Source organism: Nocardia sp. NPDC004260 (genome assembly GCF_053603155.1).
The window spans coordinates 1-50,412 of record NZ_JBSGEZ010000055.1; the positions used below are offsets into that span (position 1 = coordinate 1).

General features: G+C 69.1%; 49 protein-coding genes and 1 tRNA gene. 28 read left to right on the plus strand and 22 right to left on the minus strand.

The window, feature by feature from the left end; all coding sequences use genetic code 11:
• Positions 1-116: 116 nt before the first annotated feature.
• Complete coding sequence (locus ACWEO7_RS27145) at positions 117-833, minus strand: TetR/AcrR family transcriptional regulator (RefSeq protein ID WP_452427280.1); 717 nt, start codon at positions 831-833, stop codon at positions 117-119.
• Between the two features lie 112 nt (positions 834-945).
• Between ACWEO7_RS27145 and ACWEO7_RS27150 the strand changes: the two genes are divergently transcribed.
• The 5 genes from ACWEO7_RS27150 to ACWEO7_RS27170 all read left to right on the plus strand — a co-directional run bounded on the left by ACWEO7_RS27150 (position 946) and on the right by ACWEO7_RS27170 (position 5,258).
• A complete protein-coding gene (locus ACWEO7_RS27150; RefSeq protein WP_452427282.1) occupies positions 946-2,142 on the plus strand; it encodes an FAD-dependent monooxygenase in 1,197 nt (398 codons plus the stop codon).
• Between the two features lie 199 nt (positions 2,143-2,341).
• Positions 2,342-2,728: a hypothetical protein gene (locus ACWEO7_RS27155; RefSeq protein WP_452427284.1), complete on the plus strand. Its 387-nt coding sequence runs from the start codon at positions 2,342-2,344 to the stop codon at positions 2,726-2,728.
• Entirely contained in the window at positions 2,725-3,303 is a 579-nt protein-coding gene (locus ACWEO7_RS27160; protein WP_452427285.1) for a DUF3558 domain-containing protein, read from the plus strand. The genes ACWEO7_RS27155 and ACWEO7_RS27160 overlap by 4 nt, the downstream gene beginning before the upstream one ends.
• A gap of 18 nt (positions 3,304-3,321) precedes the next feature.
• On the plus strand, positions 3,322-4,521 hold the full coding sequence (locus ACWEO7_RS27165; protein ID WP_452427287.1) for a hypothetical protein: 1,200 nt from the start codon (positions 3,322-3,324) through the stop codon (positions 4,519-4,521).
• Positions 4,518-5,258 (plus strand): ESX secretion-associated protein EspG, encoded by a 741-nt coding sequence (locus tag ACWEO7_RS27170; protein ID WP_452427289.1) that lies wholly within the window; start codon positions 4,518-4,520, stop codon positions 5,256-5,258. The genes ACWEO7_RS27165 and ACWEO7_RS27170 overlap by 4 nt, the downstream gene beginning before the upstream one ends.
• A gap of 7 nt (positions 5,259-5,265) precedes the next feature.
• Here ACWEO7_RS27170 and ACWEO7_RS27175 read toward each other — a convergent pair whose 3' ends face one another.
• Positions 5,266-5,604 (minus strand): TetR-like C-terminal domain-containing protein, encoded by a 339-nt coding sequence (locus tag ACWEO7_RS27175; protein WP_452427291.1) that lies wholly within the window; start codon positions 5,602-5,604, stop codon positions 5,266-5,268.
• A 9-nt stretch (positions 5,605-5,613) separates the two neighbouring features.
• Between ACWEO7_RS27175 and ACWEO7_RS27180 the strand changes: the two genes are divergently transcribed.
• Positions 5,614-5,916, plus strand: coding sequence for an MBL fold metallo-hydrolase (locus ACWEO7_RS27180; RefSeq protein WP_452427293.1), 303 nt, complete (start codon positions 5,614-5,616; stop codon positions 5,914-5,916).
• Between the two features lie 12 nt (positions 5,917-5,928).
• Here ACWEO7_RS27180 and glyA read toward each other — a convergent pair whose 3' ends face one another.
• Both glyA and ACWEO7_RS27190 read right to left on the minus strand, forming a co-directional pair.
• Positions 5,929-7,224: a serine hydroxymethyltransferase gene (gene glyA / locus ACWEO7_RS27185; RefSeq protein WP_452427295.1), complete on the minus strand. Its 1,296-nt coding sequence runs from the start codon at positions 7,222-7,224 to the stop codon at positions 5,929-5,931.
• 115 nt (positions 7,225-7,339) lie between these two features.
• Complete coding sequence (locus tag ACWEO7_RS27190) at positions 7,340-7,918, minus strand: TetR/AcrR family transcriptional regulator (RefSeq protein WP_452427297.1); 579 nt, start codon at positions 7,916-7,918, stop codon at positions 7,340-7,342.
• A gap of 93 nt (positions 7,919-8,011) precedes the next feature.
• On the opposite strand from ACWEO7_RS27190, the gene ACWEO7_RS27195 reads away from it, so the two are divergent.
• Together ACWEO7_RS27195 and ACWEO7_RS27200 are read left to right on the plus strand one after the other, a co-directional pair.
• A complete protein-coding gene (locus tag ACWEO7_RS27195; RefSeq protein ID WP_452427299.1) occupies positions 8,012-8,473 on the plus strand; it encodes a PaaI family thioesterase in 462 nt (153 codons plus the stop codon).
• Positions 8,474-8,484: 11 nt separating this feature from the next.
• The gene (locus ACWEO7_RS27200) at positions 8,485-8,934 is read left to right on the plus strand and encodes a nitroreductase family deazaflavin-dependent oxidoreductase (RefSeq protein WP_452427301.1); all 450 of its coding nucleotides are present in this window, start codon (positions 8,485-8,487) and stop codon (positions 8,932-8,934) included.
• A 28-nt stretch (positions 8,935-8,962) separates the two neighbouring features.
• On the opposite strand, the gene ACWEO7_RS27205 is transcribed toward ACWEO7_RS27200, so the two are convergent.
• Positions 8,963-10,162, minus strand: a complete 1,200-nt coding sequence (locus ACWEO7_RS27205) for a DUF885 domain-containing protein (RefSeq protein ID WP_452427303.1) — start codon at positions 10,160-10,162, stop codon at positions 8,963-8,965.
• A gap of 181 nt (positions 10,163-10,343) precedes the next feature.
• On the opposite strand from ACWEO7_RS27205, the gene coaA reads away from it, so the two are divergent.
• Entirely contained in the window at positions 10,344-11,276 is a 933-nt protein-coding gene (gene coaA / locus ACWEO7_RS27210; protein WP_450025242.1) for a type I pantothenate kinase, read from the plus strand.
• A 6-nt stretch (positions 11,277-11,282) separates the two neighbouring features.
• Here the strand turns inward: coaA and ACWEO7_RS27215 are convergent, their stop codons facing one another.
• Positions 11,283-11,873 carry a hypothetical protein gene (locus tag ACWEO7_RS27215; RefSeq protein ID WP_452427305.1) on the minus strand — a complete coding sequence of 197 codons (591 nt, stop codon included), beginning with the start codon at positions 11,871-11,873 and terminating at the stop codon, positions 11,283-11,285.
• A gap of 61 nt (positions 11,874-11,934) precedes the next feature.
• On the minus strand, positions 11,935-12,714 hold the full coding sequence (locus tag ACWEO7_RS27220; protein WP_357890375.1) for an isoprenyl transferase: 780 nt from the start codon (positions 12,712-12,714) through the stop codon (positions 11,935-11,937).
• Positions 12,715-12,895: 181 nt separating this feature from the next.
• Between ACWEO7_RS27220 and trhA the strand changes: the two genes are divergently transcribed.
• A complete protein-coding gene (gene trhA / locus ACWEO7_RS27225) occupies positions 12,896-13,615 on the plus strand; it encodes a PAQR family membrane homeostasis protein TrhA (RefSeq protein ID WP_452427307.1) in 720 nt (239 codons plus the stop codon).
• A 75-nt stretch (positions 13,616-13,690) separates the two neighbouring features.
• Positions 13,691-15,328, plus strand: coding sequence for an adenylate/guanylate cyclase domain-containing protein (locus ACWEO7_RS27230; protein ID WP_452427309.1), 1,638 nt, complete (start codon positions 13,691-13,693; stop codon positions 15,326-15,328).
• Positions 15,329-15,626: 298 nt separating this feature from the next.
• On the opposite strand, the gene ACWEO7_RS27235 is transcribed toward ACWEO7_RS27230, so the two are convergent.
• A complete protein-coding gene (locus ACWEO7_RS27235) occupies positions 15,627-17,675 on the minus strand; it encodes a thioredoxin domain-containing protein (protein ID WP_452427311.1) in 2,049 nt (682 codons plus the stop codon).
• A gap of 83 nt (positions 17,676-17,758) precedes the next feature.
• Here ACWEO7_RS27235 and ACWEO7_RS27240 point away from each other — a divergent pair, with 83 nt between their 5' ends.
• Positions 17,759-18,325, plus strand: coding sequence for a GyrI-like domain-containing protein (locus tag ACWEO7_RS27240; RefSeq protein ID WP_452427313.1), 567 nt, complete (start codon positions 17,759-17,761; stop codon positions 18,323-18,325).
• Here ACWEO7_RS27240 and ACWEO7_RS27245 read toward each other — a convergent pair.
• Positions 18,319-18,522 (minus strand): hypothetical protein, encoded by a 204-nt coding sequence (locus ACWEO7_RS27245; protein ID WP_452427315.1) that lies wholly within the window; start codon positions 18,520-18,522, stop codon positions 18,319-18,321. The genes ACWEO7_RS27240 and ACWEO7_RS27245 overlap by 7 nt on opposite strands.
• Before the next feature lie 73 nt (positions 18,523-18,595).
• Entirely contained in the window at positions 18,596-19,171 is a 576-nt protein-coding gene (locus tag ACWEO7_RS27250) for a TIGR03086 family metal-binding protein (RefSeq protein WP_452427317.1), read from the minus strand.
• A gap of 373 nt (positions 19,172-19,544) precedes the next feature.
• Between ACWEO7_RS27250 and ACWEO7_RS27255 the strand changes: the two genes are divergently transcribed.
• Positions 19,545-19,760, plus strand: a complete 216-nt coding sequence (locus ACWEO7_RS27255) for a hypothetical protein (protein WP_452427319.1) — start codon at positions 19,545-19,547, stop codon at positions 19,758-19,760.
• Here the strand turns inward: ACWEO7_RS27255 and ACWEO7_RS27260 are convergent.
• The 3 genes from ACWEO7_RS27260 to mca all read right to left on the minus strand — a co-directional run bounded on the left by ACWEO7_RS27260 (position 19,742) and on the right by mca (position 22,365).
• A complete protein-coding gene (locus ACWEO7_RS27260; protein ID WP_452427320.1) occupies positions 19,742-21,052 on the minus strand; it encodes an FAD-binding oxidoreductase in 1,311 nt (436 codons plus the stop codon). The genes ACWEO7_RS27255 and ACWEO7_RS27260 overlap by 19 nt on opposite strands.
• 153 nt (positions 21,053-21,205) lie before the next feature.
• Positions 21,206-21,484, minus strand: a complete 279-nt coding sequence (locus ACWEO7_RS27265) for a hypothetical protein (protein WP_452427322.1) — start codon at positions 21,482-21,484, stop codon at positions 21,206-21,208.
• Positions 21,481-22,365, minus strand: coding sequence for a mycothiol conjugate amidase Mca (mca, locus tag ACWEO7_RS27270; protein ID WP_452427324.1), 885 nt, complete (start codon positions 22,363-22,365; stop codon positions 21,481-21,483). Before mca ends, ACWEO7_RS27265 begins: the two co-directional genes overlap by 4 nt.
• A 102-nt stretch (positions 22,366-22,467) precedes the next feature.
• On the opposite strand from mca, the gene ACWEO7_RS27275 reads away from it, so the two are divergent.
• Positions 22,468-22,932, plus strand: a complete 465-nt coding sequence (locus tag ACWEO7_RS27275) for a DUF4307 domain-containing protein (RefSeq protein ID WP_355078578.1) — start codon at positions 22,468-22,470, stop codon at positions 22,930-22,932.
• A 297-nt stretch (positions 22,933-23,229) separates the two neighbouring features.
• On the plus strand, positions 23,230-23,724 hold the full coding sequence (gene greA / locus ACWEO7_RS27280) for a transcription elongation factor GreA (RefSeq protein ID WP_028477722.1): 495 nt from the start codon (positions 23,230-23,232) through the stop codon (positions 23,722-23,724).
• A gap of 97 nt (positions 23,725-23,821) precedes the next feature.
• Here the strand turns inward: greA and ACWEO7_RS27285 are convergent, their stop codons facing one another.
• On the minus strand, positions 23,822-24,964 hold the full coding sequence (locus tag ACWEO7_RS27285; protein WP_355078577.1) for a cystathionine gamma-synthase: 1,143 nt from the start codon (positions 24,962-24,964) through the stop codon (positions 23,822-23,824).
• Positions 24,965-25,193: 229 nt separating this feature from the next.
• Between ACWEO7_RS27285 and ACWEO7_RS27290 the strand changes: the two genes are divergently transcribed.
• The 3 genes from ACWEO7_RS27290 to ACWEO7_RS27300 all read left to right on the plus strand — a co-directional run bounded on the left by ACWEO7_RS27290 (position 25,194) and on the right by ACWEO7_RS27300 (position 29,021).
• A complete protein-coding gene (locus ACWEO7_RS27290) occupies positions 25,194-26,369 on the plus strand; it encodes an acyl-CoA dehydrogenase family protein (RefSeq protein WP_452427326.1) in 1,176 nt (391 codons plus the stop codon).
• A 268-nt stretch (positions 26,370-26,637) separates the two neighbouring features.
• Positions 26,638-28,248 carry an HD domain-containing phosphohydrolase gene (locus ACWEO7_RS27295; RefSeq protein WP_452427328.1) on the plus strand — a complete coding sequence of 537 codons (1,611 nt, stop codon included), beginning with the start codon at positions 26,638-26,640 and terminating at the stop codon, positions 28,246-28,248.
• 293 nt (positions 28,249-28,541) lie between these two features.
• Positions 28,542-29,021: a DUF4254 domain-containing protein gene (locus ACWEO7_RS27300; protein WP_450020729.1), complete on the plus strand. Its 480-nt coding sequence runs from the start codon at positions 28,542-28,544 to the stop codon at positions 29,019-29,021.
• A gap of 60 nt (positions 29,022-29,081) precedes the next feature.
• Here the strand turns inward: ACWEO7_RS27300 and ACWEO7_RS27305 are convergent, their stop codons facing one another.
• A complete protein-coding gene (locus ACWEO7_RS27305) occupies positions 29,082-30,470 on the minus strand; it encodes a cystathionine beta-synthase (protein WP_195082524.1) in 1,389 nt (462 codons plus the stop codon).
• Between the two features lie 103 nt (positions 30,471-30,573).
• Between ACWEO7_RS27305 and ACWEO7_RS27310 the strand changes: the two genes are divergently transcribed.
• Genes ACWEO7_RS27310 through ACWEO7_RS27320 form a run of 3 tightly spaced genes read left to right on the plus strand, consistent with a single transcriptional unit; the run spans position 30,574 to position 33,210 of the window.
• Positions 30,574-31,035: a hypothetical protein gene (locus ACWEO7_RS27310; RefSeq protein ID WP_452427330.1), complete on the plus strand. Its 462-nt coding sequence runs from the start codon at positions 30,574-30,576 to the stop codon at positions 31,033-31,035.
• 25 nt (positions 31,036-31,060) lie between these two features.
• Positions 31,061-31,948 (plus strand): SGNH/GDSL hydrolase family protein, encoded by an 888-nt coding sequence (locus tag ACWEO7_RS27315; RefSeq protein ID WP_452427331.1) that lies wholly within the window; start codon positions 31,061-31,063, stop codon positions 31,946-31,948.
• Positions 31,949-31,989: 41 nt separating this feature from the next.
• Positions 31,990-33,210, plus strand: coding sequence for an acetyl-CoA C-acetyltransferase (locus tag ACWEO7_RS27320; protein ID WP_450020723.1), 1,221 nt, complete (start codon positions 31,990-31,992; stop codon positions 33,208-33,210).
• A 57-nt stretch (positions 33,211-33,267) separates the two neighbouring features.
• On the opposite strand, the gene ACWEO7_RS27325 is transcribed toward ACWEO7_RS27320, so the two are convergent.
• Both ACWEO7_RS27325 and ACWEO7_RS27330 read right to left on the minus strand, forming a co-directional pair.
• Positions 33,268-34,119, minus strand: a complete 852-nt coding sequence (locus tag ACWEO7_RS27325; RefSeq protein WP_452427333.1) for a Bax inhibitor-1/YccA family protein — start codon at positions 34,117-34,119, stop codon at positions 33,268-33,270.
• Positions 34,120-34,253: 134 nt separating this feature from the next.
• A complete protein-coding gene (locus ACWEO7_RS27330; RefSeq protein ID WP_452427335.1) occupies positions 34,254-35,405 on the minus strand; it encodes a class I SAM-dependent methyltransferase in 1,152 nt (383 codons plus the stop codon).
• 27 nt (positions 35,406-35,432) lie between these two features.
• Between ACWEO7_RS27330 and ACWEO7_RS27335 the strand changes: the two genes are divergently transcribed.
• From ACWEO7_RS27335 to ACWEO7_RS27355, 5 genes are all read left to right on the plus strand, one after another.
• Complete coding sequence (locus ACWEO7_RS27335) at positions 35,433-35,660, plus strand: hypothetical protein (RefSeq protein WP_452427337.1); 228 nt, start codon at positions 35,433-35,435, stop codon at positions 35,658-35,660.
• A gap of 143 nt (positions 35,661-35,803) precedes the next feature.
• Positions 35,804-36,379, plus strand: a complete 576-nt coding sequence (locus ACWEO7_RS27340) for an AMIN-like domain-containing (lipo)protein (protein WP_452427339.1) — start codon at positions 35,804-35,806, stop codon at positions 36,377-36,379.
• 52 nt (positions 36,380-36,431) lie between these two features.
• Positions 36,432-37,016, plus strand: coding sequence for a hypothetical protein (locus ACWEO7_RS27345; protein ID WP_452427341.1), 585 nt, complete (start codon positions 36,432-36,434; stop codon positions 37,014-37,016).
• Positions 37,017-37,103: 87 nt separating this feature from the next.
• Positions 37,104-37,715 (plus strand): DUF305 domain-containing protein, encoded by a 612-nt coding sequence (locus ACWEO7_RS27350; RefSeq protein ID WP_452427343.1) that lies wholly within the window; start codon positions 37,104-37,106, stop codon positions 37,713-37,715.
• 379 nt (positions 37,716-38,094) lie between these two features.
• On the plus strand, positions 38,095-44,262 hold the full coding sequence (locus ACWEO7_RS27355) for an amino acid adenylation domain-containing protein (RefSeq protein ID WP_452427345.1): 6,168 nt from the start codon (positions 38,095-38,097) through the stop codon (positions 44,260-44,262).
• Positions 44,263-44,268: 6 nt separating this feature from the next.
• Here ACWEO7_RS27355 and ACWEO7_RS27360 read toward each other — a convergent pair whose 3' ends face one another.
• Positions 44,269-44,592, minus strand: a complete 324-nt coding sequence (locus ACWEO7_RS27360) for a hypothetical protein (RefSeq protein WP_452427347.1) — start codon at positions 44,590-44,592, stop codon at positions 44,269-44,271.
• A 104-nt stretch (positions 44,593-44,696) separates the two neighbouring features.
• Positions 44,697-46,094, minus strand: a complete 1,398-nt coding sequence (locus ACWEO7_RS27365; protein WP_452427349.1) for a three-helix bundle dimerization domain-containing protein — start codon at positions 46,092-46,094, stop codon at positions 44,697-44,699.
• Positions 46,095-46,534: 440 nt separating this feature from the next.
• Between ACWEO7_RS27365 and ACWEO7_RS27370 the strand changes: the two genes are divergently transcribed.
• Together ACWEO7_RS27370 and ACWEO7_RS27375 are read left to right on the plus strand one after the other, a co-directional pair.
• Positions 46,535-47,338, plus strand: coding sequence for an SDR family oxidoreductase (locus ACWEO7_RS27370; RefSeq protein WP_450020705.1), 804 nt, complete (start codon positions 46,535-46,537; stop codon positions 47,336-47,338).
• 260 nt (positions 47,339-47,598) lie between these two features.
• Positions 47,599-48,378 carry a hypothetical protein gene (locus ACWEO7_RS27375; protein ID WP_452427351.1) on the plus strand — a complete coding sequence of 260 codons (780 nt, stop codon included), beginning with the start codon at positions 47,599-47,601 and terminating at the stop codon, positions 48,376-48,378.
• Between the two features lie 124 nt (positions 48,379-48,502).
• Here ACWEO7_RS27375 and ACWEO7_RS27380 read toward each other — a convergent pair.
• From ACWEO7_RS27380 to ACWEO7_RS27390, 3 genes are all read right to left on the minus strand, one after another.
• Positions 48,503-48,576, minus strand: a tRNA-Leu gene (locus tag ACWEO7_RS27380).
• Positions 48,577-48,807: 231 nt separating this feature from the next.
• Positions 48,808-49,725, minus strand: coding sequence for a ribonuclease Z (locus ACWEO7_RS27385; protein WP_452427353.1), 918 nt, complete (start codon positions 49,723-49,725; stop codon positions 48,808-48,810).
• A gap of 48 nt (positions 49,726-49,773) precedes the next feature.
• A partial coding sequence (locus ACWEO7_RS27390; protein ID WP_452427355.1) for an amino acid permease occupies positions 49,774-50,412 on the minus strand: 639 nt, incomplete at its 5' end.

Genomic DNA, 50,412 nt, shown 5'->3' on the forward strand with positions numbered 1-50,412 from the left:
GCCTACGACCCCGCCCGACACGGCGGCGCCCAAACCCTGCAACCACAACCGGTCGCTACTTCTGCGGTATGAGGTTGACATAGGGAGTGTCATGGTCCGAGCGTAGGCCGCGGCGGTCACCCGCGGCGCTCGATGAGCACGGCCAGTCCGTCGAGAATGCGCTCGATGCCGAACTTCAGCGCGCCGTCCCCGCCCGCGACCGCCCCGCCCTCCGCGAACGCGGCGGCCGCGGCCGGATACCGCTCGGCCGCGGCGGCCACCATTTCGGCGAACTGAGCCGCTATCTGCTTCTCGAATTCGTCGGCGTCCGCCACTCGCACCTGCTGCGCCAGGCTGCGGGCATGCCCGGTCAGCAGGACGATCGTGTCCAGCCGTTCGGCGGCGGTGAGCCCGGTCCCGGCGAGCGCGCCGAGCGCGGACTCCATCCACGCGACCTCATTAGGGCCGACCGGCCGCAAACCCACCGACACCTCCATCGACCAGGGGTGGGCGCTGAAGCGCGCGTAGATCGTCTCGCACCACACGCGCAGCAGGTCGCGCCAGTCGTTCTCCGACGCCTCCTCGCCCGCGCTCAGTTCCGGCGGCGCGCCCAGCGCCGTGTCCAGCATCAGCGCGACGAGTTCGGCCTTGCCCGGCACGTAGCGGTACAGCGACATCTTCGTGAAGCCGAGGCGCTCGGCCAGCCGCTGCATGGACAGGTTCGCCAGCCCGTCGGCGTCGGCCAGCGCGATGGCCTCCGCGACGATCCGCTCCAGCGACAGCGCGGGCTTCGGTCCGCGCTTGGGCCGCTGACCGGTACCCCAGAGCAGTTCCAGTGTGGTCGGTGTCGGCATGCCCGAAATCCTTCCGGAGAACGTCTTGACGTGAAACTGTGTCTACCATACGCTAATCAGCGTCCATCGGATACAGTTTCCGTCGGACGCAAATTTGAGACGAGGAGAAATCATGCGCAACACCACCGTGCTCATCTCCGGCGCGAGCGTCGCCGGTCCCGCGCTGGCCTACTGGCTGCACCGCTACGGCTTCGCGGTCACCGTCGTCGAGCGCGCTCCGGCGCTGCGCCCTGGCGGTCAGGCGATCGACTTCAAGGGCAGCACCCAACGCACCGTGCTGGAACGGATGGGCGTACTGGACGACATCGAGCAGCGCAAGACGGGCACGACCGACACCGTTTTCGTGGACGAGCGGGGCGCCGAGCTGGCGCTGATGTCGGGTGATTTCACCGGCGGCGATGTGGAGATCCTGCGCGGCGACCTGGCCGAGATCTTCTACCGGCGCACCGCCGACCATTGCGAATACCTGTTCGGCGATTCGATCACCGCGCTCACCGAGACCTCCGCCGGCGTGCACGTCGAGTTCGAGCACGCGCCCGCCCGCACCTTCGATCTGGTCTTCGGCGCCGACGGCATCCACTCCCGGGTTCGCAGGCTGGCGTTCGGTCCCGAGCGGGACTTCGTGAAGCACCTGGGCTACTACTACGCCGTCGCCGGCGCCAGCCCGTGGAGCGGCAAGACCACCGGACCGCGCGAGCGGGTGGTCGCCCGCGGCCACAACGCTCCCGGCCGACTCGCGGTCAGCGGCGGACCGAAGGCGCAGCAGATGTACATGTTCGCCGCGCCCGAGCTCGACTACGCCCGCGACGACAGCGCCGCTCAGCAGCGCATCCTCGCCGAGACCTTCGCCGGAGTCGGGTGGGAAGTGCCGCGAATGCTCGCCGAGCTCACCGAATTCGACGACTTCTACATGGATTCGATCAGCCAGGTCCAGATGCCCGACGGTTACACCAAGGGACGTGTCGCGCTGGTCGGCGACTCCGGGTACGGGAACACCCTCGGCGGCTTCGGCACCGGGCTCGCAGTGGTCGGCGCGTACGTCATCGCGGGGGAACTGGCCTTGGCGGGCGGCGACCATACTGTCGCCTTCGCTCGCTACGACGAGCACATGAAGCGCTACGCGAAGATTGCGGGCAACAGCAACGCCGGTCGCTTCCTGGCCCCGAAGACCGCGCGGGGCATCAAGATGCGCAACTGGTTCCTCGGTTCCCGGATGTTCGCGCTGATGGCGAAATTCGGCGACAACGCCGCCAACGACATCGATCTGCAGGACTACCCCGCGCTGGTCGCCGCTGCGAACGCGCGCTGACCGCTCGTCAGCGGCCTTGACAGCGATCGGCCCTGCCACACCCGCAGGGGCCCGGCACAACATCCCAGTTGGGAACCGTCGCGCGGCCGACGACGAGCGGCGCGACGGGGCGACCCGAGGATTCGGCTGTGTTTCGATGGAACCGGAGCGAGACGGGTTGCGTCTATAAGGTCAGACGGCACTGACGGAAGGGGCGGCGATGGCGGACAGCCCGTTTCCCGGGTACATCGAAGCTGCGAAAACCGGGGCGTTGCGGGTGCGGATGGACCCGCAAGCGTTCGTGGAGATCGACCGGGCCTGCCAGGAGTTGATCGACACGCTCGTCGCGGCACAAACCGACGCGCGCGAGCTCGGTGAGCGGCAGCACTGGGGGCTGGGCGAAGAGAATCCGATGCTGACCTCCGCCCTCGAACTGGTGCGGCTGTTCCGCGAAAAGGCCTTCGGTGGCCCGAACAACGCCTTCGACACCCTCACCGAGTACATCTCCGTGGCGCAAGAGATCAAATCCATGTTCGAAGCCATCCGCGACGGCTACGTTCGGACCGACACGGAATTCGCGGCGGCAATGCGGGAGCTCAGGGTATGAAGGCCGGTACAGCCTTTCGGGCAATCGGATTCATCGCCGGAGCGGCGAGCCTGGTCCTGCTCTCCGGATGCGGCGGGACGGCATCGAACGATCCGGCCACATCGACCACCGGCGCGACCGAGTCCCGTTCGAGCGCATCACCCCAGACGAACGCACAGCCCGCGTTCGATCCCTGCACCGCACTGACACCCCACTTGCTCGCGGAGCGCCAGTGGGACTCGAGACCCCCGGAACCCAAACAGGACAGCCAGGGCGGCGTCACCTGGAAGGGGTGCCGGTATGTCGCACGGGCCGGGTACGGATTCGTCGTCGAGACCACCAACGGCACCATCGAACAGGTACGCAGCAAATACCCTGCTGCCGTGGATATCCCGGCGGGCGATCGGAAAGCCGTCCGCTACGAAGACCGTCCGGACGTACCGGGCGGCTGCACGATCAACGTCGAAATGAGGTCCGGCTCGCTCTACATCCTGACGAATGTGCCGCAGACGTCGGCGAACAAGCACCTCGTCGCCTGCGATATCGCCACCGATATCGCCAGAGCAGTCGCACCGCTGCTGCCCGCGGGCAGCTGAACTCCGGGGGAAGCGATCATGAGACAAACCGACGGACGCGCGATCACCGATCCGGAGAACGCGCAGAGTTTCTCGCACGCGGAGATCAAACAGGCTGCCGAAGCGATGAATCCGGCCGCGCTCGACGGTGCGTTCGCCGCGTGGTCGGCCATCGCCGCTGCGGTGACGAACGCGGGCCAGCGCTTCGAGGACGCGATCAAGAACGCGGTGGAACAGCACTGGGAGGGGGCGGCGGCCGACAGCGCGGTCCGCGGCGTGCGAGATTACGCGGCACGGGTGGGCGAACTCGGTGACGCACTCGGCGCACAGAGTCTGCCGCTGTCGTCGGCGGCGGACGCTGCGGCGAAGTTCAAGCTGGCGGTACCGGATCTGCTGGACACCTCGGGTGGCACGGCCGATCCGGCACAGCGCAATTCGCGGGAGGAGCAGGCCCGCGACGAGATGAACACCCAGTACATCCAGCCGTACGGGGCCACCGCTCCGGCTATCCCGACGCTCCCGCCCCCGGTCGCTCCGGCCGCCGCGGCGCCGATCGGTACCGAAACCGCCACGAGCGTGGAGACGGGCGCGAACGTCGGCTCGCAGGCCGTGGCGGGCGCCCGCTCCGCGGACAACTCCCCGTCCGGCAGCGCGCCTTCCGCCGCGGACACCGCCTCCCCCGCCGGTTCGGCGGACGACGGCGAGCAGGCGGGCCAAGCGCAGCCGGAAGCCGAGAACACGCCGCAAACCGTCACATCTCAGGCGGTTTCCCAAAGCCAGGACCCTACGACGACCACTCCGGCATCCACCGCCGCGAGGACACCGACGTCCACATCGGCCACATCGGTCGCGCCCTCCTCCTCGCCGCCGCCGCAAACGACGCCCACCACCGTCGTCCCGACCTCGTTCAACGGCAGACCGAACGGCACGCCGAGCAAGCCGGCCACCCCGGGCGCGTCCGGAACCCCGAACGCCTCGGACAACCAAGCGCGACCGGGCACCTCTCGGCCCGCCCAGCCCACCGTGCCCGCCGCGGCGAACGGGCAGCCCACCGCACCGGGGCGCCCGGGAGCGACGGGCGCTCCCGGGTACCCGGGCATGATGCCGCCGGGAATGCGCGGCAGGCGCACGGACGACGACGAGCACAAGTCGCCGAAGTACCTGCGCACCGAGGAGCACGCGAAAGAGTTGCTCGGCGAGGTGAAACCGACGGTGCCGCCGGTACTCGGTGAGCAATGATGGCGCAGTGGTCACTGTCGGCCGAGCAGTTCGCCGCGGCGTGGTTCGGAACGGGCTTGGACCGCATGCCCTTTCCGTTCCGGTTCACCAGCCGCTTCCCCGGTCTCAACGAGTACCAGGCGTATCAGCGGCAGTTCCGCGCCGAGCTCGGGCGGGACGAACGGTTGCCACTGCGCAGCGCGATCAGCACGCTGGCCGTTCCGGACTGGCGTATCGAGCTGTTCGGCTACGACAACACGCGTGCGGGCGTCGAACTGCGCGCCGTCGCCTGCGGCACCCGTTCCGGCTCCGGTGTGCTCGCCGTGCAGTCGCCCGCGCCGGACGGCGGACGAGTCCGGTTGCGCCGGTGCCGGGTCGATCAGCTCGCCACCGAAGTGGTGCGCTTGCTCCCGGACGCCACGGCAGGAACGGTGGGTGAGAAGAGCTTCCTGCTCGATGATCTCAACGACGAGCGCCCCGATGTGTTCGGCAACGCGCCCGCCAGCCAGGCGAAAGAGCGTTACCGGCGGTTCTGGCGGCAGTCGTGCGCTACCCGCGGCACCGCCGTCGTGCTGCTCGGGCCGCGCAACGCCGAACCGCTGCGCACCGGCCGCCTCCGCTGGATCGACACGCCCGACGGCCGCTACTGCGAAGTACCCGCGAACCGCGCCCTGATGATCCGGCCGGGTACCAGCGCCGATATCGCGCGGTACCTGGACGAGTCGATCGTGCGGGCGAAGGCGCGCATGGACAGGTAGTACCGGATCACCGCGCCGCGAGGTGGGCGGTGACGAGGGTGTCGAGCAGCACGTCGAGATCCGGCCACGGAAAGCTCGGGCGATCCTGGCGCAGCATCACCAGACCGTGCAGGGCCGCCCACAGGCACGCCGCGGTAGCGGTGGGATCGGCGCTGCCGGTGGCCGCCACCGCATCCACCAGGTGACGAAAAACCGGCAGGCCGGGCAATTGAGCATCGGTCGGCTCCCAGCCCGGGGTGCCCGCGGTCGCGAACAACACGCGGTAGTGGCCTGGATGGCGTAAGCCGTACGCGCAGTAGGCCCGGCAGATCTCGCGCAGCCGAGTGGCTGCATCGCCGTCCGGCACGGCCGTCAGGTGGCCGTGCGCTATCCGGAACTCGACCTGGCGCTGCTACCGGTCAACGGTTTGCGCATCCGCCCCGCGTTCAACCGGCAGGTCGTCATGGATGCCGCGCAGGCCGCCGAACTCACCCGAGCCCTGCGCCCGCGCCTTGCCGTTCCGATCCACTACGCATTCACCAGCGGCCCGATCGGCGACCGCGTGATGACGAAGGCTCAGCGCGACCCCGGGCTCTACGTCGACGCGTCCGCCGCTATCGCGCCGGACACGTCCGTCCACGTCCTCGCCCCTGGACAACCGTTGACCGTGTCGTCCTGAGCGCTCGGCGATTCAGCCCAGCAGGCGCCAGTCCTCCAGGCCGTGGTACAGCGGGACGTCCTTGGCCAGCTTGCTCACCCGGGCGCGCAGCGCGTCCAGGTCGGCGCCACCGGCCAGCGCGCTCGCGATGATGTCGGCGACCTCGGCGAACTCGGTGTCGCCGAAGCCGCGGGTGGCCAGCGCGGCGGTGCCGATGCGCAGGCCGGAGGTGACCATCGGGGGACGCGGGTCGAACGGAACGGCGTTGCGGTTCACCGTGATACCGATCTCGTGCAGCATGTCCTCGCCCTGCTGGCCGTCGAGTTCGGAATTACGCAGGTCGACCAGCACCAAGTGCACGTCGGTGCCGCCGGTGAGCACGCTGATGCCCTTGCCCTTGACGTCGGCGGCGGTGAGCCGCTCGGCCAGAAGCTTCGCGCCGGAGAGGGTGCGCTCCTGGCGATCCTTGAACTCCGCGCCCGCGGCGATCTTGAACGCGACGGCCTTGGCGGCGATGGCGTGCATGAGCGGGCCGCCCTGCTGGCCCGGGAACACCGAGCTGTTCAGCTTCTTGGCGTACTCCTGCTTGGCCAGGATCAGGCCGGAACGGGGACCGCCGAGGGTCTTGTGCACGGTCGAGGACACCACGTCGGCGTAGGGCACCGGCGAGGGGTGCAGACCGGCGGCGACCAGACCGGCGAAGTGGGCCATGTCCACCCAGAGGTAGGCGCCGACCTCGTCCGCGATCGAGCGGAACGCCGCGAAGTCCTGGTGGCGCGGGTAGGCCGACCAGCCCGCCACGATCACCTTCGGACGCGCCCGCAAGGCGATGTCGCGCACCTCGTCCATGTCGACGCGGTGGTCTTCCTTGCTCACTCCGTACGAGTGCACCTCGTAGAGCTTGCCGGAGAAGTTCAGGCGCATGCCGTGGGTGAGGTGACCGCCGTGCGCGAGGTCGAGACCGAGCAGCTTGTCGCCCGGGTCCATCAGCGACATCAGCACCGCGGCGTTCGCCTGCGCACCGGAATGCGGCTGCACGTTGGCGAATTCGGCGCCGAACAGCGCCTTGGCGCGGTCGCGCGCCAAGGTCTCCACCACGTCGACGTGCTCGCAGCCGCCGTAGTAGCGCCGCCCCGGGTAGCCCTCGGCGTACTTGTTGGTCAGCACGCTGCCCTGCGCCTGCAGCACCGCGCGCGGCACGAAGTTCTCCGAGGCGATCATCTCGAGCGTGTCGCGTTCGCGGGCGAGCTCGCCTGCCATCGCGGCAGCGAGCTCCGGATCGAGCTCACCGAGAGACTGGGAATTGACAGAGGCGGTCGTCTGCGTCACGTGCCTCAGTCTATGGGCCGTCGGCGTTGTCCTCGAGCAGGGGGTTCACCCCTCTCGTTCGGCACAGGCTCGGCACGCGGTCGCTCGGATCACACTCGATCCGGTGGCCAGGCGCTCAGCGGGACGCGCCGCTGTCCGGCAAGTAGTTCTCCAACAGCACCGCGAGATGCCGCTGGGCGTCTTCCAGCGGCCGGGTGGACTTCATCGCGCGCGACTGGACGATGGCCCCCTCCAGCGCGCTGAACACGAAACCGCCGAAGGAACGCGCCTCTTCGGCGGACATGCCCGCATCGGCGAGCGCCGAGCCGAGCCGCTCGTGCCAGTCGGCGAACACTTCGCCCGCCGCGGCCTGCACTCGCGGCTCGGACTCGGCCAGCGCCGCTCCGAGGATCGGGCACCCGGCGCGGTATCCGGTCTGCTCCAGTGTGGTGACCCACCAGCCGAGCAACGAATCGAACCAGCCCCGGGGCGGCGCGGCGGTGATCTTCTCGACCACTCCGGCGATCCGGGCTCCCGCGACCCGGGTGGCAGCCTCGACCAACTCGCCTTTGCCTGCGGGAAAGTGCTGGTAGAGCGAGTTGCGCGAGGCGTTTCCGCGTTCGAGTAAGGCGGCCAGTCCGGCGGCGTGCACGCCCTGCTCGCGAACGAGTTCGATGGCGCTTTCGATCAGCCTGGTGCGCGGCCCTGCGGTCATGCGAGTTCCTTGCTCACTGTTGCGTGAACCGATCGGTCCATGTTGCAATTATGTCAGATGTGGACCGATCGGTTCATCGAAAGGATGCGATTCATGTCCGAAACCACCGTCGACCCGACTCAGCTGTCCGGCCTGGAACTCCTGCGTGTCGCGATGACCAGAACGGATCGCCCGCCGTTCATCGGTGACCTGCTCGGCATGGAGGTCGACGAACTCGAGCACGGCAAGGTGGTCTTCGCGCTGCGCACCCGGCCCGATTTCGCCAACCCGCTCGGCACCACACACGGCGGCATCTGCGCCACCCTGCTCGACTCGGTGATGGGCTGCGCGGTGCACACCACCCTGGAGCCAGGCGCCGGCTACACGACGCTGGAACTGAAGATCAACTACATCCGGGCCGTGCCCACCGACGGACAGCGCCTCACCGCCACCGGCACCACGATCCACCTCGGGCGCACCACCGCGACCGCCGAGGGACGCGTGCTCGACGAGCAGGGCCGCCTGGTCGCGCACGCCACCACCACCTGCGCCATCTTCCGCCCACATCGATCCTGAGGAGCACTGTCATGGCGGGACGAACACCGAGCGCCGCGGTACGCAAATTCCGGCGCGAACGCCTCATCGGCCGTTACCTGGTGAACCCGGCCGTCGGCCTGCTCGACCGGCTCGGCATCCGGTCGGCGCTGATCGCCGAACTGGAGACGGTCGGCGCGAGATCCGGTCAGCCGCGGCGGGTGCCGGTCACCGCGTCGATCGACGAGACCGGCGCGTGGCTGATCTCGCAGCACGGTTATCGGTCCGGCTGGGCCCGCAACATCGCCGCCGACCCGCACGTGCGGTTACGCCAGGGCAACCGGTGGCGCACCGGCACGGCCGCCTTCGTGCCGGAAGACGATGTGGTGGCCCGCTCGCGTACGTTCGCCAAGGGCCGCGTCTCCGCCACCGTCGCCGAACGAACGATGAAAGCGCTGGAGAGCGATCCGATCTCGGTGCGCGTCACCTTCGCGGGCGCCTGAAGCGCACCGGAATCAGCGATCGAGGCGCTCACGCCGCCGCGCGCACCGCACCCGGCGTGAGTGGTTCGTCGAGCAGCCTGCGGAAACGGTCGGCCCGCTCCTCGGCGTCGGCCGCGCGATCGAGCCAGCCGCCCAGCAACCGGTATCCCTCGACGTAGGTGGAGATGTAGGCCCGCCACAGCGGCGAGGACAGGAAGCGCAGCGACTGGCGCGCCCGCTCCGGCGTCGTCAGGCTCCAGGTCTGCAAGAACTCCGCCACCTCGTCGTGTGACCGGCCCCGGTCGTGCAGTAGCAGCGCGGCGTCTTGGCGCACGCTCAGCAGGTCTGCCGAGGCGTTCGAAAGGCGTTCGGCACGTTCGCCGTCGAAGCGCAGCCCGAGATCCGCGTAGATCTCCTGCGCCCACTTGCCCCAGCCAGGGCCGACGATCGAGCGCAACGCCAGATCGGCGAGCCCCTCGGCCATCAGGCACTGCGGCGTGTTCACCAGGAACAGCGTCTGCTCGGCCTGACCGGCGGCGACCAGCCCGGCTTCCTTGCGGCAGTGCTCGGTGTGGTGACCCGGGTAGGACTCGTGCGCGATCAGCTGCGGCAGATGCGCCATGTGCTGCTTCAGGTCGGAGTTGATCGCGACCCGGGAGTGGTAGTTGCCCAGGTAGTAGTTGAAGCCAGACCAGGGCTTGTCGCCGACCACCTCGTAGGTGACGTGCTCGTGGTCGGGCAGCGGGTAGCGGGCGCGAACCAGCTCGCGCAACGCGCTGGAGAACGCCTCGACGCACACCGCCAACCGCTCCGGCGGGATCTCGTCGGCCTTGCGATAAGCGGCCACCCGCTCGGCCAGCGGACCGTCCCCGGCGAGCACCTCGTCCATCCGCCGGTGCGCGTCGCGGTAGTCGTCCACGTCACCGGGCGCGATGTCGACGTCGAAGTAGGCGCGCACCTCCTCGATGAAGCCGACGTCCTCGCCCGCGAATTTCCGTCCGGAGCACTCCAGCGCGCGCAGGTGCACGTCGAGGAACTCGGCGCGCTCGGGCGCCAACCCGGCCTCCGGCACCGCGGCGCGCAACTCTGCGGCGCGGCGAGCCAACTCGCGCGGCTGCGGTGCGGGCGCGTTCTGCACCTCGCGGCGCAGCGCCGGATCACCGGTGTAAGCGTCGACGAATCCTTCCTCCAGCCGGTCGAAGGCGAGGCCGAGCCGCAGGTATTCGGTCACGAGCGGATGCGCTTCCATGCCAGCCGACATTAGCGGCTCACACCTGTGTCATCGAGTCGGTTACCAACCGGTAGAGGTACCCCGCTCGGCCCACGATGCTGACGCAGAGCAGAATTCGCCTATGCGGCGACAGCTAGACCGAATCTCACCGGATCCGCACGGTAACCGTGCGTGTTTGCCGAAACGGAGTGTCGGGTAAATGGCACGAATGAGCGAGCCGAGTCCCTACGTGGAATTCGACCGGAAACAGTGGCGGACCCTGCGTAAATCGACTCCCCTGGTGCTCACCGAGGAAGAACTGATCGGCCTGCGCGGTCTCGGGGAACAGATCGATCTCGAAGAAGTCGCGGAGGTGTATCTCCCGCTCGCTCGTCTCATCCACCTGCAGGTGGCCGCTCGTCAGCGACTGTTCGCCGCGACCGCGACATTTCTCGGCGAAACCCATCCCGACCAGCAGGTACCGTTCGTGATCGGCGTCGCGGGCAGCGTCGCGGTCGGCAAGTCCACCACCGCGCGCGTACTGCAAGCGCTGCTGGCGCGCTGGGATCACCACCCACGGGTCGACCTGGTCACCACCGACGGATTTCTCTATCCCACCGCGGAACTCACCCGGCGCGGCCTCATGCACCGCAAGGGTTTCCCGGAGAGTTACGACCGCCGCAAGCTGCTGCGATTCGTCACCGAGGTGAAATCCGGTGCGGCCGAAGTCTGCGCCCCGGTGTATTCGCACATCTCCTACGACATCGTGCCGAGCAAGCTGCACTGCGTGCGCCAGCCCGACATTCTGATCGTGGAGGGGCTGAACGTGCTGCAAACCGGTCCGCGCCTGATGGTGTCGGACTTGTTCGACTTCTCGATCTACGTCGACGCGCGCATCGAGGACATCGAGAAGTGGTACGTGCGACGGTTTCTCACCTTGCGCAAGACCGCATTCGCCGATCCGAACGCGCATTTCCACCACTACTCCGGATTCACCGACGAGCAGGCGACCGCCGCCGCGCAGGAGATCTGGAACAACACCAACCGGCCGAATCTGGTGGAGAACATCCTGCCCACCCGCCCGCGCGCGACCCTGGTGCTGCGCAAGGACGCCGACCACAGCATCAATCGGCTGCGGCTCCGGAAATTGTGATTCCGATTACAATTTCCACGCCTCGTCGAGTCGCTGCGCGACATCGATATCGCGGACCGCGGCGATGTGCGGTTTACGGATCTCCGCGGAGATATAGCGGGCGACGAAACGCCTGATCTCGTGATCGACGCCGGCGAGGACGCGCAGCAGTTGCCCGCGCCGCGTGGCGGCGGCGACATCGACGCGCACGTCGGCCGGCCGCGGCTCCGCGATATCGATCACCACCCGCAGGGGCGCCGCCGTGCGTACCGTCAGGTGCAGGTGCACGGTGCCTTGTACGTGGAACCGGTGCCGGTCGACCGCCAAGTGCAGCAGCAGGTCGACCTCCAGCGGGATGATCAATTCGAACGCGATGGTCTCGTCATCGCGGCGGCTCAGCCTGGACGACCCGAGCCTGACCTGGGCGGTCACTTTGGCGAGTCGGCCGGGACCGACCCCGATGGGGCCGAAATCGAATGCGCCGCCGGTCAATTGGGCGAACGCGCCCGCGATGCGCGCTTCGGAGGCGGCGTACTCCAGGAAGCGTCTGCCGAAGTCCGCATAGCTGATCGAGTCGTCCGGTTCGCCCTGCGCGGGCCGGCGGTCGAACGAGCTCATGAGACCGGACGGTACGCGAGAAGAACGAGACTGGAGCGGGATTCAGCGCACCGACACCGAGTCAGACGCCGAAACGGCGATGACGCGCGGCGAAGTCGCGCAGCGCCCGCAGGAAATCCACCCGGCGGAACTCCGGCCAGTACGCCTCGGTGAACCATATCTCCGAGTATGCGCTCTGCCACAGCAGGAACCCGGACAGCCGCTGCTCGCCGGAGGTGCGAATGACCAGGTCCGGGTCCGGTTGGCCGGAGGTGTAGAGGTGCTGGCCGATGGCGTTCACGGTGATCGACTGGACCAGGTCCTCGCCGGTCTCGCCCGCGGCGATCTCCTGGCGGACCAGCGAGCGCACCGCGTCGGTGATCTCCTGCCTGCCGCCGTAGCCGACCGCGACATTGACGTGCACGCCGTTGCGGCCGTCGGTGCGCTCGGCCGCAGTGCGCATCCGCTTGGCGATCAGTTCGGGGAAGCCGTCGAGCGAGCCGACGATGCGCACGCTCCAGTTCTGCTCCGGCGCCGACAGCTCCTCGACCACGTCGGTGATGACCTCGAACAGCGTCTCCAACTCGTCGGGATCACGCTGGAGATTCTCGGTGGACAGCAGGTAGACGGTCACCATCTCGATGCCCTCGGCCTCGCACCAGCCGACCAGCTCGGCGATCTTCAGCGCGCCGACCCGATGGCCGTGACTGACGTCGGTGAAACCGTTCTCCCGCGCCCACCGGCGATTGCCATCACACATCACCGCGACGTGCCGGGGATGCTGCTTGCCGGCCAGCTGCCTGGACAGCCGGGCCTCGTAGATGCGATACGGCAGACCCCGCACCTGACTCGGAAGTTCCACGCGGGCAACCCTACGCCTCGGCGACACGAACGCGGCATCGACCGCGATACGCCGGTACAGTGGCCAGGAGCACGCAAGTTACGGTTGCGTAGGTTACTGACGGGTTCAACTACCTCGTCTGCCCTCGGTCCGGCGTAGGACCGCGGAAAGACTGCTCCGGCTGTTCCCTTAGGAGGTACTCGTGTCCGAATCGGTCGACGCCGCCGATGCGGCAACGGTCACACCGGTCCCCGCCACGACGGGCGAAGCGCTCGCCGAGGCGCTGGTCAAACCGCGCATGCGGGGCTGGATCCACACCTGGGCCGTCGGCGTCGCGGCGATCGCGGCCGTCGTGCTGATCGCCACCGCGGGCACGGTCTCGGCGACCGCGGGATGGTCGACGCTGATCTACGGGCTCACCGTGTGCGGGCTGTTCGGCGTCAGCGCGGTCTACCACCGGGTGACCTGGCCGACCGCGCGCGCTCGCATCCGGATGAAGCGAGCGGACCACTCGATGATCTTCCTGTTCATCGCGGGCAGCTACACCCCCTTCGCCCTGCTCGGCCTGCCCGGAGGCACCGGGCAGACGCTGCTGGCCGTGGTCTGGGCGGGCGCGCTGGCCGGAGTGGCGCTGAAACTGCTGTGGCCCGGCGCTCCCCGCTGGGTCGGCGTTCCGCTCTATCTGCTGCTGGGCTGGGCCATCGTGCCGGTGGCCGGACAACTGAACGGCCAGATCGGCATCGCACCGCTGATCTTGCTGCTGATCGGCGGCCTGTTCTACAGCGGCGGCGCGATCCTCTACGCCACGAAATGGCCGAATCCGTGGCCGGGGGTTTTCGGACACCACGAGTTCTTCCACGCGGCCACGGTGCTCGCGGCGTTGACCCACTACGCGGCGGTCTGGCTCGTCGTCCTGCGCTGAGCGCATAGAGTCGACGCGGAGGGCGGACGAGAGGGCGGCGCAGGCGATGGAACGGTCATCGAGATCGCGGCCCCTATGATCGCGAAGCTCGTCGTCTGGGCGCTCAAAGCGCGGGGTGGTTTGGCCGCTCTGGTCACCACGGCGAATCTCAGCGGCCTCGCGGTGATCGTCACCCAGCTGTGGCTGAACGGGTTCCTCGGCAGGCTGGGCACGGATTGGCTACGGGCACTGGCCTTCGTCGGCATCTATCCGGCGGTGGGGTTCCTGGCGGGCATCGTCCTGGCGGTGCGCGACCGCAAGTTGTACTTCGGCTGGCTCGACGCCGGGCGCAAGCCCACGGAGGTGGAGGCGCGGCGCTTGCTGCACCTACCCGTCGCGATCAGCATGCGCGCGATCGCGCTCTGGATTCCGGGCGTGATCGTGGCGACCGCGGTCTTCGCGCGGCTGAGCCCGGACAACGACCCCGGCGTGACGGCGTCGCTGTTCACGATCGGCGCCTTCGAGTCGGCCGCGGTCACCTTCCTGATCGTGGACCGGTTGATCCGGCCGACGATCCCGGTGGTCGCCGGGGTGCTCGGCTGGACCATGCACTGGAGTTCCTCGGTGCTGGTGCGGGTCGTGCTGACCTGGGCGGTGGCGGCCGCGCTTCCGCTGCTAATGCTGATCGTGGTGCTGGCCGACCCGGTGGCGGCCGCGCCCGACCGGGTCCGCACCGCCATCTACCTGTCCGCGGTCGGCATCGGAGTGGGTGCGCTGGCCACGGCGTTCCTCGCCCGCGCGGTCGCCGCGCCGATGCGCATCCTGCGTCGCGCGCTGGACCGCATCGCGCAAGGCGATCTCGGCGCCCGGGTGCCGATCGGCAGCACCAGCGAGATCGGCCGGTTGGAGCACTCGGTCAACGAACTGGCGGCGAACCTGCGCGAGCGCGAGCGGATGCGGGAGGTGTTCGGCAGGCACGTCGGAGCCGAGGTGGCCGAGCGCGCGCTGGCCCGCGGGGCGGATCTCACCGGGGACGTGCGTGAGGTGTCGGCGCTGTTCGTCGATGTGACCGGGTCGGTGGAGCTGTCCACCGGGTTGCCGCCGCAGGAGTTCGTGGCCAAGCTCAATCGGTTGCTCGCGATCGTCGTCGCGGCGACCGAGGAGAACAACGGACTGGTCAACAAGTTCGAGGGCGACGCGGCGCTGTGCATCTTCGGAGCGCCGATCGCGTTGGGCGACAACGCGACTCCGGCACTGCGGGCGGCGCGCCGCATCCGGGACGAGGTGCTCGCCACCGGAGAACTCGATATCGGGATCGGCGTCGCGCGCGGCGGGGTCTTCGCGGGCGACGTCGGCTCCGACACCCGGCTCGAATTCACGGTGATCGGGGACGCTGTCAACGAGGCCGCCCGCCTCACCACGGCGGCCAAGGAGGTGCCGCGGCGAATCCTGGTGAGCCAAGCCGTGATCGAAGCCGCTACGGAACACGAGCGCGCCAAGTGGACGTTCTACGACACCATCGTGCTACGCGGCATGAAGGACCCTACGTTCTGCTGGACCGACATCGACACCTCCGGCGCCCGGCCCGAACGCATCGAAACCCGCACCGATCGACTGGATGGCGAAGACCTGCCCGCGGACACCAACCCGGTCATCGAAATCCACACCGCCGCAGAGTCGCCTCGTGGCACGGAGTTGCCGGACGCCGAGTTCGACGCCCCGCCTCGGCGCTAGTCCACTCAGCTGGGTGAACAGCGAAGCACGTCGGCGCGGCGGTTCAGCGGCCGTCTCGGTGGCGACATGATCGAACGCGCATGCCCTCATGCACCGACCGCATCGCGCCGCACTCGGCGGCACGAACGTCGTCGTGCGCCCACCCGGCATCGTGTCGCGATGTTCTCGGCCGTCTCGCGGCTGCGTGATCGAGCGCCTCAGCTCCCTATGGGGCGGACCCCATACGCCCTCCGTCGACGGGGCGTCCGACTCGAACCGTTTATCGCCAACCGGACGATGATGGCCGGAGGTGCTGTCGTCAATTTCGCCGAAGTGCCATCAGGAGCTCGTCAGGAGTGGAGACCGGGAGGTCGCAGACGGAGCCGCGGCAGACGTACGCGGCGGCGGCGTCACGGACCAAGGGTCGGTCGGCCAGCAACGGAACGGCATTCGGGGCGGCGGCGAGGACGACGGAGCCGCCCGGGGCGGCCGAACGGGCCGCGACGAGCAACTCGGTCGGTTGCGCGGATTCGGTGGCGATGGCGACTTGCAGCGGGCCGCGCACAGCTGCCTCGGCGACGGTGAGCCACTGACCCGCCGAACGCGGCGCGCGCGCCAGCACGATCGCGCCGCGCTCGAGAGTGCGGTCGGCGAGTTCGCGGTAGCGGACGGCCCGCTCGGGGTCGCTCGTGGCCGCGGCGGTGAGCAGCGCTTCGGCCAGCGCGGAGGCGCCCGCGGGGGTGGCGCCGTCGATCGGGTCGCGCGGGCGGGCGACGAGGGTTTCGGCATCGTCGGCGGTGTCGAACCAGCTGCCCGGCTGCTCGGGGTCGGCGAAGTGCGCGATCGCGGTGTCCAGCAAGCGTTGGGCGTCGTCCAGCCAGGCGAGGTCGCCGGTGGCCTGGTGCAGCGCTAGCAGGCCGGTGACCAGCCAGGCGTAGTCCTCCAGGATGGCGGGCGCCGCGCCGACGACGCCACCGAGCGAGGCGCGCCGCAGCCGTCCGTCCACCACGTGCTCGGCCAGCAGGAAGCGCGCGCACCGCACGGCGGCGGCGGTCCACTCCGGCTCGTCCAGCGCGCCCGCGGCCTCGGCCAGCGCGGTGATCGCCATGCCGTTCCAGGCGGTGACCACTTTGTCGTCGCGGTCGGGCTGTGGGCGGCGGTCGCGCGCGGCGATCAACCCGGCGCGGGCGCGTTCCAGGCGCGCGGCGTCCTCCGGCGTGGCGGGCTCGGAGTACCTGGTCAGCACCGAGGTGCACTGTTCGAAGTTTCCGGCGGTGGTGACGCCGAAGAATTCGGCCGCCCACGCTCCGTCGATGGGACCGAGTACACCGGCCAGCTCGGCGGGCGTCCACACGTACGTCGCGCCTTCGACGCCGGGCTTGCCTGGCTCCAAGTGCGTGTCGGCGTCCAAGGCCGAGGCGAAGCCGCCCTGCGGAGTCCCGAGGTCGTCGAGCAGGAAACGCACGGTCTCCCGGGTGATCCGCTGCGACAACGATTCCCTGAGCTCCGATGTGCTGCGGCGGGCCAGGTGCGCGTAGGCGCGCAGCAGCTGCGCGTTGTCGTAGAGCATCTTCTCGAAATGCGGCACCACCCAGGCGGCGTCGACCGAATACCGCGCGAACCCGCCGCGCAGCTGGTCGTAGATGCCGCCGCGCGCCATGGCCTCGGCGGTACGGGCCACCACGTCGAACACCGCCGGGTCGCCGGTTCGCTCCCAGTGCCGCAACAGGCCCTCCAACAGCGCCGACGGCGGGAACTTGGGAGCGCCGCCGAACCCGCCGTGCTCGGCGTCCTCGTCGCGCAGCACGGCGGCGACGGCGTGGGCGAGCAATTCCGGTGTGATCGCCAGATCCGCGTCGGGCAGTCCCGATGCCTGGTCCCGCAGCGCCGCCGCCACCTGCGCGGAGGCCTGGTTCACTTCGTCGCGCCGGGTGCGCCAGGTTTCCGTGACCGCGGTGAGCAGCTGGGTGAACGACGGCATGCCGCCGCGCGGAAGCTTCGGGTAGTAGGTGCCGCAGTAGAACGGTTCACCGGCCGGGGTCAGGAAGCAGGTCATCGGCCAGCCGCCTTGCCCCGTCATCGCGACCGTGGCGTTCATGTAGACCGCGTCAAGGTCCGGCCGCTCCTCCCGGTCGACCTTCACGCAGACGAAGTTCTCGTTCATCTGATCGGCGGTGGCCTGGTCCTCGAACGACTCGTGCGCCATCACGTGGCACCAGTGACAGGACGCGTACCCCACCGACAGCAGAACGGGCACGTCCCGCTCCCGCGCTTCGGCCAGTGCCTCCACATCCCACTCCCGCCAGTGCACCGGGTTGTCCGCATGCTGCCGCAGGTACGGGGACGTCGCCTCTCCGAGCCGGTTCATGGCTCCACCGTACGACCCTTCCCGCCGCCGTGCGGGTACGTCGTCCTTGACTCTCCCGTGGCGGGAGACGACACGGTCGAAGCATGAAGATCGATGTGGCCCGAACCGACGACCACTACTACGGAGCGAGCACGCGGCCGGTGGTCCGGACCTTCAGCGCATACGACTACGTGACGGTCGAAGGAATCGGGGACCCTGACGGCCCGGTCTACGCGGCGGCGGTGCAAACGCTCTACCGGGCCGCGTACGGCGCGAAGAAGGCCGCGAAAGCCGCCGGGCAGGACTTCGTGGTGCCCAAACTCGAGGGCCTGTGGTGGGTCGATTCCGACGCGCCGCCGCTGACGGTGCCACGCGACCAATGGCATTGGAAACTGCTGATTCGCATGCCGGAAGTGGTGACCGCCGACATGGTGACCGGCGCGTCCTTCGAACGACTCACCGAGGGCGAGGCGATCCAGGTCCTGCACCTGGGCCCGTATGCGACCGAGCCCGAGACCCTTGCTCGCATGGACGCCCTCATGGCGGCCGAGGGATGGGCGCACCACGGCCGCCACCACGAGATCTACTTGTCCGACCCGCGCCGGACGCCGACCGAGAAAACGAAAACCATTCTGCGTCAACCAGTTCGCCGCGTGCTCACGTCTCAGTAAGGAGCCGGCGCGCTCGGCTCGGCACGCCACGGCCCCGTCGGGCCGGGGCGGAACGTCAGAGCCAGGTCGAGCAGATGCCGGTCCCACGAGCGGACCGCGAGGTCGGCCGGATTCACGGGATCGGTTGCGGGTTCGAGTCCCGCCCGGATCGCTTCGATCCGGTGGCTCAATTGGAAGCGGACAGGTATATCGGCCACTTCCTCGGAAATGTGTTACGGAATGACTCCTCGCATATCTCGGCGGCAGTGCGCACCCGCCGAAAACGGCGGACTACGTGCGGGCCAGTACCTCGCGTCCGACGTACGCCAACAGTCTGCGGTGTGCCGGTTCGTCGGCGGCGACCAGCACCTCGGGACCGAAAATGCCGGGTGCGCGGAAGGAATCGATGCCACCCGCGGCCTGCATGGTGGCGAGCAATTCGCCACACAACTCGTCGTCGGCCAGATCCGGCCGATCGATCGCCACCGCGATATCCACCCCGTGCACGAGAATCTCGGTGAGATGCACCAGCGCGGCCGCGGGGCCGGGCAGTTCACCGAGCGAGATGCCCACCGTGCCGTCCAGCGCATCGGGCCGGTGCCAGGCCGCGCGGTCCACCTCGGCCGCCGCGGCGTACGCGGCCTGCGGATCACCGCCGAGCCAGTCGGATTCGTGTTCGGCGCCGGCGCCCGTGCCGCTCAGGGCCGCCGCGAAGATGTGCATACCGCCGACCGTGTGGTTGAGAACGGTGCGGACATCCCAGTCCCGGCACGGCGTCGGCGTCGTCAGATCCGCTCCTCCCACGGCGGCGACGATCGCTCCGGTCGCGTCCAGTGCACGGTCGATCTGTCCGATCACGTTGTCCATGAGCTTCCTTCGGTCGAGCGGTTTCGCTGAATTGGTAACACAGGACACCGACAAGCGCGCGGCAATGCGAACTCCACCTTGCGTCGAGATAGTTGCCGACAGTGTGCTTCTCGTGACCGCGAAGGAAAATTCGGATGCGCGGGCGAGACGGCCCCGCTACCGTCGGCGGTGCGCCCGGTGCGCAGGCAACGGATACTTCGGGTTCAATTCCCGCCGAAACCATTTCGGTCACTCGATACGGCGAGCAGCCCGTCGCCGCTTTCCCTCGAACATTCCGCCTCGAAAATGGGGTGCGGCAATTCCTTTCGTCTCGCTACAGTTTCGGTACACCCGGCGGACCACCGGGCGCGCCACAACTCCATCGCACCTCCCGGTGCGAAGTCCGCGGCTACTTCTCGCCCCTTCGGGGAACGCCGAAGACGAATGGAACCTGGCCGGATACCGCTACGGGCACGCCCCCAGCGGCACTCCGCACCGGCACGCCTTCGGCGGCCGGACCGACGCGGCGTTCCGGATGATCCCGCTGCTGGAAGCGGGACGCGACGCCGACCGGCCGTTCCGCTCCGCGACCTACCCGAGCACCGGATAGTTGGCCCGGATGACGCCGTGCGGGTCGCGGGCGCGCTTGATCTCGCGCAGCCGGTTCAGCGTCGGGGGATCGAAAGCGGCATCGGCCGTCTCGCCGGGCGTGAGGAAGGTATACGGCTTGTGACCGCTGATCTGCCCGCTCACCGCGTCGACGATGGCGGTGCGCCGCGCCTCGACCGCATCGCGCAGGTGCGGCAGCCCGAGACCCAGGCAGTAGAGCAGGTACGGCTCCGCGATCGGGCCGCGGGCGCCACCACCGGGCCGGGCTTCGGCCAGGGCGCCGCCCAGGTGCCGGATCTGCACATTGGCCAGCGGGGCGACCGGTTCCTCGATCAGGGTCTTGACCACCGCATCGCCGAGATCGGTGAGCTGCTCCGCACGGGACAACGACGGGCTCGGGTCCGTGGGTTCGGCGGTGACCGCGCCGATGTCGGCGGCCCCGAACACGCCGCGCTTGTCGAGAATGGGATCTCCGATGGCGTCCAGCGCGGTCAGCAGCGTCCGTCCACGATCCGGATCACCCAGATACACCGCGTCCACGCCGACCATCGGCGGTGCGTCCGGGATCTGCAAACGCTGGAACCACACCGACAGTTCGTCCGGAGCCGCCGCGGTGATCTCCTGGAATGCGTCGAACACCTCGCGAATCCGCGTTTGCGGCCACAGCATGCGGCCGCCGAACAGCTCCGGCGCGGGAAACAGGTCGAACTCGAGCGCGGTCACGACGGCGAAGTCGCCGCCACCGCCGCGCAACGCCCAGAACAGGTCCGGATCGTCCTCGGCCGTGACCCGGCGCGCAGCGCCCTCCGCGTCGACGATCTCGAACGCGCGCACCGCGTCGGCGGCCCAGCCGTGCTTGCGGCCGAACCAGCTCATGCCGCCGCCGAGGGTGTAGCCGGTCACGCCGACGACCGGATTGCTGCCCGCGAGACCGGTCAGCCCGTGCCCGGCCGCGGCCGCCTGCACCCGACCCCACGGCACTCCTGCGCCGACGCGCGCCACCCGACGCCGGGGATCGATCTCGATGCCGTCCAAATACCCGGTGCGCAGCAGGATCGCCTCGGGCACGCCACCGGACGCGCCGTGTCCGGTCGGTTGGGTGACCACCGGCACGCCCACGCGGCCCGCGTACCGGACCACGGCCGCGACGTCACCGGCGTCTCCGGCCCGCACCACGGCGGCCACCGGCTGGGCGACGGTAGTCGTCCAGGGCCGCGCCGCGGTTTCGAAGCCCTCGTCACCGGCCACCAGCACGCGGCCGGGCAGCGTGGCCCGTAGTTCGTCGAATGTCATTGCTCGTCCTGACTCTCAGCGTTCGGAAGCAGACGCGCGCAGGAACCGAGGTGTCGGCCTTCGACGAAAGGCCATGGTTCGCGCCGCGACTACCTCATTGACGAAAGAGAGCTCGGAAAGGTAACAACGAGCAGGTCAGCGGGGTTTCGCCGCTCAGCCGGATTCGGCTCGCCCTTCGGGGTCGGCGCCCTTCGTTTCCTCGGCACGGCGGGTGATGCCGTGCTCGGTGCCCTCGTCGGCCTCCTGGTCCGGTTCCGGGTGCTCGGGCTCGAAGGTCGCGGGCAGGCCCTTGATGTGCCGGTTCATCGACCGGACCAGCAGGAAGGTGCCCGCGAGCAGAATCAGGATGATGACCAGGCCGAGCGGCGACGCCTTGCCGAACTCGGGGCCGGTCGGCGTTCCGGGTGTCTGGGCGAGCAGGACGAACGTCACGACCGCTCGTCCTCGATGCCCGCGAACAGGTCGGTCTCCGGCAGCTCGGTGCGCACGCGAGTCTTGGCCAGCTCGAACTCCTCGGTCGGCCACAACCGCTGTTGCATCTCCATCGGAATGGCGAAGAACGCGCCGTTCGGATCGATCTGCGTCGCGTGCGCGCGCAAGGCGTCGTCGCGCTGCGGGAAGTACTTGGCGCAGTCGATCTGGGTGGTGATCCTGGCGAACATGTCACCGCGCTCGGCGGCGTACTTGCGCATCCGGTCCAGCCACTCCTGCAGCGGGAACGGTTCGCCGACGCGCTCGTACTCCGCGGCGAAGATCTCCATCCGCTTCATGCTGAAGCCGTGGTCGTAGTACAGCTTGAGCGGCGTCCACGGCTCGCCCGCGTCGGGGAAACGTTCGGGGTCGCCCGCCGCCTCGAACGCCGCCATCGACACCTCGTGGCAGCGGATGTGGTCGGGGTGCGGGTAGCCGCCGGTCTCGTCGTAGGTGGTCATCACGTGCGGTTTGAACTCGCGCACCACGCGCACGAGGGCCTCGGTGGCCTCCTCCAGCGGAACCAGCGCGAAGCTGCCCTCGGGCAGCGGCGGCAGCGGGTCGCCCTCGGGCAGGCCCGAGTCGACGAAACCGAGCCAGTGCTGGCGCACGCCGAGCGCACGGGCCGCGGCGGCCATCTCCTCACGGCGGATCTCGTGGATCCGCTCCAGGACGCCGGGCGTGTCCATGGCCGGGTTCAGGATGCTTCCACGCTCTCCGCCGGTCAGCGTCACGACGAGGACGTCGTGTCCTTCGTCGGCGTAACGGGCGGTCGTCGCGGCACCCTTGCTGGATTCGTCGTCTGGGTGGGCGTGCACCGCCATGAGGCGAAGGCCACTCACGTCTCGTTCTCCGTCGCTCTCGGTCGCGGGTGTCGGGGCTTCGTTACCTATAGTTCCATTCGACCCACATTTGTTCCGACGTACCCCCCGGGAGCGACCACCATGAGCCAGCCCGCGCCGGAGAGCGGCGGCGACGCGAAGGCGGCGTCTCCCGGCGGACCCCCGCCCGACCGCTACGGCACCGGGCCACGCAAGCCGCGCCGCTGGATCGTGCCGGTGCTCGGCGTGCTGGTGGTGCTCGCCGGGCTCGGCGTGGCCTACCTGGGCTATCAGAAGTACGGGCCGGAGGACATCGAGGCCGAGCAGCTCGGCTACGTCGTCGTCGACGACTCGACCATGACCATCCACCTCAAGGTCACCCGGGCCGACCCGCAGCAGCCGGTGGTGTGTTTCGTCCGCGCGATGGCTCGCGACGGCTCCGAACTCGGCCGCAGGGAAGTGCTGATCGAGCCGTCGAGCAGCGGGACGGTCGAGTTGACCACCGTCGTGCGCTCGTCCGCGCGTCCCGTGTCGGGCAGCGTGTACGCGTGCAGCGATCGGGTACCCAGCTATCTGCGAGTTGGCTGATTTCCGCGCATAAACCGGCGATTTGCCCGCGAAATTAACTCCGACCTGCACATTTGTGAATCATGCTAAAATGGCGTGATACACGGTTCCGGAGCTCGGAGCCGTGTTTGCTGCATTGGCGGCCAGCGCTGAGGGTTCGGGCTTGCGATTTCGCCCGTGACCGGGGCCTGTCGGGGTTCGATGAACTTCCCAGGATCGCTCTAGCCGTCGACTGGCGCGTGCCCGCTTTCGGGTGGGTACACGCCGGTGCTCAGGGAATCCCGGCCTGCCGGGAACAACTACTAGGGAGTGATCGAGATGACTGAGACGCAAGTGACCTGGCTGACCCCGGAGTCGCACGACAGGCTCAAGAGCGAACTCGACGCGCTCATCGCCAATCGTCCGGTCATCGCCGCCGAGATCAACGAACGCCGGGAAGAGGGCGACCTCAAGGAGAACGGCGGGTACCACGCCGCGCGCGAGGAGCAGGGTCAGCAGGAGGCGCGCATTCGCCAGCTGCAAGAGCTGCTGAACAACGCCAAGGTCGGCGTCGCACCGACCAAGTCCGGCGTGGCGCTTCCCGGGTCGGTCGTCAAGGTCTACTACGACGGCGACGAGACGGACACCGAAACCTTCCTGATCGCCACCCGCGAGGAGGGTCTCCGCGATTCCAAGCTGGAGACGTACTCGCCGAACTCGCCCCTCGGCGGCGCGCTCATCGACGCCAAGGTGGGCGAGACCAGGGAATACACGCTGCCCAATGGGAACACGATGAAGGTCACCCTGCTCAGCGCCGAGCCCTACCACAGCTGACGCTCTCGGTCGCGCCGCCACGGCAGGCCGATACCCCCGCGGACACGAGCGGCCGCGCCCGATCATCGGGTGCGGCCGCTTCCTCATGTCCGTGAACCTAGCTCAATGCCTGCTCGATGTCCGCAAGCAGGTCGCTGACATCCTCGATGCCGACCGAAAGCCGCACCAAGTCCGCGGGCACCTCCAGCTCGGAACCTTCGGTGGAGGCGTGCGTCATCGCGGCCGGATGCTCGATCAGCGACTCGACACCGCCCAGGGACTCGGCGAGGGTGAAGACCTCGGTCCGCGCGCAGAACTTCCGCGCGGCTTCGACGTCACCATTGAGGCGCACCGAGATCATCCCGCCGAAGCGCCGCATCTGCTTCGCCGCGACGGCATGGCCCGGGTGCTCCGGCAGGCCGGGGTAGATCACATGCGAGATCGACGGGTGCCCGGACAAGAACTCCGCGATGGTCTCGGCGTTGTCGCAGTGCCGATCCATCCGCAGGGCGAGGGTCTTGGTGCCGCGCAGCGTGAGGAACGCGTCGAACGGGCCCGGCACCGCGCCCGCACCGTTCTGCAGGAACGCGAACGCCGCGTCGAGTTCCGGATCGTCGGTGATCAGCGCGCCGCCGATGACGTCGGAGTGGCCGCCGAGGTACTTGGTGGTCGAGTGCACCACGATGTCGGCGCCGAGCAGCAGCGGCTGCTGCAGGTAGGGCGTCGCGAAGGTGTTGTCGACCACCAGTTTCGCGCCCGCCGCGTGCGCGACGTCGGCCAGCGCGGGGATGTCGCCGATGCTCAGCAGTGGGTTGGTCGGGGTTTCGATCCACACCAGCTTGGTGTTCGGCCGGATCGCGGCGCGCATCTCGTCCACGTTGAACACGTGCGCGGGCGAGTGCTCGATCCCCCACTGGCTGAAGACCTTGTCGATCAGCCGGAAGGTGCCGCCGTAGGCGTCGTCGGGGATCACGATGTGATCACCCGGACGCAACGTGGCCCGCAGCGCACAGTCGGTCGCGGCCATGCCGGACGCGAACGCCCGGCCGTAGCGGCCCGATTCCAGCGCGGCGAGGTTCGCCTCCAGTACCGACCGCGTCGGGTTGCCGGTGCGGGCGTATTCGAAACCGCCGCGCAACCCGCCCACGCCGTCCTGGGCGAACGTCGAACTCGCGTAGATGGGCACATTCACCGCGCCGGTCTGCGGATCGGGTTCATACCCGGCGTGCACGGCCCGTGTGGAGAATCCCAGCTCGCTCATGGGGCTCAGCCTAATCGGGGCGATTCCCGGGCAACTTCCCGGTGTAGGCATATCGCCGCTGCGTACGCAGGCGAAACGGACGAATCCACACAACGGCGTTGGCATAGCGGGATAGCGCCCCTCGATCCGATCGAATTGCACCGACGTCACCACCAGCACGGAAATCTTGCACCGAAGCAAGGGGCGTGAGTTCAGTCTCACTATTTCGCCGCCCCTTTAGGCTGAGTCCATGGTCACTGTGGAAGAACTGTTCGCCACCGACACGCTGCTGTCCAACGATGAGCGCGAGATCCGGGACACCGTCGCTAGCTTCGCGACGCAACGACTGCGGCCGCACGTCGCGGAGTGGTTCGAGGCGGGCACCTTCCCGGCCCGCGAGCTCGCCCCTGAGCTGGGCGCGCTGGGACTGCTCGGCATGCATCTGGAGGGGTACGGCTGCGCGGGCATGTCGGCCACCACCTACGGTCTGGCCTGCCAGGAGCTGGAGGCGGTGGACTCCGGCATCCGCAGCATGGTCTCGGTCCAGGGGTCGCTTGCGATGACCGCCATCCACAAATTCGGCTCGGAGGAACAGAAGCAGCGGTGGCTGCCGGAGCTGGCCGCGGGCCGCGCGCTCGGCTGTTTCGGGTTGACCGAGCCCGACTTCGGTTCGAATCCGGGCGGCATGCGCACCCGGGCGAAGCGCGACGGCTCCGATTGGGTGCTGAGCGGCTCGAAGATGTGGATCACCAACGGCTCGGTGAGCGATGTCGCGGTGGTCTGGGCGCAGACCGAGGACGAAGGCAGGCAGGTGATCCGCGGATTCCTGGTCCCGGCCGGGACGCCCGGGTTCACGACGCGGGAGATGCACCGCAAGCTGTCGCTGCGCGCGTCGGTCACCGCGGAACTGGACCTGGACGAGGTTCGCCTGCCCGCGGACGCGGTGCTGCCGGAGTCGAGGGGACTGGCCGCGCCGCTGGCCTGCCTGAGCGAGGCGCGCTTCGGCATCGTCTTCGGTGCGCTCGGCGCGGCGCGCGAGTGCCTGGCGGCCACCATCGAGTACGCCAGGACCCGCGAGGTGTTCGACAAGCCGCTGGCCGCCTACCAGCTCACCCAGGCCAAGCTGGCCGACATGGCGCTGGAGTTCGGCAAGGGCCAGCTGCTCGCGCTGCACATCGGACGGCTGAAGGACCGCGGCGCGGTCACGCCGGAGCAGGTGAGCGCGGGCAAGCTGAACAGCACGCGCGAGGCCATCGCGATCGCCCGCGAGTGCCGGACCATCTTGGGCGCCAACGGCATCACGCTCGACTACCCGGTCTTGCGCCATGCGAACAATCTGGAGTCGGTGCTCACCTACGAGGGCACCGCGGAGGTACACCAGCTCGTGCTGGGCCGGGCGTTGACCGACGCGAACGCGTTCCGCTGACGAGCCGCTCGGCGGCGGAGCCGCGTAGCGACCGCGCTCCGTTGATCCGACCAGTCCCGGCGCTGGGCGTGGTGCGGAACGCGGCGAAAAGGGTGCGGATGGATTGCCGGATGCCGTTCGCCGACGGCATCCGGGCGAATCCGCCCTTTCCGCGCCGGACCCCCGTTCTGTAACCGATCGGACGCCGACTCGGTCGCGACGCGGATCATGATCTCCGAGAACGGATTCGGGTCTGCGCGAGCCGCGCACGGACACTACTGTCGGGTGCATGTCGTCGATCCGCGCCGCCGAGATTTTCGCGGCACTGTCGCTGACCACCGATCTCGCCGCCGGGATGCCGTTCGAGAAGGGGCTGGCCACCTGCCTGGTCGCCACCGACCTGGCCGCGCGGATCGGGCTGCCGGAAGCCGATCGCCGCGCGGTGTTCCATGCCGCCCTGCTCGGCGATCTCGGATGTACCGGCCGCGCCTCGGAGAACGCGCAGGCGTATGCCGACGACATCGCCTTCCAGCGCGCCTGCCACGTGCTGGATCCGGGCGATTCCGCCGTCTTCACCGAGCAACTGCGCCGATTCGGCGGCTGGGCGCCCGCCGCCCAATCGGCGCTGCGCAATCGGTTCGTCGCCCGGTTGCGGTCCGGCGCCACGCAGGCGCTGCGCTCGTCGAGCGAGGTCGTCCAGGCGCTCGGCTCGCACCTGGGTCTGCCGAATGCGTCGGTCCGCGCCCTGACCGAGGTGGAGGAACGCTGGGACGGACTGGGTGCGCCGAACCGGCTGCGCGGGGAGTCCATTTCGATCGCGGGCCGCGTTCTGCACGTAGCCGAACAGGCGGTGCTCGCGCTCGACGCGGTCGGCGATGAACTCGCGACCGTCTCGGGCCACGGCGACGCGCATCCAGCTGCCCCGCATGACAGCACACGCTCCGCTCTGGGCACCGTGGCGAGACGGCAGGGCGTCGTTCTGGACGAGTTGCGGCGCCGGGCCGGCGGCCATCTCGACCCCGACCTGGTGGCCGTCTGCGATGCCGATGTCATCCGCGCGGTGCTCGACGTTCCCGACCTGCTGGCCGCCGTCCTCGCCGCGGAACCGGGGACGCGGTCTTCGCTTCCGTCCGCCGAACTCGACCGGCCCGGTCTGGCGCTGGCCATGATCGTCGACTTGAAAGGCCGTTATCTGCTGGGGCATTCGGCGCACGTGGCCGGGCTCGCCGATGCCGCGGCCGTACGAATGGGCGTGCCCGCCGACGAAAGAGCGGCACTGCGCGCCGCCGCCCTGCTGCACGATCTCGGCCGGGTCGCGGTGTCCAGCGCGGTCTGGGACCGTCGCGGCCCGCTGGGACCCTGGGACTGGAAACGCGTTCGGCTGCAGAGTCTTCGGACCGAGCGCATCGTGCGCCGCTGCCCCGGGCTGGCGGCGCTGGCCGATCTCGCGGCGGGGCACCACGAACGACTCGACGGCAGCGGTTACCCGCGGGGCAAGCGCGACCTTCCACCCGGGGCTCGATTACTCGCGGCCGCCGATGTTTTCGCGGCCTGCACCGAAGCGCGGCCCTATCGCCCCGCCGCCCGGCCCGAGGAAGCCGCTGCCCAACTAGCGGCCGAGGTCGCCGCGGGCCGACTGGACGGCGATGCCTGTGCCGCCGTCGTCCGTGCCGCCGCGGACGACATCACCATCCCCGCTGTCCACGGCCTGTCCGAGGCCGAGACCGACATCCTCCGGCTGAGCGCCCGCGGCCGCTGCGGCCGCGAGATCGCCGCCGAACTGCTGTTGCCCGAGCGCGCCGTCACCCACCATCTGGCCGAAATCCGCTCCAAGACCGGCCGCCACACCCGGGCGGGCGCGGCCGTCTTCGCGATGACCCACCAGATCCTCCCCGGCTGACTCGCTCGCGCACGGATACGTCCGCACACCCGCGACGACCTGTGCTGAGATGCACCGGGCGCGCGAGACCGCACCTCACAGGCGTGTGCGGGCGGAAGCTAGCGGATTGTTACGTCTTGTCATTCAAGTGCCATGTGGGTGTCACCGGTAGGCCAGCGAAAGCGCGCATCCTTTAGAGGGACCCGGCATTGGGGCGATGCCTCCACCACCACACCATGGGAGGTGCGCGATGCACAGCTTGTCGATCGACCCCGGCGCACGGCGGTCCGCTCCGAATGCACTGGGAGCCGGCCATGTTCGTGCGTGACCATCTGCCACGACGCTCGCACGGCGTCGTACGGCCGCTGCCGGATCAGCGCGAACTGGTCGCCGCCTTCGGCGGGCACCCGAGCGAGTCGGGCGAAGACCACCCCTTGCTCGGCTGGGCCAGGACGCTGGCAGCGCTGCACCGGCAGCGCCACTCCGATCCGCTGGCCGCCGCTGGAATAGATTGCCGCCGCGCCGAACTGGTGGCCACGATCGATGCGTGGGTGGTCGACCGACTGCCGCGAAGGCGTGCGACCGACCATTTGCGCAGCGAATCCATCGGCGCCACGGTCGACCGCATGGCCGCCGCCCACGTCCACGCCAGCCATCTGCTGCACACCGCCGAGAAAGTGTCCGACACCCGGGTGCACGCAGCCTGGTACCGACTGGCGCTGCTGGCCGACGAATGGACCGACCTGATCACCGGCGGCGTCCGCGAAACGGTCCGCGGCAGGAGACCGGCATAAGCGTTCGGCCGGAAGCCGCCGTGACTCGGCTTCCGGGTTCGCCGCTCGCAGCGGTCTCGGCTACTTCCCGATGTTGCCCGTGCTGAGGAAACCGAGCAGGTCGTGGCGGGTGATCACGCCGACGGGCTTGCCGTCCTCGACGACCATCAGCGCGTCGGTGTCCGAGAGCGCCTTCGTCGCGGCGGAGATGGGCTCGCCCGAACCGATCAGCGGGAACGAGGGGCTCATGTGCTGGGCCACCGAATCGGTCAGGTTGGCCCGGCCCTCGAAGACCGCCGACAGCAGGTCGCGTTCGGACACGCTGCCCGCGACCTCGCCCGCCATGACCGGCGGCTCGGCGCCGACCACGGGCATCTGGGAGACGCCGTACTCGCGCAGGATCTCGATCGCGTCGCGCAGCGTCTCCGACGGGTGGGTGTGCACCAGGTCCGGCAGCTCGCCGGACTTGCCGCGCAAGACGTCGCCCACGAGCGGTTCGGCCGTGCCGTCCAGCCGTTCGCGCAGGAACCCGTAGGAACTCATCCACTCGTCGTTGAAGATCTTCGACAGGTAGCCGCGTCCACCGTCGGGCAGCAGCACCACGACCACCGCGTCCGGGTCGCGCCGCGCCACCTCGACGGCCGCGACGACCGCCATGCCGCAGGAACCGCCGACCAGCAGGCCTTCCTCGCGGGCGAGCCTACGGGTCATCTCGAAGGAATCCGCGTCGGAGACCGCGATGATCTCGTCCGGCACGGCGGGGTCGTAGGCCGACGGCCAGAAGTCCTCGCCGACGCCCTCGACCAGGTACGGCCGCCCGGTGCCGCCCGAGTACACCGAACCCTCCGGGTCGGCGCCGATGATCCGCACCTTCCCGCCGGAGACCTCCTTCAGGTAGCGGCCGGTGCCGGTGATGGTGCCGCCGGTGCCGACACCCGCCACGAAGTGGGTGACCTTGCCGTCGGTGTCGCGCCAGATCTCCGGGCCGGTCGTCTCGTAGTGGCTTTCCGGGCCGCCCGGGTTGGAGTACTGGTCGGGCTTCCACGCGCCGTCGATCTCACGAACCAGGCGGTCGGAGACGCTGTAGTAGCTGTTCGGGTGGTCCGGCGGCACGGCGGTCGGGCAGACCACGACGTCGGCGCCGTAAGCCCGCAGCACGTTGCGCTTGTCCTCGCTGACCTTGTCCGGGCAGACGAACACGCACTTGTAGCCGCGCTGCTGCGCGACCAGGGCGAGGCCGACGCCGGTGTTGCCGGACGTGGGCTCGACAATGGTGCCGCCGGGCCGCAGCTTCCCGGACCGCTCGGCGGCGTCGATCATCTTCACCGCGATCCGGTCCTTGGAGCTGCCGCCCGGGTTCAAGTATTCGATCTTGGCCGCGACCAGCCCCGCGTTCGGTCCCACGACCGAGTTCAACCGGACCAGCGGCGTGTTGCCGATGAGATCCACGACATGATCCGCGATGCGCATGGACCCCATAGTTGCAGACGCACTAACTGTGAGTTCGCGCACGCCGTGTGCAGCGGCCGCGGACTACCGGCGAACCGGCGCCTGCGGCCTTAGGATCGCTGCCATGAGGCAGCCGAACATCGCCCGCGCCGCAATGCTTCTGGCCGGATCGGCAGTGGCCCTAGTGGCCGGAGCCGGCGCTCGAGCGGAGGCGGCCACCGTCGAATTCCCCCAGGTGCCGACGCTCGCGCGCGGCGGTCTGTGCTGGACCAGCATCCGCACCTGGGCCGACACCGGTCCGGAATGGCCCGGGCGCGCCATCCTCAACGTGCGCGCGCTGCCCGTGAGCGGCATCGGGCCGGGCTCCTACCCGCTGGCGCCGCTGTGCGAGGTCCGCACCACTGTGGCGTGGCGCAACGTCACCACCGGCGCGACGGGCAGCTACGACAACATCGTGGTCACCGGCATCTACGGCAGCATCCAATACGCGCTGTTCCAGGACACCGGCCCCGGCCTGGTCGAGGTCACCATCTCCACCGACGCGGCGAGCATCCCGGCCCGCGGCACGTTCGTGGTCCCGGGCTGACCGATGCCCGTGCTCGGGTAGCAGCGTGAGCGCACCTCGGTTTCGCTGGCGCGCGGCCGCGCTGACCGGTGCCGCGGCCGTGCTCGCCGGTTCCGGCGCGGGGACCGCGTGGTGGGCGACCTACCGTCTGCTCATGGCGCAGGCGGGCGTCGCGCGCGGAGTGATCGGCCGGGATACCTCGAAGCCGCCGGAAGCCGACGGCATCTACACCGCGGGCTGCGCGGAGCCCGAGCCATGGCGTGCGGGCAAGCACGCCGACCTCCATCTGATGATCTTCGGCGACTCCACCGCGGCGGGCCTCGGCTGCGCGGTGGCCGAGGAGGTGCCGGGCGTGCGCCTGGCCCGAGGACTCGCCGAGGCGACCGGGCAGCGGATCCGCCTGAGCACCAAGGCGATCTCCGGCGCCACATCCAAGGGCCTGGCCGGGCAGGTGGACGCGATGTTCGTCGCGGGCCCGCCGCAGGATGCCGCGGTCATCCTGGTCGGCGCCAACGACGTCACCAAGAAGCACTCGATCCGCGCCTCCGCGCGCAGGCTCGCCGCTGCGGTCGCCCGGTTGCGCCGCGCCGACGCGGTGGTGGTGGTCGGCACCTGCCCGAATCTCGGCACGGTCGCGGCCATTCCCCAGCCGCTGCGCACCGTCGTGCAGAACTGGAGCGTACGGCTGGCCAAGGCGCAGCACGTGGCGACGACGGTCGCGGGCGGGCAACCCGTGCGCATGGGTTACCTGCTCGCCCCCGAGTTCCGCGCCGCGCCGGAGCTGTTGTTCGCCGCCGATGGCTTCCACCCGTCGGCGGCCGGCTACGAACTGGCCGCCGCGCAATTGCTCCCGGCGCTGCTGGAGGCACTGGGCGGGACAGGCGCTTTCGGTACTCGGGGACGGGACGTAGATTCGGTACGAACCCGTGAGTAACAACTCCGGTTCGCCAGAACCGTCCGACCCAAGGAGTCCTCATGCCTGAGGCCGTCATCGTTTCGACCGCACGCTCCCCGATCGGCCGGGCCCGCAAGGGTTCGCTGGTCGACCTGCGGCCCGACGATCTGACCACGCAGATTGTGCGGGCAGCGCTCGACAAGGTGCCTGCCCTGGACCCCGCCCAGATCGACGACCTGATCCTGGGCTGCGGCTCGCCTGGCGGTGAGCAGGGCTTCAACATCGCCCGTGTCGTCGCCGTGCAGCTCGGCTACGACTTCGTGCCGGGCACCACGGTGCACCGCTACTGCGCCTCGTCGCTGCAGACCACCCGGATGGCCTTCCACGCGATCAAGGCGGGCGAAGGCGATGTGTTCATCTCCGCGGGTGTGGAGACCGTGTCGCGCTATGTGAACGGTTCCGCCGACAGCTGGCCGAACACGCAGAACCCGCTGTTCGCCGAAGCGCAGGAGCGCACCGCGAAGACCGCGGAGGGCGGCGCGGGCATCTGGCACGACCCGCGCGAGGACGGCCTGATCCCGGACGTCTACATCGCGATGGGCCAGACCGCCGAGAACGTGGCGACCTCCACCGGCATCACCCGCGAGGACCAGGACCGCTGGGGCGTGCGGTCGCAGAACCGCGCCGAGGAAGCGATCAAGAACGGCTTCTTCGAGCGCGAGATCACCCCGGTCACGCTGCCGGACGGCACCGTGATCAGCAAGGACGACGGCCCGCGCGCCGGCGTCACCTACGAGGCGGTGTCCGCGCTGAAGCCGGTGTTCCGCCCGGACGGCACCGTCACCGCGGGCAACTGCTGTCCGCTCAACGACGGCGCGGCCGCTTTGGTGATCATGAGCGACACCAAGGCCAAGGAGCTGGGCCTGACGCCGCTGGCGCGGATCGTGTCCACCGGCGTGTCCGGCCTGTCGCCGGAGATCATGGGTCTCGGCCCGATCGAGGCGTGCAAGCGCGCGCTGGCGCTCGCGGGCAAGACCATCGATGACATCGACCTCGTCGAGATCAACGAGGCGTTCGCGGTGCAGGTCCTCGGCTCGGCCCGGGAGCTGAAGATCGATGAGGACAAGCTGAACGTCTCCGGCGGCGCGATCGCGCTGGGCCACCCGTTCGGCATGACCGGCGCCAGGATCACCACCACGCTGCTCAACAACCTGCAGACCTATGACAAGCAGTTCGGTCTGGAGACCATGTGCGTCGGCGGCGGCCAGGGCATGGCGATGGTCATCGAGCGTTTGAGCTGACCCGCAGACGACAAGGGCGGTCGCCGGATATCCGGCGACCGCCCTTTCGTCGTATGGCTAGTCGTTCTGGAAGTAGCTCAGCAGCCGCAGAATCTCCACGTACAGCCACACCAGGGTGACGGTGAGGCCGAGCGCGACGCCCCAGGCCGCCCGCTCCGGAGCCTGCGCGCGGATCAGCTGATCGGCGGCGTCGAAGTCGAGCAGGAAGCTGAACGCGGCGATGGCGATGACCACCAGGCTGAACACGATCGCCAGCGGACCGCCGTCGCGCAGGCCGAGGCCGCCGTCGATGAAGAAGCTGGCGACGAGGTTGCCCAGCATCAGGACCAGGATGCCGATCATGGCGCCGACGATGATCCTGGTGAATCGCGGCGTCACGCGGATGGCGCCGGTCTTGTAGACCACGAGCATGCCGGCGAAGACACCGAAGGTGCCCAGCACCGCCTGACCGATCAGCGCGCTACCGCCGACCCCGCCGAACTCGATATTGGTGAACATGAACGACAGTGCGCCGAGGAAAAGGCCCTCCGCGACGGCGTAGGACAACACGATCGCCGGGTTGTCCATCTTGTTCGCGAAGGTCGCGATCAGCACGAGCACCAGGCCGACCAGGCCGCCGCCGATCACGAACAGCGGCGCGAGCGAGGTGTTGGCGTTGGTGAGGCCGTAGGAGACGATCGCGGACAGCGCGAGCACCGCGAGGGTGATGCCCGTCTTCGTCACCACGTCGTCGATGGTCATCGAGCGCGTGGTGGGGGGAGCCTGCTGGTACTGGCCGTACTGCTGCGGGTATTGGCCGTACTGGTTGCCGAACTGGCCGGCGGAGCTCACGCCGGAACCGAAGCTGGCGTATCCACCGCCCTCCTGCCTTGGCAGGTTCCTGAAAACCGGATTGCTCGTGGTACGCATGTGAACGGCGTCCCTTTCTGGAGTCGTTGCCGCTGTTCATCGAGTTGATTCACTCGATATCCAACTGCCCTGTCCAACGTTTGTCATCCGTCGCGAGTTCCCGGGGAGTCACACAGAGCCGGACAATTCGGACTCTACCGCTGTCGTGGGTCGTGCAGACCACGCACCGACCGAGTCACGGTGAATTTCCGGTTGCGGCCCATCACTTCGGTCCGGCCCACCATCCGTTCGACCACGGCCCGATAGTTCAAATGCGAGTTGAACACCGTCCACAGCTCTCCACCCGGGCGCAACACCCGCCCGGTCTCGGCGAACATCTTGATGGCCGATCCGGTGTGCACGGCCGCGCCGATATGGAACGGCGGATTGCACAGCACCAGGTCGGCGCTGTTGTCCGCCGCCGAGGACATGGCGTCGTCGCGCACAACGCACACTCGGTCGGCGACCCCGTTCGCCTCGGTGGTGGCCCGCGCCGAGGCGACCGCGGCGGCGGATTGGTCGGTGGCGATCACCTTGATGCCCGGCCGCGCCGTGGCCAGGGCGACGGCAAGGATGCCGGTGCCGCAGCCGAGATCGATGGCGTCGCGCGCGTCCGGCTTCATCAGTCTCAGGTGCTCGAGCAGGAACCTGGTGCCGATGTCCAGGCGGGCCCCGGAGAATGCCGCGCCGTGCGCGACCACGTCGAGACCGAGTTCGTCCAGCCGGTCGCGCACCGGGAACGGCCGACCGGCGACGGGTTTGGGTCCGGCCACCAGCAGGGTCCGCGACTTCTGCCTGCCACGGCTGGCGCGCACCTCGGAGAACGACTGCGCCAGAACGTCGTTCATCGACTTGGTCAGATACTTGTCCCGCCCGCCCGCGAACACCTCGACCGCCGGATCCGCGTAGCGCGCGATCGCGTCGGCGACCTCGGCCAGACCGGCCAGCATCCGGGGCAGGCGAAGCAGGACCACCTGGGCATCGCGCAGCAACTCGGGGCCGAGCGGGTGCGCGGTGTAGCGATCCGACATGCCCGCCGCGCGGGCGTTGTTCGCGAGGGCGAGTTCGCCGGTGAGCAAGTCCTGATGTACCCGGACGTCGCGCAGATCGTGTCCCGCGATAGCGCCGAGGGTCAGTGCACCATAGGCGTCACCGATGATGGCTACTTTCCCGCTATCCACAGTCGCGAGGGCGTCGGCCGCGACGTCGAGGATCAGCCGATCGGCGGCGTCGACGGCGTAGAGGTTCAGCGCCTCCACGTCCGGATACCGCCGCAACCGGCCAAGTACGTCCTCGACATTTCCCACGCCTCAAGTGTGCTAGATCGTTGCCGCATGGTCGCGCCCACCCCGCCCTATCGATCCCGCCGGATTCCCGGCATGGCGATCCGCACGCTGAATCCGGTCAGGGCAGGCGGTTTCGCGGACGCATCGATGAATACGGCGTTCGATCAACCGCCGATCCTCTCGGGCTCGACGGAGGGGCGATCCGGCGCCGGCGCCCACTCCACCGGCCACGGCAGGACTCTCGCACACAGGACAAAAACCATGGCAATCAAATAGCAATTAATCGGACTCGGCAGGCCGACCATTCGAGGTGCACGAGTGTTCGCACCCCCGCGTAGTTTGCGGCCGACCGATGGCGAATCCCTCGCAACGCTCTCCGGTTACGCCGTCCGCGGCCTTTCGCTGAGTAGCATCGGGCCATGCGCAACAGGATGGTGCTCATGGTCGCGGTCGCGACGGCACTGCTCGCGGGCTGCGGGGACGGCGAGACGGCACCGGGCCTACCGGCTGCGTCGAACACCGCCACGTCGGTTGAGGTAGCGCAGGCCCCAGCCCCCGGGGACACCGCACCGAAGCAGGGCAAGCCTTCCGGCGACGCCGCGCTCACGGTGACCGATGTGCGGCTGGGAAGTCAGCCCGGTTTCGATCGCGTGGTCTACGAACTCGGCGGGGCGGGCACGCCCGGTTGGATCGTCCGGTACACCGACCGGGCGGTGCAGGACGCCAGTGGCAATCCGGTGGACGTGGCGGGCCGATCGATCCTGGAAGTACGAATCCTGGGCTCGGCTTACCCGTTCGACAGCGGCGTGACGCCGTACCAGGGCCCGGACCCGGCCGTCGACGCGGCGGTCTCCGGCATCGCGGGCGTCTACCGGACGACGGTGTTCGAGGGCGTGACGCAGTCGTTCATCGGCGTGCGGGCCGACCGGCCCTCCTTCACCGTCACCACGCTGTCCAACCCGACCCGGTTGGTGGTCGACGTCGCAAGCTCCTAGATACCGGTACCGCCAACGGGTATACCGAGAGCGGGGGCTAGACTCGGTACTCGTGGTCGACCGCCGCGCACTTCCCGCCGCCGGGCTCGCCCAGCTCCTAGGGGTGCTGGCGTTGGTCGCCGGGGTCGTCGCGATGCATTCGGCGGTCTTCGGGTTCTCCGGCCACGCCCACGCGGCCGGCATGCACACCCTCGCGCCCGCCTCCGACGCGGTAGCCGACGGACTCGAACGAGCTGCCGCCGCACCCGGGTTTCCTCATCGACAGGCCACACCGCGAACCCCGGACAGCGCTCCGGCCGGCCACGATCGACTTCCGCCGCAGGACAGGGCGCACCACGACTCATCTGCGCCTCGAGCCGTCGAGGCGGCCTCAGGCGCGTCATGGCACGCGACCGTCGCGGCGAAGATGTCCCACTGCGCGGGCGGCGGGTGCGACAGCGAGCACAGCGCACTGCACGGCTGCGTGTTCATCTTGGCCGCCTCCATCGCGCTGGCCGCGTTGGTGCTGCTCCGCCGATTGGCGTTCGATCGCCCCAGCGGCGGTGCGGCACGACCGCGGCACTGGCGGGCGCGGCGTGCACGACCGCCGCCGTGGACCGTGCTCACCTTGGCCGAACTGGCGATTCTGCGGATCTGACAGCTCCGTCGCCGCCGTGTGTCCGAACCACGGTGGCAGCGCAGTCCACTCCGTCCTCAGACTTCGCACTTCGCAAGGAGCGACCCCATGTTCATCACTCGCACCCGATCGGCCCTCGCTCTCGCCGCGGCGGCCGCGGTGAGCCTCGCCGGATGCGGCGACGCCGACACCGGGCACACCACCGAGCACGGCACCTCGACCACCACGGCGGCCGTAACGACCGCACCCGCCCGAGCGGCGCACAACGACGCGGACGTGATGTTCCTCCAGATGATGTATCCGCATCACGCCCAAGCCGTCGAGATGGCGCGGCTGGTGCCGACGCACACCGACAACCAGCAGTTGCGCGCGCTCGCCACGCAGGTGGAGCAAGCGCAAGCGCCGGAGATGCAGCAGATCACCACCCTCTTGCAGAGCTTCGGCAAACCGGCGCCCACCCCGAGCGAGGGGCACGGCGGCCACGAAATGCCGGGCATGATGTCCGCCGAACAGATGGCGGCGCTGGACGCGGCATCGGGTCCGGACTTCGACCGTCAATGGCTGACCATGATGATCGAACATCACGCGGGCGCGATCGCCATGGCCCAGACCGAGCTGGCCGAGGGCGAGAACGCCGACGCGAAGGCGCTCGCTCAGCGGATCATCGCCGCCCAGCAGGCCGAAATAGCGCAGATGCGAGTCATGCTCGGCCAGAGCTGAACCGCTCCCCCGCGCCGATATCGGTTGGCCATCGTTATCGGCGCGGGCCCGGCGGGGCGGGCCCCGCGACATACCTTCGGATTGTCCGCGCCTACCGCGACGACACCAACGCCTCGGCCGACACGCTGGCCCGCCGCGCCGACACCGACACTTTGAACGCGGCGATCGACCGGTTCAACGCCACGAAGAATACCGCGCTGACCGCCTGTCAGGGGCACGGCACCCGCTGAACCGTACCGGCCGGGCTCACGCCTGCCCGACGGCATCGCGGCACACGCCGCCGTTCGACCGGAGCGGTATCGCCTTCTCATCGTTGAGGAATCCCGCCGTGCGGCTGTAGCATCTGGCCGTTTACTGCCACGCGGAACGGGACGATTACATGACCAGCGGTATCCGGGATACTCGTCCACCCGCCCGGAAAGGCCGCCGCCGCAGATCCGCCGAATCGGCCACGCCGACGTTCGCCGCGCTGCTGGCCGCCGCCGCGGAGCACAATCCCGACGGCGTCGCTGTGGTCTGCGACGACAGCGAGATCACCTACCGCGACCTCGACGCGCGCTCCTCGCGGCTGGCCCGCACGCTGATCGCCGCGGGCGCGGGCCCCGAAACAGCGGTAGCGGTGGCGCTGCCACGTTCGCTCGATTCGGTGCTCGCGGTGTGGGCGATCGCGAAGTCCGGTGCGGCGTTCGTCCCTGTGGATCCGGCACTTCCCTTGTCCCGCATCAAGTTCCAGGTCATCGACAGCGGTGCCGCGCTGGGCCTGACCCAGGCCGCCCACGTGGCGACACTACCCACTGAGGTGCGCTGGCTCGCGCTGGACGATGCCGAAGTGATCGCACAGGTGGCGGCGAATCCCGCGAGCCCTATCGCGTATTTCGAACGCCCCGTCCGACTTCGCGCCACCCACGCGGCCTACGTGATCTACACATCGGGATCGACCGGACGCCCGAAAGGCGTCGCCGTGACCCATGCCGGGCTCGCCCCGCTGTGCGCCGAACTGGCCGCGCGCCACGCGCTGGACAAAGACGCGCGGGTGCTGCACTTCGCGTCACCGAGCTTCGACGCCTCGGTGCTGGAGTTGCTGCTCGCGATCTGCTCCGCCGCCACGCTGGTGATCGCCCCACCGACCCTGTACGGCGGCACCGCGCTGGTGGAACTGCTCGCACGGCAGGCGATCACCCACGCCTTCCTCACTCCGTCCGCGCTGGCCACGATCGAGCCGACCGGACTGCCCGCCCTGCGTTCGGTCATGGTCGGCGGCGAGCCGTGCCCGCCGATGTTGCCCCGGCACTGGGCAGGCGACGGCCGTCTGTTCCACAACGCCTACGGCCCGACGGAATCCACCATCGTGGCGACGCTGAGCCCGCCGCTGTCACCGGACGCACCGGTCACCATCGGGTCGGCTGTGCCCGGTATGCGCTGCCAGGTACTCGATCACCGGTTGCGCCCGGTCGGCGTCGGCGTCGTCGGCGAGCTGTACGTGTCCGGGCCCGGGGTGGCGCGGGGGTACCACGGACGCCCGGATCTGACCGGACAGCGGTTCCTCGCCGATCCGTTCGGACCGCCCGGCTCGCGGATGTACCGCACCGGCGACCTCGTCCGGCGCACCACCTCGGGCCATCTGGACTATTTCGGGCGGGCCGACGACCAGGTCAAGGTCAGGGGTTTCCGGATCGAACTCGGCGAGATCGACGCCATCCTCTCGACACAGCCCGGCGTCCGGCTGGCCGTGACCGTCGACCGCAAGACCGCCGCGGGTGAGACCACGCTCGCCGCCTTCGTCCAACCCGAACCGGGCCATGCCCCTGACCCCGCCACGCTGGCCGACGCGCTGGCCGCGCTGCTGCCGAAGTACATGGTGCCCAACACGATCACGGTCGTGGATCGGATCCCGCGCACCCCGACGGGCAAGGCCGATCGGCCCGCGCTGCGCGTGCGCGCACTGGACGAGCCGGACTACCGGCCCGCCGTCGACCTCGGCGAGGAGACGGTCGCCGAGGTCTTCGCACGCGTGCTGGGCCGGGAACGGTTCAGTGCCGACGCCGATTTCTTCGCGGCGGGCGGCAACTCGCTGCTGGCGACGCAGGTCGCCGCGCGGCTGAGCGAAACATGGCGGCTGCGCATCCCACCCCGGCTGGTGTTCGACCATCCGACGGTCGCCACCTTGTCCAAGGCGATCCGCTCGCAGCAATTCGACACTGCACGCCCGGTGTTGCGCGCACGGACCAGGCCGGAGCGCATCCCGCTGTCGCCGGCCCAGCTGCGGTTCTGGCTGCGCAACCAGTTCGACACGACGTCCTCGGTGGACAACATCGGCTTCGCGCTGCGGCTGTCGGAGCTGGATATTCCCGCCTTGCGCGCGGCATTCGCCGACACGGTCGAGCGGCACGAGTCGCTGCGTACGCGATATCCCGCCGACGCGACCGGACCGCGGCAACTCATCCTCGGCACCGAGCAGGTGGTCGACGATTTCGCGGTGGAGGAACTGTCCGACGACGCGGTACCCGACCGGGTCCGCGCGATCCTGCGGCACGGGTTCGACGTGTCGGCCGAGGTGCCGCTGCGCGTCCGGCTGCTGCGCACCCCCACCGAGTACGTCCTGGTCTGCGCCCTCCACCACATCTGCGCCGACGGATCCTCACTGGCGCCGCTGGCCCGCGACGTCGCTTTGGCCTACGCCGCCCGCAGCGCGGGGGCCGCCCCGGCCTGGCTGCCACCGGATGTGCAGTACGCCGACTACGCCCTGTGGCAGCAGGATCTGCTCGGTTCCCGCGACGACCCCGATTCACCGCTGTCGCGGCAACTGGCGTACTGGACCGGCGAGCTGGCCGGTCTGCCCGACGAACTCGATCTGCCCGCCGACCGGCCGCGCCCGCCGGTGGCCACACTTCGCGGCTCGGCCACTCAGCGGACGGTGCCAGCGAGCTTGCACCGCGACCTGCTCACCGTCGCGCGCGCCCACCGATCGACGCTGTTCATGGTGATGCGCTCGGCGCTCGCCGTGCTGCTGGCCCGCCTGTCCGGAAGCGACGACATCGCGATCGGCGTGCCGATGACCAACCGGGCCGAGCCCGCGCTCGCGGATGTCGTCGGCATGTTCGTCAACACCACCGTCTCCCGGACCAGGATCGAGCCCGCGGAGAGTTTCACCGCTCTGCTGCGCCGCACCAGGGAACGGGATCTGGTCAATTTCGCGCACTCCGAGGTGCCGTTCGAGCACGTGGTCGACGCCGTCGATCCGACCCGATCACCCGGACGCCACCCGCTCTACCAGGTCGGCTTCGCGTTCCAGAACTTCACGCAGGCAACCCTGGACCTGTCCGGCCCCAACGTGTCGTTCCTCGACGTGGACGCCGACACGGCGAAAACCGATCTGCACATCGGTGTGGTCGACATCCGCGACGACGACGGCGAGCCCGGCGAGATCATCATCCGATTCGGTTACAGCACAGACCTGTTCGACGAGCACACGGTGCAGCGCTTCCTCGACGGCTACATCCGCACCCTGCTGCGGGTCGCGGCCGAGCCGGACGCCGTGGTCGGCGACATCGACATCATGGACCCGGTCGAGCACAAACGCATCCGCTCCTGGGGCGCCGGAGCCGAGCACGACGTGCGGGCCGAGCCGCTCACCGCCGCGACGGCGCGACAGGCCGCGGCGACGCCGGACGCGATCGCGGTGGTCTGCGGGTCCGAGACGCTCACTTACGCGCGACTGCTCGAACGATCCGCGCGGCTGGCTCGCTGGCTGATCGAACGAGGCGTGGGTGCGGAGACCGTCGTCGCGGTGGCGATGCGGCGGTCGATCCAGCAGGTCGTCGCGCTGCACGCGATCGTGGCGGCGGGCGCGGCCTGGGTGCCGATCGACCCGGGACACCCGGCCGAACGCATCCGGTATGTGCTCGAATCGGCGGCGCCCCGGTGCGTGCTGACCACCGCGGCGGACGGTTTCACCGCGGCCGAGGCTTACGACGTCGACACTCTGGACCTCGACCGCTTCGGCGCGGAACCCGTGCTCGACGCCGAGCGCCGGACACCGTGGCACGCCGACCACCCCGCCTATCTCATCTACACCTCCGGGTCGACCGGCCGCCCCAAGGGCGTGGCGATCAGCCATCGGGCGATCGTGCACCAGCTCGCCTGGATGCAGGCGGAATACGGTGTCGACGCCACCGACGTCTATCTGCACAAAACTCCCGCGACCTTCGACGTGTCCCTGTGGGGCTACTTCCTGCCGCTGCGCGCGGGCGCGCGGATGGTGCTGGCCGGACCGGACGAGCATCGCGACCCGGCGGCGCTGTCCCGGCTGATCGCCGAGCACCGGGTGACGCTCACCGATTTCGTTCCCGCGATGCTCACCATATTCGCCCAGCAGGCAACGGCGGACGAACTGTCCTCGCTACGAGCTGTTTTCGTCATCGGGGAGGCGCTGCCGCCGGAAACCGCGCGTGCCTTCGCGAACGTGACCAAGGCCGAGTTGCACAACCTGTACGGACCTACCGAGGCCGCGGTGAGTATCACGCGACACGCGGTCTCGGCCGCCGATCGCACCGCGGCCGGCGTATCCATCGGTGTGCCGGAATGGAATTCGCGCTGCCACGTGCTGGACGACCGGTTGCGGCCGGTTCCGGTGGGAGTGGCGGGCGAACTCTACCTCGGTGGGGTTCAACTGGCCCGCGGTTACCATGGCGCGCCGGGTCTGACCGCGGCCCGGTTCGTCGCCGATCCGCTGCACCCGGGCGAACGGATGTACCGGACCGGTGACCTGGTGCGCTGGAACCGCATCGGCACCCTGGACTATCTGGGACGCACCGACTTCCAGGTCAAGGTCCGCGGCCACCGCATCGAACTCGGTGAGATCGAAGCGGCTTTGCTGGCCGACCCGGCGGTGGGCCGGGCCGCGGTGGCGGTCAAGGGCTCCGATGCCGGGGACCGGCTGGTCGGCTACGTCGTCGCCGCGCCGGGGGCCACGGTCGACCCGGATGTCGTGCGTCAGTCTGTCGCCCGCGTGCTGCCCGGTTACATGGTGCCGACGGCGGTGCTGGCGCTCGACGCGTTCCCGGTGAACACCAGCGGAAAGCTCGACCGCGCCGCGCTACCCCAGCCGGTGTTCGCCGCACGCACCGGTGCGCAGCCCGGCACCGCGCTGGAGCGCGCGGTCGCGGAGGTCTTCGCCGACGTGCTCGGCGTGTCCCCGATCGGGGTGGCCGACGACTTCTTCGAACTCGGCGGGTCGTCACTGCTCGCGTTCACGTTGCACCAGCGGCTGTCGGAGCGGCTCCGCCGCGACGTGCCGATGTCGGCGATCCTCGCGGCCCCGACCGTCGGCGGCCTCGCGGCGCGACTGGCGGGCGGGTCCACCCCCACCGCGGCGACACCGGAACGCGACGCCGTGCTGGAGCCGGAGATCGGCATCGGCGGATGCGAGCCCGCGCACACCGGTCCGCCACAGGAGATCCTGCTGACCGGCGCGACCGGTTTTCTCGGCGTACACCTGCTGCAAGCCCTGCTGGACCGCACCGAGGCGAGGGTGTGGTGCGTGGTGCGCGCCGCCGACGCCGAGGAAGGCATCGACCGAATCCTCGGTGCGCTGAGCCACTACCGGCTCTCCGGGACCACCGCCGCAGAGCGGATCGTCGTCGTCGCGGGCGACCTCACCGCACCGCGCCTCGGCCTCGACCCCGCCGACTACGACCGATTGGCCGACAGCATCGACGTGATCTATCACAACGGCGCGCGCGTCAATCACGTCGACCCTTATGCCCGGCTACGGCAGGCCAACGTCGAGGGCACCCGCGAGTTGTTGCGGCTGGCGACGGCGCGGCGGGTCAAGCCGTTCCACTTGGTCTCCACCATGGGCGCGGCGGTCGCCGCGACGCCGGATTCGCCGGTGGTCACCGAGGACATCCGGCTACCCGCGGAGCAGGTGTCCGGCAACGGCTACCTCGCCTCCAAATGGGCCGCCGAGGAACTGGTCCGCCAAGCAGGCGAACGTGGTGTGCCCGTCGCCATCTACCGTCCGAGCACCATCTGCGGTTGCCCGGACGTAGGCGTGAACAGCCCGCAGGATTCGCTGTGGAACATGGTGCGAGCCGCCGCGATGCTCGGCATGGCGCCCGACGTGGGCGACGCGACCGTTTCCTTGGTTCCGGTGAACTACGTGGCGAGCGCGATCGTGGAGATCTCGGCTCGTCCGCGCTCGGAAACCGTGTATCACCTGGTCAACCGGGCCCCGGTAGCGGTCGGGGAGATCCTCGCCAGTCTGCGCGCGCACGGTTTGCCGGTGGCGACGATGCCGGAGGACACGGTGCGCGCGGGCCTGGCCAGGGAAGCGCGGCGGCGCGACGCGCTCGGCGACGATTCGCTGGTGCGCGCGGCCCTGCTGAGCCACGACTTCGCCGGACTCGCCGGTCACCTCGACTGGGCCGACGACCACACCCGCGCCGCGCTCGCGGACACCGGCATGGCCTGCCCGGAGATCGACCGTGCGGTGGTGGACACCTTCGTCCGGGAGTTCATCGAGTCGGGTTTCCTGCCCCGGGATTGACGCTCGTCAGTACCCCGGCGGCACGGTGGCCCGTTCGGCGGGCTGTTCGGCGTGCCTGCGCGCCCGCACCTGCTCCAGCACGATCAGGCCGACCCCGATCAACAGGAAGACGACGGTGATGATCGCGGCCACGACCGAGAGCCTGCCGAACCCCCAGCCGGCGAGCACCGCCGCGGTGATCGCACCCGCCGCGGCGACCAGCAGCAACCCGTACCCCGGCCAGTTCCTGGTGTCGGCCATCGTCGCTCCGGGCGGCGGCGCGGAGTCGCGCGCGATATCCGGGGCGTCATCGATCGGAGGGATCTCCCATGGGCCGTCGTCCGCTGTCACTGGTTGTTCCTCCCGCCGCGATACCGGCCGTTGTTCCGGTATCTGATGCGGAAAGGGTGCCCGGTTCCTCTCCACCGAAACGCGAGCGGCGATCCGCTCCGGGTTCAGTTGTAGGACTTGGTTACTCCGTCGAGTAGGTGCTCCAGGGTGTCGTAGGTCGGGGTGGCGAGGACGTCCAGCAGGTCCGGGGCCACCGGGACGTTGCGTTCTGCGACGACCTTCGCGAACTGGGCGCCGTCGTTGGTGCGGAAGCCGTGCTCGGCGGCGAGGCGCTGCAATTCCGGGTCGGTGGACAGCAGGCGCCCGAGCCGATCACCCGTCGCACCGAACGGCACCAGCGTATGCCGGGACAACACCGTCGGTGACGGGTACAGCAGCGTCATCTCGGGCTTGATCTGGCCGCGCACGGTCGCCTCGACGTACTGCGCCTCGTAGATCCAGGCCATCGGCGTCGGGCCCATACCCGTGGCGAGATAGTTGTTGAACGGGCCCTCGGTGGTGTTCTCGGTATAACCCTGGCCCACGAAAAGCCGCGACACCGCGGGGAGGACGGCCTGCTCGGCGTTCTGCCCCTGCACGATCGTGTTGTTGTTCGCGACGTAGCTCGCCGCGGCCAGATACATGGCCGCGGAGTTGGAGCTGCGCGGGTCGGTGGTGGAGATCAGGATGTTCTTGCGCACCGGGTAGGCGGTGTTGTCGGGCAGTTCGTCCCAGCGGGTGCCGTTGCGGACCAGCTCGAGGTAGCGGCGCAGGTCGAGCGTCGGCGCCTGGCCGGGGCGCACCGCTCCCGCCCGGGTGAGCAGCTCGGCGATCGGTGCGAACGTCGCGACAGCCATCGGCGAGGAGAACGGCGTGTATTTCGCGGTCACGTTGCGTTGCCGCTGGATTCGCTCGGCGGCCTGTTCGCTGGACGGGAAGGCGAAATCGAACTTCGTGAGATCGATGGACGTGGCGATCTGCCGCGAACCGGCGGGCTCGACCTCGACGCGCACGCCGTTGCGCGCCAGCGCGTCGATCACCTTGGGGTCTTGGAAGAACGGCATCTTCTCCGAGCCGACCACACCGTGGACGACCGTGAGCGCCGCGGCGGGCGCGGCGGTGGGCGCCTCCGGAGCGGGTTGCCGCACGGCGAGAACCACGGCGATCACCGTCAGAACGACGACAGCGCCCACGGCGTACGGTGCGAAACGCTTCTTGGACGACAAAAGCTCACGGAGCTCCGGCAGTTTTCCGGGAGCGGCGGCGGGGGCCTGCGGCGACTTGTCCATCGGGACCGTGGTGGGTTGCACTTCCGCCGCGGGAGACTTCTCCAATTCCCGCCGCACCAACCGCTCGATCAGAATCGGAACGAACTGCCGCACCGGGCGGCCCTCGAATTTCTGCCGCGCCGCACCGACGGCGCTCTCGATATGGTCCGGAGAATAAGTCTCGGTGTAGTTTTCGACCAGCCGCTCCGTCATCTGACGGATCGCCTGTTCCTCACGGACGGTATCGACAACCACCACAATCTCCTCGGCGTCGGGGGTAACGCGGCAGCGTCTCCGGCCCGCACCGCGCCGGCCAACACTAGCCCCCATCCCTCCACCGCCGACATCCGGAAGAACTTCCCTCCGGTGAACGATTTCGACTGAGCCGGTGCGCATCTCACATCGCCACGCACACCCGTCCGCCCAGCTCACAGACCCGCGAACCACGCGAGCGCGGCACGCATGACAGCCCGCCGACGCCGCGTCCGGGCTCGACCCCGCCATGCAGAATTCAATGGGCAATATCCGAGCCGCCACCACGTGTTGTACTCCCGTTTCCCACCACCATTGGACTGGGCGGGCGCATCGACGCCGCGGTCGGCTCCGCGGCACATCGACGGCACCGAAGTTACTTTCTGGTAGCACAGAGCGAGAGTTGACGATATCGTCAGCATGTTGCCGTCGAAAGGAGCGTTATGTCTCGCGTCGCTGTGGTCACCGGTGCGTCGTCCGGAATCGGGAAGGCTACGGCCGCCGCGCTGGCCGGGCGGGGGTATCGGGTGATCGGCACCAGCCGCAATCCCGACGCCATCGGTTCGGACGCCGTGCTGCCGGGGGTCGAGTATCGGGCGCTCGACCTCACCGATCCGGCTTCGATCGAGGCCTTCGCCGCCGGTCTGGACCACGTCGACGTGCTCGTGAACAACGCGGGCGAGAGCCAGGCGGGGCCGCTGGCCGAGTTGCCCACCGACGCCGTCGAGCGACTGTTCCAACTGAATGTGCTCGGCCCGATCGCCCTGACCAAGGCGGTGCTGCCCGGCATGCGGGATCGCCGCTACGGGCGTGTCGTCATGGTGGGGTCGATGCTCGCCAGCTTCCCCATGCCCTACCGCTCCTCCTATGTCGCCACCAAGGCGGCGCTGCGTGGCTTCGCGGTCGCCGCCCGCTTCGAGGAATCCCCCTTCGGCGTCTGGATCACCGCCGTCGAGCCCGGCCAGATCGACACCGGCCTGCGCGAACGCCGCACCAAGTACCTCACCGACGGCTCCCCCCACACCGCCGATTTCACGACCTTCATGGCGAAACTCGACGAAAACCAGTCCAAGGGCATCACCCCTGAAAAGGTCGCCACCACGATCGTCAAAGCGATCGAAGCCCCGCGCCCCCAACCCCTCTACGCCGTAGGCAGCAATGCCCCCGCCCTCTTCACCCTCCGCCGCCTCCTCCCCCGCACCGCCATGGAACGCATAATCGCCCGCGCCCACGGACTCTCACGCTGACAGGTTGCGGGCCGGGTGGCCCGCAACTCACCGCCGTTACAGCTACGTCATGTCGCGATCGCCCACTGCCCGTGCCGTGCAGCCAGTAGCACCGATCACTAAGACACAGGGCGTGCCGATCTTGTCCATCTCGTACAGATGGGCGACATCAACGTCACCAAATCCGGCACCGACGAGCTAGGCATGATCTAGGGGCGATCGCAGGGCCCGAACAGATCGTTCCGCCTCCGCCAACGCGATCCAGAGGAGCACAGCCGACGATGTCACCGAGCGAGCGCACTACCGATCGTGTACTGGCCGTGTGGGCGCCCCCGGAATTCGTGTCCGACGGCAGCAACGGAATTCTGAGTTGGGTCGGACCAGCGTTGCGTACGCCCACCGGGTTGCGGCTGTCCCTCGCGGCGGAAGTGGTCGGCGATGCCGCGCCGTCGTTGCGGAGTTACCAGGTCGGGGTGTCGGCACTGGCCAACGGTGTGGCCACCGACGTGGGCTGGGGAAGCAGTTCGTCCGACACCCACGCCGGCACGACCTTCACATTGCCCGACCTCGGCCCGGATACGACACCGGTCGATATCGAACTGACCATCGACGACGTCACCACCGACGGTCCCTGGGTGAGGCGACTGTCTCGGCCGAACGACATCGCCTACTCAGCGCCGCTGGGCGATCCACGGGGCCGATTGGCCATGCTGACGAATCCAGCTTTCGTCACCGACGAGGATGGTCCGATCGAGGCCTGGATCGGACCGATCACGCTCGATCCCAACGGCATCGAGTTCCTCTACACCGCAACCGCGCTCGACGAACGCGCACCATCCATCTGGGACTACGAGGTCGATGCCGTCCTGCGCGCCAACTTCGGAACCTCGGAGGTGGTGGCCGGCGAATCGACCTCGGCGACACGAACGATCAGAACCTTCCAGGCCCCGATCCCGGACGACATCGCAGACACGCCCTGGGACTTCGAGCTGACCCTTACCGACCACACGGCAGGACTCACCTGGTCGACCGAATTTTCGTGGAATGGGCCGATGTCCTAGCGCTCGCACTGCCAGCTCCCTGGTACAGGTCGGCACAATAGCTCGACCCGAGGACTGCAGACGGAGGGCGTCTGCACGGGTGCGAAGGGCAGCGAGGAAAGCGATCTACCTTCGGCTCAGTAAGTGCCCCCAGTCGGACTCGAACCGACACTTGGCGGATTTTAAGTCCGCTGCCTCTGCCAATTGGGCTATAGGGGCGTCCGGGACAGCGTACCGAGTCGTACGGCTGTACCGGAATTCCGACAATTTGTCGGGGTGGCGGGGCGTCGGCCGTGGCCGGGTGTCGGACGGCGCGGTCGGGTGACCGGCGCCGGTGGCGGTTGTTCGCAGCCCGGGTTGGCAGGCGTCCCAGAGAACTAGATCGGTGGCGGCGGGCTGGTGTTAGCGTCCGCGAGTCATCTCGGCGTGTCGGATGTTCGCGGCGGGGTGTCAGTGCCGGGGTGGCAGCGGGATCCTGGCGAGGTCGGTGGCTATGTGGATCTCACCGGAGAAGTACTTCGCCGCTTCGGCCAAGTGCTCGTCGAGGTCGCGGTAGCGCTGGGAGAAGTGGGTGAGCACCAGGGTGCGAACGCCTGCGTCGGCGGCCACCCGGGCGGCTTGGCCCGCCGTGAGATGGCCGTATTCGAGAGCCAGGTGTTCGTCGGCGTCCAGGAACGTGGCTTCGATGACGAGCATGTCGACGTCGGCGGCCAGCTCCCCGATTCCTGGGCACAGCCGGGTGTCCATCACGAAGGCGAAGCTCTGACCGGAGCGCGGTTCGCTGATCTCCGCCAAAGTGATCGTGCGCCCCTCGGATTCGACACTGCCGCGCTGTTGCAGTTCGGAGATGATCGGGCCGCGCAATCCCAGGGCGCGCAACCGGTCCGGCAGAATGCGCCGGCCGGGCGGCTCGCTGAGCCGATAGCCGAAGGTGTCCACCGGATGGGAGAGCCGCACCGCCGTCACCGTGAACGGGGCCTCGGGCAGGTCGACGGGACCCGGGGCGAGGATCGGGCGAGGCCGCAGCTCGGCGCGGTGATAGTACGACGTCGCGTTGACCAGGCGCTCGTAGTACGCCGCGCCGGACGCCGGGAAGCAGACGTCGACCGGATGCGGCACCCGGTCGAGGTTGATCCGCTGCACCACTCCGGCCAGCCCGAGACTGTGGTCGCCGTGGAAATGGGTGATGGCGATCCGGGTGAGCCCGGTGACGGTCACACCGGCATAGGTCATCTGCCGTTGCGTGCCCTCACCGGGATCGAACAGGATCGCCTCGTCGTCCCACCGGAGCAGGTACCCGTTGTGGTTTCGCTGTTTCGTCGGCACCTGACTAGCGGTCCCGAGAACAACCAACTCACGCTGCGACACGGCGTCAGGCTATCCGCCGCCACCCCACACTCGAACTCCGGCCGCGCACTAGGTGACGGAAGCCTTCCGGAGCACGGAGTTGTGCCGCGAGTAGGCGAAGTAGACGACGAACCCGATCACCATCCACACCAGGAACCGCAGCCAGGTCTCCACCGAGAGATTCAGCATCAGCCACGCGCACGCCAGCACCGCCAGGATGGGGATCAGCGGTACCAGCGGAACCCGGAATCCACGCGGCAGGTCCGGACGCGTGCGTCGCAGGATGAGCACACCGACCGACACCAGCACGAACGCGAACAGCGTCCCGATGTTGACCATCTCCTCCAGTGTGCCGAAGTCCACGAACCCGGCCAGCAGCGCGCACGCCACGCCGACGATGACGGTGACCCGCACCGGCGTGCCGTTCTTACCGGTGTGCGAGAGCTTGCGCGGCATCAGCCCGTCACGCGACATCGCGAACAGCACCCGGGTCTGCCCGAGATACATCACCATGACCACCGTGGTGAGCCCGGCGAGGGCGCCGATCGAGATGATGTTCTTCGCCCAGGTCACCCCGTGGATGCCGAACGCCGTGGCAAGGGTCGCGTCGCCATGGGACAACTCGGTGTAGGGCACCATGCCGGTGAGCACGAGCGACACCGCGACGTACAGGATCGTCACGATGAGCAGCGAGCCGAGGATGCCGCG

What these genes read in the sequence shown, in the direction of transcription:
- ACWEO7_RS27145 (WP_452427280.1), bottom strand. Translation starts at nt 833, where the DNA reads ATGCCGACACCGACCACACTGGAACTGCTCTGGGGTACCGGTCAGCGG.
- ACWEO7_RS27150 (WP_452427282.1), top strand. Translation starts at nt 946, where the DNA reads ATGCGCAACACCACCGTGCTCATCTCCGGCGCGAGCGTCGCCGGTCCC.
- ACWEO7_RS27155 (WP_452427284.1), top strand. Translation starts at nt 2,342, where the DNA reads ATGGCGGACAGCCCGTTTCCCGGGTACATCGAAGCTGCGAAAACCGGG.
- ACWEO7_RS27160 (WP_452427285.1), top strand. Translation starts at nt 2,725, where the DNA reads ATGAAGGCCGGTACAGCCTTTCGGGCAATCGGATTCATCGCCGGAGCG.
- ACWEO7_RS27165 (WP_452427287.1), top strand. Translation starts at nt 3,322, where the DNA reads ATGAGACAAACCGACGGACGCGCGATCACCGATCCGGAGAACGCGCAG.
- ACWEO7_RS27170 (WP_452427289.1), top strand. Translation starts at nt 4,518, where the DNA reads ATGATGGCGCAGTGGTCACTGTCGGCCGAGCAGTTCGCCGCGGCGTGG.
- ACWEO7_RS27190 (WP_452427297.1), bottom strand. Translation starts at nt 7,918, where the DNA reads ATGACCGCAGGGCCGCGCACCAGGCTGATCGAAAGCGCCATCGAACTC.
- ACWEO7_RS27195 (WP_452427299.1), top strand. Translation starts at nt 8,012, where the DNA reads ATGTCCGAAACCACCGTCGACCCGACTCAGCTGTCCGGCCTGGAACTC.
- ACWEO7_RS27200 (WP_452427301.1), top strand. Translation starts at nt 8,485, where the DNA reads ATGGCGGGACGAACACCGAGCGCCGCGGTACGCAAATTCCGGCGCGAA.
- ACWEO7_RS27205 (WP_452427303.1), bottom strand. Translation starts at nt 10,162, where the DNA reads ATGGAAGCGCATCCGCTCGTGACCGAATACCTGCGGCTCGGCCTCGCC.
- coaA (WP_450025242.1), top strand. Translation starts at nt 10,344, where the DNA reads ATGGCACGAATGAGCGAGCCGAGTCCCTACGTGGAATTCGACCGGAAA.
- ACWEO7_RS27215 (WP_452427305.1), bottom strand. Translation starts at nt 11,873, where the DNA reads ATGAGCTCGTTCGACCGCCGGCCCGCGCAGGGCGAACCGGACGACTCG.
- ACWEO7_RS27230 (WP_452427309.1), top strand. Translation starts at nt 13,691, where the DNA reads ATGATCGCGAAGCTCGTCGTCTGGGCGCTCAAAGCGCGGGGTGGTTTG.
- ACWEO7_RS27235 (WP_452427311.1), bottom strand. Translation starts at nt 17,675, where the DNA reads ATGAACCGGCTCGGAGAGGCGACGTCCCCGTACCTGCGGCAGCATGCG.
- ACWEO7_RS27240 (WP_452427313.1), top strand. Translation starts at nt 17,759, where the DNA reads ATGAAGATCGATGTGGCCCGAACCGACGACCACTACTACGGAGCGAGC.
- ACWEO7_RS27250 (WP_452427317.1), bottom strand. Translation starts at nt 19,171, where the DNA reads ATGGACAACGTGATCGGACAGATCGACCGTGCACTGGACGCGACCGGA.
- ACWEO7_RS27260 (WP_452427320.1), bottom strand. Translation starts at nt 21,052, where the DNA reads ATGACATTCGACGAACTACGGGCCACGCTGCCCGGCCGCGTGCTGGTG.
- ACWEO7_RS27275 (WP_355078578.1), top strand. Translation starts at nt 22,468, where the DNA reads ATGAGCCAGCCCGCGCCGGAGAGCGGCGGCGACGCGAAGGCGGCGTCT.
- greA (WP_028477722.1), top strand. Translation starts at nt 23,230, where the DNA reads ATGACTGAGACGCAAGTGACCTGGCTGACCCCGGAGTCGCACGACAGG.
- ACWEO7_RS27285 (WP_355078577.1), bottom strand. Translation starts at nt 24,964, where the DNA reads ATGAGCGAGCTGGGATTCTCCACACGGGCCGTGCACGCCGGGTATGAA.
- ACWEO7_RS27290 (WP_452427326.1), top strand. Translation starts at nt 25,194, where the DNA reads ATGGTCACTGTGGAAGAACTGTTCGCCACCGACACGCTGCTGTCCAAC.
- ACWEO7_RS27295 (WP_452427328.1), top strand. Translation starts at nt 26,638, where the DNA reads ATGTCGTCGATCCGCGCCGCCGAGATTTTCGCGGCACTGTCGCTGACC.
- ACWEO7_RS27300 (WP_450020729.1), top strand. Translation starts at nt 28,542, where the DNA reads ATGTTCGTGCGTGACCATCTGCCACGACGCTCGCACGGCGTCGTACGG.
- ACWEO7_RS27305 (WP_195082524.1), bottom strand. Translation starts at nt 30,470, where the DNA reads ATGCGCATCGCGGATCATGTCGTGGATCTCATCGGCAACACGCCGCTG.
- ACWEO7_RS27310 (WP_452427330.1), top strand. Translation starts at nt 30,574, where the DNA reads ATGAGGCAGCCGAACATCGCCCGCGCCGCAATGCTTCTGGCCGGATCG.
- ACWEO7_RS27320 (WP_450020723.1), top strand. Translation starts at nt 31,990, where the DNA reads ATGCCTGAGGCCGTCATCGTTTCGACCGCACGCTCCCCGATCGGCCGG.
- ACWEO7_RS27325 (WP_452427333.1), bottom strand. Translation starts at nt 34,119, where the DNA reads ATGCGTACCACGAGCAATCCGGTTTTCAGGAACCTGCCAAGGCAGGAG.
- ACWEO7_RS27335 (WP_452427337.1), top strand. Translation starts at nt 35,433, where the DNA reads ATGGTCGCGCCCACCCCGCCCTATCGATCCCGCCGGATTCCCGGCATG.
- ACWEO7_RS27340 (WP_452427339.1), top strand. Translation starts at nt 35,804, where the DNA reads ATGCGCAACAGGATGGTGCTCATGGTCGCGGTCGCGACGGCACTGCTC.
- ACWEO7_RS27350 (WP_452427343.1), top strand. Translation starts at nt 37,104, where the DNA reads ATGTTCATCACTCGCACCCGATCGGCCCTCGCTCTCGCCGCGGCGGCC.
- ACWEO7_RS27355 (WP_452427345.1), top strand. Translation starts at nt 38,095, where the DNA reads ATGACCAGCGGTATCCGGGATACTCGTCCACCCGCCCGGAAAGGCCGC.
- ACWEO7_RS27370 (WP_450020705.1), top strand. Translation starts at nt 46,535, where the DNA reads ATGTCTCGCGTCGCTGTGGTCACCGGTGCGTCGTCCGGAATCGGGAAG.
- ACWEO7_RS27375 (WP_452427351.1), top strand. Translation starts at nt 47,599, where the DNA reads ATGTCACCGAGCGAGCGCACTACCGATCGTGTACTGGCCGTGTGGGCG.